The sequence below is a fragment of the Mesorhizobium sp. FG116 genome (assembly GCF_057809835.1).
Genome location: NZ_JBMDKS010000001.1, coordinates 1 through 57323 on the forward strand (window position 1 = coordinate 1; position 57323 = coordinate 57323).

Below are 57323 nucleotides of genomic sequence, written 5' to 3' on the forward strand. Positions count from 1 at the left end.
CCCGTCCTCCCGACCTCTCAGATGAGGTCAGTTCTTTGACAATGGCCAGGGCCGAGAGGCAGTGTGGCGATGAATAGGTGCGCACTTCCCTTCTCCCCTTGTGGGAGAAGGTGTCGAGGCGAAGCCGAGACGGATGAGGGGTGTTCCAGCTAGACAATACCCCTCATCCGCCTTCACTTCGTTCAGGCACCTTCTCCCACAAGGGGAGAAGGGAGGGAGCGCGCAGTCCCCGCCGCCGGCGAATGAGCTTAAAGGCGATGCGGAAGCCCCCGGAAGCGAAAGCGGGCGTGGCAACGAATAGGTGTGTGAGAAAAACCCCCTCACCAGTCGCTGAGCTTGGTCTCTCCGGCCACATATTCCTGGCCTTCGATGTCCTTCACCACGGCCTGGCCGCAGCGCATGATCTTTTCCTTCTTGTCATAGGCATAGGTCGGCGAACCGTAGAGGTGCCAGCCCTTGTTCAGCGCCGCCGTCACCTTGTGGCAGAAAGTGGCGTCGTCGATGGCGGTAAGGAAACGGTAGAGTCTCATGTCTTTTCCCTGATGGAAATGGATAGGGACGTTGCTGCGGCAATCATGCGCCGATGCCGGCGGCTTTCGCCAGCAGTTTTTCGGCCTGCGCCAGATGCAGCCGCTCGATCATCCTGCCGCCCAGCACGACCACGCCCTTGCCGGCGTTTTCAGGCAAGGCGAATGTTTCGGCAATCGCCTTGGCTTCCGCCAGCGCCGCAGCCGAGGGCGAAAAGGCCGCGTTGGCCGCCTCGATCTGCGCCGGATGGATGACCGTCTTGCCGTCAAAGCCCATGGCGGCTGCTTCCGCGCATTCGCGGGCGAAACCGACGGCATCGCTGAAATGGTTGAACACGCCGTCGACGACGTCGATGCCGCCGGCCCGGGCCGCCAGCACGATCTGCATCAGCCAAGGCACCAGATAGCGGCGGTCCGGTGTGGCCTGGATGCCGGTCTCCTTGACCAGATCGTTCGTTCCGGCAACGAAACAACTCAACCGCGAAGCTGGATCGCGGCCAAGCTCGGCGATAGCGCCGATGTTCATCAGCGCCTTCGGCGTTTCGACCATCGCCCACAGCTTGACCTCGTCCGGCGCGAAGGCATCGTCGAGGACATCGCCGGCTTCAAGGACATCGCGGGCTGTATCGACCTTGGGCAGCAGGATGGCGTCCGGTTCGCAGGCGGCAGCGGCGGCAAGGTCGTCGGCTCCCCACTGGCCGTTCAAAGCATTGATGCGCACCACCATTTCGCAGCGCCGCTTCGGTCGGTTGGCCATGATGCCGGCAAGCTTTTCGCGCGCCGCCACCTTCTCCGAAGGAAGCACCGCATCCTCCAGGTCGATGATCACGGCATCGCAGGCGAGCGTTGCAATCTTGGCCAGCGCCTTGTCGTTCGAGGCGGGAACGTAAAGAACGGAACGGCGCGGGCGGATCGGGTTCTGGGGCATCTGGTCTTCTTGCCCGGCAAAGCTGGCCCTTGCAAGAGCTTGCAGCAAAGTGGCGAAAGCTGTTTCATCAGTGGCACAAACGGGTCCAGCGGCATGGCGAACTACGACATCGTGATCATCGGCGGCGCAATCGTCGGTGCCTCGCTGGCCTATTATCTTCGCGACGAGGGTTTTTCAGGCTCCATCGCGCTGGTCGAGCGCGACCCGCAGTTCACCCATTCGGCGACGACGCTTTCAGCGGCGTCCATCCGCCAGCAATTCTCGATCCCGCAAAACATCCGCCTGTCGCAGTTCACGCTAAAGCTGTTCCGGCGACTGAAGGAAGAGTTCGGCCCCGACGCCGAGATCGACTTCCACGAAGGCGGCTATCTCATCCTCGCCAGCGAAACCGGCCTGCCCGTGCTCAAGGCCAATCACGATGCGCAGGTCGCCGAAGGCGCCGACATCGTGCTGGAGGATACAGGCGCTCTGACGCGCCGCTTTTTCTGGTTGTCGGGCGAAGGCATCAGCGGCGGCGCTTATGGCCTGAGCGGCGAAGGCTGGTTCGACGCCCATGCCTATCTGCACCTGTTCCGCAAGGCGCTGCGCAGCAGGAAGGTGGATTTCATCACCGCCTCCGTCACCGCGATTTCCCGGCAAGGCAACCGCGTAACCGGCGTGACGCTCGACAATGGCGAAACGCTCGAGGCAGGCATCGTCGTCAACGCGGCCGGGCCGAACGCCGGCAAGGTCGCGACAATGGCCGCACTTGAATTGCCGGTCGAGCCGCGCAAGCGCAACGTCTTCGTTTTCGAAGCGCGCGACCGTTTCGCCGACATGCCGTTGATTGTCGATCCGAGCGGCATCTGGTGGCGGCCGGAAGGCTCCGTCTACATCACCGGCGGGGCCGAATCGGAAGACGGCGAACAGGCTGCCGATCCGACCGATTTCGAGCCGGAATGGGGTCTGTTCGAAAACGAGATCTGGCCGGTGCTGGCCACCCGCGTCCCGGCCTTCGAGGCGATCAAGATGACGCGCGCCTGGGCCGGTCACTACGACTACAACACGCTCGACCAGAACGCCGTGATCGGTCCGCATCCGGAAGTCGGCAACTTCATTTTCGCCAACGGCTTTTCCGGCCACGGCCTGCAGCAGGCGCCGGCTGTCGGCAAGGCGCTGGCGGAACTGATCGTGCATGGCGGCTATCGCACGGTCGATTGCTCGGCCTTTGCCTATCAGCGGGTCGCGGAAGGCCGGGCGTTCCGGGAGCTCAACGTAATCTAGAGGGCCGGGTAATCCAGAGGGCTGGAAGCACTATCCCGCAGCCGTTTCGATGCGTTCCATATCGTCATCGGAGAGGCCGAAATGATGGCCGATCTCGTGGATGAGAACGTGGTTGACGATATCGCCCAACGCTTCCTCGTTCTCCGCCCAGTAGTCGAGGATGGCGCGCCGGTAGAGCGTAACGCGGTTCGGACCTTCACCGGTCGCCGGGTTCCAGCGTTCGGCGATGCCACGGCCCTCGAACAGGCCAAGCAGGTCGAACGGCGTCTCCAGCGAAAGGTCGTCCATGATCTCGTCGGTCGGGAACTCCGCGATCTGGATGACGATCTCGCCGGTCAGCTTGCGAAATTCCTCGGGCAGGTGCGCATAGGCCTCCAGCGCCAGCAACTCCAGCTCTTCGATGGAAGGCGAAAGTTCGCCATGCCAGTTGCGGGTCTTGTAGATGCGGGCCATTCTGTATCCTTTGCCCGGCGCATATAGGCTTTTGCGCGCCACTCGGCAAACGGCAAGCTCGTCCACGGACGCAGCCCTCTCGCCACAAGAGGAATAAATTCCGCTTCAGCCTGCTTGACTCTTACACCAAGCTCTGGAATCCATAAGAACATAACAGGAACAATTGCTCTGGAAATCGATCGTCATGACGACAGGCGTCATGGCGCGGGAGACCATTTTTTCCCTGCGCCGCCAGATAGCGAGGATTGAAGGAATGCTGCCGGAACGCTTCGACGCTCCGGCCGGCGCGCCTTCTACCGCATCTGGCACCGGCGACCGGATTCTTGTACGGCGCGGTGGCTCGGCGAGAAGCGAAGCCCTGCTGGCCACTGGTGTAGAGAGCCTTGATGACACATTGGGCGGCGGGTTTTTGAAAGCCGCGCTGACCGAAATCCACGGCCCTGAAACACGCGACACCGGCGCCGTATCAGGCTTCGCGATGGCGCTTTTAGGCAGGTTGGGCGATTGCCAACAGGCTGCTGGCCCGGCGATATGGATCGGCACCGCGCAAGCATGGCAGGAGGGCGGCTTTCCCTACTCCAGGGGCTTGCAATGTCTGTTCGGCATGGCTCCGCAAAGCCTCCTCTTTTGCGAGGTGCCCAAGCTAGCCGATGCCCTTTGGGTGGCGGAGGAAGCGGCGCGGCTCACCGCGCTTTCGGCGGTGGTGCTGGAAATCCGCGGCAATCCACAGCGCCTCGACCTCACTGCAAGCCGCAGACTGCACGCCCGGGCGCAGCAAGCCGCAAAGCCGGTTCTCTTGCTGCGCCAGGCAGCATTGGCGGAACCGACGGCCGCGCCCATCCGACTGGTTGTCGAGCCGGCGGCTTCGGCACCGCGCAGCACGCTTGATGGCCCTCTCGACGGATCGATCGGCCTGCCTGCCTTTGCGGTTTCGGTGAGCAAGAGCCGCACGGGCCGTTGGGGAAAATTCATATTGGAGTGGAACTTCGATGAACGCTCATTCAACGAAAGACACGGCAACGAAAGACACGGCGACGAAAACCATGACGCTGTTGGAAGGCGGCATGGTGAAAGGGCAGAGAATCCTGTCCCTGTGGTTTCCCTACCTCGCCGCGGAGCGAATATGGCGACAGCGCCTGGGCCGCATCTGGCGGTCTCGGCCACCGGTCTCGCGCCCGCCGCTGGTGCTCAGCCATCGCCAGCAGAACGCACAACGCATCGCCGCACTCGACGAGCAGGCTGAGGCGCTTGGACTGAAGCGCGGCATGGGGCTGGCCGACGCGCGTGCCATGCATCCGGCGATCGATGTGGTCGAGGCCGATCCTCAAGCCGATCACAGCCTGCTTGAAGGGCTGGCCGACTGGTGCGACCGTTATACGCCGCTGGTGTCGCTGGACGGCGAGGACGGCCTGTTTCTCGACATCACCGGCTGCGCGCATCTGTTCGGCGGCGAGCGTGCGATGCTGGACGATATGTCCGCGCGCTTCTTCCAGCAAGGTTTTGACGTTCGCGCCGGCATCGCCTCGACAGCCGGCACGGCCTGGGCGGCAGCACGCTTTGCAAGCGGACGCATCGTTAGCCCCAGTGACGAGGCGACCTTGCTAGCCCCGTTGCCGTTATCTGCCCTGCGCATCGAGCCTGCAATCCGCACCAGCCTGGAGAGCGTCGGCCTATGGACAGTCGGGGCGGTCATGGGTCTGCAGCGCGCGCCATTGATGCGCCGCTTCGGCTCGAAGCTTCTCCTGCATCTCGACAGGGCGCTGGGACGCCTGGAAGAGCCGGTATCGCCACGAATGCCGGTCCCGGCCCTCTCCGCCGAGCGCCATCTCGCCGAGCCGATCATGCTGGCCGAGGACATAGAACTGTTGGTGAAAGCTCTCGCCGCAACCTTGCAAGCCGATCTGGAGAGGCGAGGCGAAGGTGCGCGTGAGCTCGAGCTTTTGCTGTTCAGGGTGGACGGCGCGGTAACGCGGTTGAGGATGCGCACATCGCAACCGGTTCGGGAACCGCAACTGGTCCACAAGCTGTTCCACGAAAGGCTGATCGCGGTCGGTGACGGCTTTGACGCTGGTTACGGTTTCGACCTTGTGCGACTGTGCGTCCTGACAAGTGCCGCATATGAAACCAGCCAGATCGACCTTGCCGGGGAGATGCCGGACGAGGCTGCGAGCATTGCCCTGTTCACGGACCGGATCAACGCCAGGCTCGGACAAGGCACCATTCTGCAAGCCGCCAACGTGGCGAGCCACAGTCCCGAGCGTGCGGTGGCAATGGTCCCTTTCGAAGCGTCCGGAAAGTCCGCGGCCGGGTTGCGTGGCGGCGCAACGCCCCCCGTTCCTTCGTTGCAGCGTCCCATACGTCTTTTCCGGTCCCCCGAGCCGATTGACGTGCCGGCCACCGAAATGCCGGAAGGTCCACCACGGCAGTTCCGTTGGCGGCGCGCGCTGCACAAGGTCGTTCGCGCCGAAGGGCCGGAACGGATCGCTTCGGAGTGGTGGTTGAAGGAAGCACCGACGCGCGATTACTTCCGCATCGAGGATGTCGACGGCCGCCGCTACTGGCTCTACCGCCAGGGTCTCTACGATGGCATGGAGCCTGCGCCGCGCTGGTTCATGCATGGGATCTTCGCATGAACGCACGCGCCGCCCCTGCCTATGTCGAGTTCGGTGTCCAATCGAACTTCTCATTCCTGCGCGGCGCGTCTCGCCCGGAGGAACTGGTACTGGCGTCCTGCCTTCTCGGCCATGCCGGCATGGGTCTGGCCGACCGCAATACCGTTGCCGGGGTGGTGCGCGCATGGAGCCAGTCAAAGCATATAAAGCTGTCGCCCGACACAGATGAAATCGAATACCCGTATCATCCGGGCTGCAGGCTGGTGTTTGCCGACGGCACTCCCGACATTCTCGCTTATCCGCGGGATCGCAAGGGATGGGGGCACCTGTGCCGCATGCTGACCCAGGCCAATCTGCGCGAGGAAACCGAAAAAGGCGCCACCCTTCTTCGTCTCGACGACCTGCTGGAATGGGGTGAGGACATGTCACTGGCCATCCTGCCGAAACTGGTCGCGCCGACGGACGATCTTGCCTTGCTGCATCAGCTGAAGGCCCGCTTCGGCAAGGCACTTCGGCTGGCCGTCGCACCCGACTATCGAGGAAATGATCGCTTCCGTATCGAGCAGGCGGCCGCCGTCGCCGGGGCTGCCAAACTGCCGTTGATGGCCACGAACGACGTGCTTTACCACGCGCCGGAGCGTCGCCCGCTGCAGGACGTGATCACCGCAATCCGGCTGAACACGCCCGTCGCGGAGGCCGGATTGGCGCTTGAAGCCAATGCCGAGCGCCATCTGAAGCTGCCGGGAGAAATGGCGAGGCTTTTCCGCCGGCACCCGCAGGCGCTGGCCGAAACGCTGCGCTTTGCCGGAGAACTGTCCTTTTCGCTGGCTCAACTTCAATACAATTACCCCGACGAGCCAACGCAATCAGGCCTCGGGCCACAGGAAGAATTGGAGAGACTGGCATGGGAAGGTGCGGCCAGGCGCTTTCCAACGGGAACCGAAGCCGACGTACAAAAACGCATCCGGGAGGAACTGGCCCTCATCAAGCGGCTGAATTACGCGCGCTATTTCCTGACCGTTCACGACATCGTCCAGTTTGCGCGCAGCAAGGACATCCTCTGCCAGGGCCGCGGCTCCGCCGCCAACTCGGTCGTCTGCTACTGCATCGGCATTACAGAGGTGGGGCCAAAAGAAATCAATTCCCTGTTCGAGCGCTTCATTTCCGAGGAAAGAAATGAACCACCGGACATCGACGTCGATTTCGAGCATGAACGGCGTGAAGAAGTCATGCAGTACATCTATTCGAAATACAGCGCCAAGCGCACTGCGCTGGCCGCCGCCGTCGTCAGCTATCGGGGACGCTCGGCGCTTCGCGAAGTGGCCAAGGCGATGGGCCTGTCGGAAGATGTGCGCAGCGCCTTGTCCGGGTCCATCTGGGGCTGGTATTCCGCCACGCTCGGCGAAAGGGAAACCAAGGCGGGCGGCCTTGACCAGGCCGAGCCGTTGACCAGGCATGTCCTCACCCATGCCAACCAGATCATGGGTTTTCCCCGCCATCTGTCCCAGCATGTCGGTGGCTTCGTCATCACCAGAGACCGGCTCGACGAGATCGTGCCCATCGTCAAGACGGCGATGGACGAACGCAAGATGGTTGAATGGGACAAGGATGATCTGGATGCCGTGAAGATCCTGAAAGTGGATGTTCTGGCGCTCGGCATGCTCTCCTGCCTGAAGCGCGCCTTCCAACTCCTGAAACAACACTATGATGCCAGGGACGAAAAGAACGGACGTCCCATTATCGATCTCGATACGATTCCCAAGGAGGATGTCCGGGTCTACGACATGATCTGCCGTGCCGACACGCTTGGCGTGTTCCAGATCGAATCCCGGGCCCAGATGTCGATGCTGCCTCGCCTCAAACCGAGAGAATTCTACGATCTCGTCATCGAGGTCGCCATCGTTCGCCCCGGCCCGATCCAGGGCGACATGGTGCATCCCTATCTGCGGCGGCGCGAAGGGAAGGAGAAAGTCGAGTACCCAAAACCCGAACTCGAACAAATCCTTGGCAAGACAAAAGGTGTGCCGCTTTTCCAGGAGCAGGCGATGCGGCTTGCCGTGGTTGCCGGCGGCTTCAAGCCGGGCGAAGCCGACGAGCTGCGCCGCGCAATGGCGACATTCAAGCGCAATGGTACGATAGATAAATACAGAACCCGGATGATCAGCGGGATGGTGGCGCGCGGCTACGAGCAGGAGTTTGCCGAGCGCTGTTTCAAGCAGATCGAAGGCTTCGGCGATTACGGTTTTCCCGAAAGCCATGCTGCTTCCTTCGCGCTGCTGGTCTATGCCTCCTGCTGGTTCAAGACCTTCTATCCGGATGTGTTCTGCGCCGCGATCCTGAATTCGCAGCCCATGGGTTTCTACCAGCCGGCCCAGCTCGTGCGCGATGCAAGCGACCATGGCGTCGAGATCCGCGAGGTCGATATCAATTTCTCCACCTGGGATTGCCTGCTTGAAAAAGCTTCGTTCGACCCTGGGCGCATTCTCAAGCGCCATGCTGAAATGCGTGGGGCTATTCGCACCTGCCATGCCGTCCGCCTCGGCTTCCGGCAGATCAAAGGCCTTTCGCTGGATCGCATGGAAATCTTTTGCGCGAGGCGTGGCGAAGGGTATCAATCGGTGCGCGATGTCTGGCTGCGTTCAGGCCTTGATGTCGATGAGATCGAGAAGCTGGCCGAGGCGGATGCCTTCCGCTCCATTGGCCTCGACCGCCGGTCGGCACTTTGGGCGGTGCGGGCGTTGGATCGCAAAAGCGCGGCCGAAAAGCTGCCGCTGTTCGATCGGCCGACTGTGAACCTGCCCGACCTGGAGCCCAAGGCGACCTTGCCCGAAATGCCTTTGGGCCAGCATGTCATCCATGACTACCGGTCCCTCGGCCTGTCGTTGAAGGCTCATCCGGTCGCCTTCGTGCGCAAGCAACTGAACGAGGCAGGCGTCACGCCGAACGCTGTCCTGACATCTGTTCCCGATGGCCGGCGCATTTCAGTTGCCGGGCTTGTTTTGGTGCGCCAGAGGCCGGGCAAGGGCAACGCCATTTTCCTGACGCTGGAGGATGAGGACGCCGTCGCCAACGTCATCATCTGGCCACGCATATTCGACCGCTTTCGGCCCGTCATTATGGGCTCGCGCTTCGTGCGAGTCACCGGCAAGCTACAATCGGAATCGAACGTGATCCATATCGTAGCCGACCGGATCGATGACCTCTCGCCTTGGCTGGCGACGCTTTTGGAAGAGAACCGGGCAAGGCCGGTTCCTTCAAGGGCCGGCCTGCCCTGGAAGAAGCGGCAGGATGAGCCGGAGCACAACGGTTCGTCTCACCGGGATCATGAGGCAATGGCCCGCAAGGCGCGAAACGTCATGCCGAAAGGGCGCAACTTCCAATGATGTTCAAGGCTGTTTTTTCTCGATCGAAACCGAACGCGCCTCCGAAGGCAGCATGATCGGAATACCGTCCCTGACCGGATAGGCAAGCTGGGCCAGCCTGGACACAAGTTCGCTGCGCTCCGCATCCCAGCTCAACGGTCCCTTGGTCAGCGGGCAGGCAAGCAGTTCCAGAAGCTTGGGATCGACCTGCGATTTGCGCTCGCTACGTTCCGCCATGCGATCCTCCAGCCTACTGCAAGCTCGATCCGAATTCATCGTTGTCGCGCGCCAGCGCCATCTCGGTGATGGCAATCAGCGTCTCGGCCCGTGTCTTCAGATCCGCAGCCTCAAGCAGTGCCTGTTTTTCGGCAGGCCCGTAGGGCGCCATCATCGACAGCGCATTGACCAAAATCGCGTCGCCGGCGCGGCTGACGCTTTCCCAGTCGGCCTCGAGATCATTGGCCTGGAGATAGGCGCGAAAGGCCTTGAGCAGCGCGGGGCGATCCACCTCGCTTGCCGCCCGGTCCTCGTCGAGGTCGGTGAGGAAGGGCGTGACCCGGCACTGCCGAAACGGCGTCTTCACGGCAAGCTCGTGCACGACCCTGAAGCGGCACACGCCCTGCAGCGCGATCAGATAGCGGCCATCGCCACTTTCGCTGAATGAAGTGAGCCGTCCGAAACATCCGACGCTGCACAGTTCCGGCGTTGCATCGTCGCGAAGCGCGCCGTCAAGGCTGGGTTGGATAAGGCCTATCAGCCGGTCGGAAGCGACGGCATGGTCGATCATCTGCAGATAGCGCGGCTCGAAGATGTTAAGCGGCAGCCTGCCACCCGGCAGCAGCAGCGCACCTTCAAGGGGAAACACGGGAACCGAATGCGGCAAGTCCGCTTCGCTCCGATAACGTGCGTTTCCCACTTGCATGTCGTGTCTCCGCTGCGCGCCACCGCCGACGCCTTGTCAATTGGCGCATATCAAGATGCGTCAAGGCCGGCGCGTCCTTGCGCCACCAGCAAATCACCAGATGAGACGAAAATTCAATCCCGTCTCGATATTGCCCGAACAGAGCCAGCCTTAAGAAAAAAGCACCGACGACAATTTTCGCCGTGCCGACAAGGTCGCCTCATCGGCCATGCCCCAGGCTTCAAAAAACTGCAGCAATTGCGCACGCGCTCCGTCGTCATTCCAGGTTCGGTCGGCCTTGACGATGGCGAGCAGGCTATCGGCCGCCTTGTCGCGTTCACCCTTCGCGTTCTGGATCATGGCGAGGTCGAACCGCGCTTGATGATCCTTCGGATTCTGCTCCAGCTTACGCTCGAGTTCCGCCGGATTGCCGAGATTGGCAGCCTGCGCCGCCAATGCCATTTTTGCCCGCAAGGCGGCAAGTTCGGGGGCGTCGCGCTTGTCTTCCGGAGCACGTTCCAGAACGGCATCTGCGCCCACGGTATCGCCGGCGTCAAAAAGCAGATCGCCCAGCGCGGCAATGGCTTCGACCGTATCGGGCGCCTGCTGGAGCACGGCGTCATAGATGTCGGCTGCGGTTTGCAGGTCGCCCGCACCGCGCGCTTCCGCGGCTGCGGCAAGCGCATCGGCTATCGCTGCCTTGCCGTCGTCTGCCTTGCCGCCGACTTTCTCGATAAAATCCCGGATCTGGCTTTCGGGGATCGCGCCCATGAACCCGTCTACCGGCTGGCCGTCCTTGAAGGCGATGATCGCGGGGATCGACTGGATGCCGAGTTGACCAGCAATGGATGGATGCTCATCAATGTTCATCTTGACGAGCTTGACCTTGCCGCCGGCAGCTTCGACCGCCTTTTCAAGAAGTGGGGTCAGTTGCTTGCAGGGGCCGCACCACGGTGCCCAGAAGTCCACCAGAACAGGCTGCTTGCGCGATTCCTGGATCACGTCGGCGGCAAAGCCCGCCGTGGTCGTATCCTTGACCAACTGCACGGCTCCGGTTGGTTGAACTGCGCCGGGCTCGCCGCCGCCAGTCCCGTATTGAACCGTGGTCGCATATTGGCCTGCGCCACCGAACGGATTGCTGTCGCTCATTTTTTCATCCTGTCGGTCAAACCACGCGGACGGATCGAAGCGCCGGTGGGAAGTTTTTCGGTACCCAATGTGGCGATCAAGCCGAGACTTTCAAGATAACAGGATCGTGCCCGGTTGCCTTGATGAAATTCACCAGATCCTCGGCTGCAATCGATGTTGTCGCTTCATTGGTCAATGGGTGCGCATTGATGACGGCGTTCTTCATCAGGGCCTCGTCCAGCACCACCTTGACCTTGCATTCCACGTCATTGAGAAGTCCGAACACCGTTACGGCGCCCGGAACGACGCCGAGCAGTTCCATCAGCTTCTCAGGCTTGCCGAAGGAAACGCGGCTGGCGGCGCCGATCAGGTGGTGGATCTGCTTGAGGTCGACGTCAGCCTCCTCGCCTACGGTGACGAGAAAAAAGTTATCCTTCTTGTCCTTCAGGAACAGGTTCTTTGTGTGGCCGCCGGCTATCTCGCCGCGCAGCGCCTGCGACTCGGCCACGGTAAAAAGGGCGGGATGGCGCTTGGTGGTGACGGCGACGCCAAGTTGCGCCAGAAAGGCAAGCAGATCGGATTCGGTCTTCGGCATGGCGAGCCTTTCCTGAGAACGCTGAACGCCGTTTACGGCCAAGCCGCACTGCAAGACAAGATGCGATCTGCGCCACTAGGCGGCGGCGGTTGTAAATCCATAGGATGGTTCGAAATTCATCCATTCTGGCTAGAAAGGCGTCGATTTCCCTGTTGCAATCGCCGTGCGCTTCGGCCATATAGGCGCGGCTTGCGGCTCAAGGCCGTGCGAGCGGGTGTAGCTCAGGGGTAGAGCACAACCTTGCCAAGGTTGGGGTCGAGCGTTCGAATCGCTTCACCCGCTCCAATATTTCAAGCATCGAAAAGCCGCGGAACTCCGCGGCTTTTTCGCTTTTCAGGCGGTTAAATCACGGGACTCGGAAGTGGCTCAGAGGGTTCGGGTTACACGCGGGTCACCAATTCGACGGCAATCTGGCTGCGGGCTCACGCCATGCGCGAGACAGGTTGCCTAGAAGTCGTTCAGGTCCGCCTCGGCAATGCCCACCATCTCATCGGTGATTTGCAGGGTTTGAGCCGATTCGCCCGGCCACGTCAGACCCATGCAATCAAAGAACTGTTTTAGCAGCACCCGATCGAAGTGGCCGTTCCACGTCCCCATCATCTCCGCCGCAGCCTGAGGCGTGAAGCCCTTCTTGTAGGGCCTGATCGACGTCAAGGCATCGAAGACATCGCAAATCGCGACAATCCTTGCCGCAGCACTGATTTCACCGTCCTTCAAGCCATCCGGATAACCGGACCCGTCCAGTTTTTCGTGATGGTGAAGGCACATTTTCCCAACAACTTCCGGCAGGCCCTTCGTCCTCGCCAGCATCGCATATCCCTCGCGCGGATGGGTCTGCATGACAATCATCTCGTCAGCCGTAAGCCTGTCGGTCTTGGTCAGGATGTCGGTCGGGATGCGGATTTTTCCAATGTCGTGCAAAAGACCACCGACCGACAATATCCGGACCAGATTGCCGTCGAGCTTCAAATGTCGCGCGAACAGGCCGACAAGGGCACAGACCGCTACTGAATGTTGAAAAGTGATCTCGTCCTTTGTTCTGAGCCTGGTCAGGCTCAGAACGCTTGCCGGGCGTGTGTACATGAGCTGGTCGACGACATCGACAACCGTCTCCACTTGCTGCCGGTCAATGCTCAGTGACGAGGCTGCCTTGGTGAAGATCGAGCGGACCATTCCGGTCGGCTTCGCGAACAAGTCGCCAACGTTGGCGGGCATTGGGGTCACATCGGGTCTTGGTAGTACGGACGTCGAACCGGTCGGTCCTATGCCCTTTGACAGGTCGATGATGAGCGTCGTGACCGAACTTTCGCGAAGCGCCTTCAGCTCAGCCGGGCTGGAAAGCTTGAACTGGGTGGCTGCAAACGGGCTGCGCAGCCATTGCTTGCCGAACCCATGGACAAACATGCCGAGACGGGCCTCATCCTTATCGATCTGAAGAAGCTTCGAATTCGTCATGCACCCCACTACCGCGTCGCCACTTCACGTTACGGCATGTTCGTAAACTTTCCTTGCCCTATCGCGCAGGCAGCAAGATCGTCCCGCAACCATCGACTGTGAATAGATTCCGGCCAGTACTCGCCTTGTAGCCCGCCGATTCCCTCATCTTTGCAAAATTTTTCTCTCCATTTTGTCCACGCCTTCCCGGCCTGCCGCATAATCCTTGCACCGTTCTCACGGGAAGCCTGGCTGCGCACCGGGCGTCAGGCGAGGGCGGCGGCGCCGGATCGGTCGCGCTACGGTAGCGCGGCTGGGAGATGATCCCCCAGGTCCGGGCCTTGATCGGGGCTTTCGGCGAAAAGTGCTGCCCCCGGTAAGGCAAGAACGCCGGCGGACGCAGGACACCGCGCCGTAAAATAAATTCCAAAGGCGCGGTTCCTGCGTCTGCTTCCCGATCCGTTCGCGGCGGGGAGAGACTTCCGCATGCCTGCAACATCCAACCCGAAAGGACCAGACATGACGGAGAGACAAGACACTATCCCGCAGGGCTTCAAGCGGCTTTGCATGTCCGCACTGAGCCTCGCGCTCGAAGCCGACGGCGCACCCCAACGCTGCCCGAGACGGGCCTGCCGCTTTTCGGGCCATTGCCATCTGCCGATGGGCGACGACGGCCCCGGCGCTTGCGGCGGCGGCCCGATCCCCGGCCACGTCGCCGCCGAAGCAGCGCTCATGCTGGCCTTCAGGCTGGAGGAGTGAGGTGCGGAGCGCAGCGCTGCCCGCGAAGGAAATCAGGTGGAGAGTCCTCAGCTTGGCGCAATGCGAAGGCGACCCAGGCGAGCTACGCGCTCAAGCTGCCGCAGGAAAGAAAATCGCCCGGCTGGCGTCGCATTCATACATGGCCGAATACCGGTCCGCCGTTCGGGCGAGTTCGATGACTGACTTCAGGATGAGTTCGACCTTTTCGTCCGGCAAAAGGACACTGAAGTTGAGACGGGTGAATCCGGGCTTCTGGATTTCCCGGCCGGCGAGAATATCCTGCCGCATCCGGTCCGATTCCGCCGCGTCGATCGACAGCAGCCTGTGGACATAGGGACCAGCGCAGGCACAGCCGCCACGCGCCTGGATGCCGAACCGATCGCTGAGCATGCGCGTCACCAGTTGCTGGTGAACATAGCCGCCGTGGCCATCTTTCACCTTGAACGAAAATATCGGCAGCTTCGGCGCACCCGGCAATCCCAGAAGTTCAATCTCGTCGATGCCTTGCCAGGCAGCGGTTGCACGCGCCGCAAGTTCGTCGTTTCGGCGCTGCATTGTTTGCAGCCCGATCGCATCCTTGACCAGGAAGGTAAGTGCGGCCCGGATATCGCCGACCACGTTCGGCGTCCCCGCCTCCTCGCGCGCTTCAAGGCTGTTGCTGTAGTCGTGCGCCGCGGGCGACACGAATTTGACCGTGCCGCCGCCGGGCCAGCTCGGCTTGGTGGTCACCACGGCATCGCGGCGTACGATCAGGATGCCGGAGGCTCCCGGGCCACCGATGAACTTGTGCGGCGAGACCACGATAGCATCGATTTCAGCGCCTTCGGCGGGCGACATCGCGATTGGCAGGTAGGGACCGGCGCCCGCATAGTCCCACACCATCTTTGCGCCGGCAGCTTTTACCTTGCGCGTCACGGTCGCGACGTCGGTGACAATGCCGGTTACGTTGGATGCTGCCGAAAATGCGCACACGACACAGTCGAATTCCGATGCGCCGCGCAGCGCGGCATCCAGTTCGTCAAGATCCGGACCGCCGTGCGCGCCCTCGGCGATCTCCACTATCTCGGCGCCACTTTCGCGCCAGGGCAGGATATTCGAATGATGCTCATAGGGGCCGATGATGACGCGCGCCCGCTTGCCCGTGGCTACCGAGGCGTTGACGCCAAGCAAGGTGACGAGACGGTTCAAACCGGCGGTCGCGCCGGACCCGGTAAAGATCACGGCATGCTCATCGCTTGCCCCGCAACAGTCGCCGATGGCCTTGCGCGCCTCGCGCCGCAGCCTCGTGACCACGCCGCCGCAATAGGAAGCCTCGGTGTGGCTGTTTGCATAAAAGGGCAGAACCTCGCGCAGTATGAACTCTTCGACCTGCATCAAGGCGCGGCCGGAGGCGACATAATCGGCGTAGACGAGAGGCTTGTTTCCGAATGGGCCCTCGATCTCCGCATCGTTGCCGATCAGGCCGGAACGCAGATCATCCAATATGCCTGGAACCGCCAAGCGGGCCCTGAAACTCTGGATCAGGGTGAGCTTGGCTGCATTTTCGGGCACGGCCGCGGGCATGGGAGACCTCCATTGATGATCTCAGAATAGCTCCGACGCCGCATTGAAAATGCACCTAAGATTTGCAATCTTGAGCCAGTTTTCGTTCATTTGATAGGCTTCATGGAAAATATCGACGGAATTGATCTCAAATTACTGACATGCCTGCAAAAAGATGGTGGGCTTTCGCAGCGAGACCTCGCCGAGCGGGTCGGCCTGTCTCAAAACGCCTGTTGGCGAAGGCTACAGAAGCTCATGGGCGAAGGCGTGATCAAAGGCACGCACACTCGCATCGACCTTGCAGCGCTCGGCTTCAAACTCACGGTCTTTGTCATGGTTCGCACGCGCCATCATTCGAAGGAGTGGGCCGACAGCTTTCGCAAGCACGTGGAACATTTGCCCGAAGTCACCGATTTCTACCGGATTGGCGGGGACTGGGACTACCTGATCAAGGTCGTAACCCGCGACATGGGCGGCTATGACGGCTTTTATCAAAAGCTCATCACCAATTTCGATCTTGCGACGGTAACCGGCTTCTTCTCCATGGAGGCGATCATTGAAAACCGCGCCGCCGACCTCAACCGCTTGCGGTGAGTTCCTGCCTGTATCGATCCGGCACATAATGATTAAGAACGCCGGCGGATTCCAGACGAACGAGGCCGGAACGATTGTGGATAGCCAGTGGATAACCTGTTCGAGATACAAGATGTTGTAGTGAACGAAACAAGAAAGTCCGCCCAATATCGATTCGTCGCCGATTCGTTCCGGCTTTGGACCGAGTATTAACGCATAGGGCCTGAATCATTCGATATATGGTTAATTTGCATTAGGAAATATTCAGCTTTTTCATGACCTTGCCGGAACAGTGCATAGTCTTGCCAATCTCTTTCGAACGTCTGTGCACAAAAGTTAACCGGGGCCGCAGCACGCGGATGAAACTACACGAGGAAGATTCAGCATTTGGTGCATACAACTCTCCGGTCCGCCATATCTAGCCGTGAACAAATCATGAATTCTATCGAGTCAGCGATTCGTCGCCGATTCGTTCCAGACTCGTTCCACAAGTTAATCTGCATCATGGAAAACGGCTTGAAGCTGCCGCTTTTGCGCTCGCTGTGGAACATTGCGACTTTCCCAGTCGCGCGGAAATGCCTATGTGTCGGCTGGGTCGAGACGACCCTTGCCCGCCTCCTCCCGAAGGGCGCGGCACGCAGGCCAATGAGACTTTCCGAGCCGATGAATATCCAGCCGAAAAATCATGACCCGCTGATCCTGTCCGGGCGCGACGTGACCGCGGTTCTGGGCCCGACCAATACCGGCAAGACGCATCTCGCCATCGAGCGGATGGTGGCGCATGAGAGCGGCGTCATCGGCCTGCCGCTGCGCCTGCTGGCGCGCGAGGTCTATGGACGTCTGTGCGAGAAGGTCGGCGCCAACAAGGTCGCGCTGGTAACCGGGGAAGAGAAGATCCAGCCCGCCGGCGCGCGCTACGTCGTTTGCACCGTCGAGGCTATGCCGCGCGAAACCGACGCGGCTTTCGTGGCCATCGACGAGGTGCAGCTTGCCGGCGATCTCGAACGCGGCCACATCTTCACCGACCGCATTCTTCACCTGCGTGGGCGACAGGAGACGCTGCTGCTCGGCGCCGCCACCATGCACGGCATCCTGCAGAAGCTGCTCAAGGGCGTTTCTGTGGTGACGCGGCCGCGGCTTTCTCATCTTGCCTATGCGGGATCGAAGAAGCTTACCCGCCTGCCGCGCCGCTCGGCCATCGTCGCCTTCTCTGCCGATGAGGTCTATGCCATCGCCGAACTGATCCGCCGCCAGCAGGGCGGCGCTGCCGTCGTTCTGGGGGCGCTCAGCCCGCGCACCCGCAACGCCCAAGTGGCGCTCTACCAATCCGGCGACGTCGACTACCTCGTCGCCACCGACGCCATCGGCATGGGTCTCAACCTCGACGTCGATCACGTTGCCTTCGCCCAGAACCGAAAGTTCGACGGTTACCAGTTCCGCCAGCTCACCGCTGCTGAACTCGGCCAGATTGCCGGGCGCGCCGGCCGCCACCTGCGCGACGGCACTTTCGGCGTCACAGGTCAGGTCGATCCCTTCGAGGACGATCTGATCCAGAAGATCGAGAGCCATGATTTCGAACCGGTGAAGGTGCTTCAGTGGCGCACCCCGAATTTCGACTATGCGAGCCTTGAGGCGTTGAAGCGCTCGATCGAAACCAACGCGCCGGCGGAGGGACTTACGCGGGCATTGCCGGCGGTCGATGCTCAGGCGCTCGAGCATCTTTCACGCGACGAGGCAATCCGGGCGCTGGCCAGCGGGCGCGAGCGGGTTGCATTGTTGTGGGAAGCCTGTGCCCTGCCGGACTACCGCCGCATCGCGCCGGCCCAGCATGCCGACCTCATTGCCTCGATCTATATGGACCTGGTCAAGCGTGGCCATGTCGATGAAAACTACATGGCCGAACAGGTCCGCCGCGCCGACACCACGGACGGCGACATCGACACGCTATCGCACCGCATCGCTCAGATTCGCACCTGGACGTTTGTCTCCAACCGACCCGGTTGGCTTGCCGATCAGGCACACTGGCAAGAAAAGACACGCGAAATCGAGGACAGATTGTCGGATGCGCTGCATGAGCGGTTGACGAAACGCTTCGTAGACCGCAGGACTTCCGTCCTCATGCGCCGCCTTAGAGAAAACACGATGTCTGAAGCCGAAATAAGCCCCACCGGAACGGTCCTCGTCGAGGGGCACCATGTCGGTGAATTGCAAGGGTTCCGCTTTACCGCCGACCAGAGCGCTGGCGGCGAGGATGCCAAGGCTGTGCGCCAGGCGGCGCAAAAGGCGCTGGCCGCTGAATTCGAGGCGCGCGCCGAGCGCTTTGCCGCGTCTGGCAACAACGACATCGCGCTGGGTTCGGACGGAACGCTGCGCTGGATAGGCGCTCCCGTCGGCACGCTGGTCGCCGGTGAAGACGCGCTCAAGCCACGCGTGGTGCTTCTCGCCGACGAACAACTGACCGGCCCCGCGCGCGACAAGGTCGCGGCGCGCGCCGAACGCTTCGTCAGCTTCCAGGTGGAAAGTCTGTTGAAGCCGCTCATCGACCTGAAGGCTGCCGAGCAGATTTCGGGCATCGCCCGTGGAATCGCGTTCCAGCTTGTCGAGCACTTCGGCATGATCAATCGTCGCGATATTGCCGAGGACATGCGTTCGCTCGACCAGGAAGGCCGCGCTGCGCTGCGCCGGCTGGGCGTTCGCTTTGGTGCCTACCATGTCTTTGTACCGGCTCTCGTCAAACCGGCGCCGGCGGGGTTGGTCACCTTGTTGTGGGCGCTGAAGAATGACGGCAAGGACAAGCCGGGCTTTGGCGACGTGGTCAACGCACTTGCCACTGGCCGCACCTCGGTGGTGGTCGATGCATCCTTCGACAAGACGTTTTACAGGCTCGCCGGCTATCGCAATCTTGGCCGCCGTGCCGTCCGCGTCGATATTCTCGAGCGCCTGGCCGATCTGATCCGCCCAACCACCAACTGGAAACCCGGCCTCGGCCAGCGCCCGGATGGTGCGTATGACGGCAACGCCTTCATGGTGACGCCGCCGATGATGTCGATCCTCGGTGCCACCGCCGAAGACATGGAAGAGATTCTGAAAGGGTTGGGCTATCGGGCCGAGCCCAAGCCCGCCGCTGAGATAAAGGCGAAGCTGGAAGCTGAAGACGAGGCAGCACGGCGCGCTGCTGAGGCCAAAGCCGCGGCGGCCAACGTCGAAGCTGAAGGCGAGGTCGCAACGGCATCTGCTGAAACCAGCGCTACTTCCTCTGAAGTTGCCGAGGATGGGGTTGCTTTGGAGCAGGCAACCGCACCCGAGCCTGACAACGAATCTGAGACTGCCGACGAAACGGCAGTCCATCCTGAGGTCGAGCAGCCTGTCGCTGAAGTCGAGGCGCCGGCCGATGTCGCGATGCCGGTGGCTGAAGCAGCGTCAGCGGGCGAGGCGGCAAACGCTACCGATGCGGAAGAGGCAAAGCCGATCCTGCTATGGCGGCAGGCGCGCTTCGAGAGACATCGCGGTGGGCAGCGGCAGGATCAGCGCCAGCGCGGTGGTCCTCAGGGACGACATCAGAAAGTCGCCGGTGCAGAAGCCGGACCGGAAAATCAAACCGAGGGCAAGGGCGGCGGTGGCGAACGACGCCGCTTTGACCGCGACCGCTTCAAGAACGGCAAGCCTCAAGGGGAAGGCCGACCGGATCACCGGAGCGGCAAACCGCAGGGCCAGCGCCAGGAAAGGCGCGACGGGCAGCCCGATTGGAAAGCGGGCAAGAGCGGCGGCAAACCGCACTTTCAATCCAAGCCGCGCGAGGAGAGGCCGGTTCGCATCGATCCGGATTCGCCCTTTGCCAAGCTTGCCGCGCTGCGGGACCAGTTGAAGAAGTAGCGGGGCCGAATGCGAGATCGTGACGGTTCGAACTGATCGATGGTCGTCGAAGGTCGCCAGCGCATCGACAAATGGCTTTTCTTTGCGCGAGCGGTGAAATCGCGCACGCTGGCGGCGAAGCTGGTGCTTGGCGGGCGCGTCCGCATCAATCGCGACAAAGCGGCGCAGGCCTCCGACACTGTAAGGCCCGGCGATGTGCTGACCTTGACGCTCGACCGCAGAATCCTGGTCTGGAAGGTGCTCGATACCGGTTCGCGGCGCGGTCCGGCGGAGGAAGCGCGCAAACTCTACGAAGACCTGTCGCCGCCGCCTGCGCCATCGGAAGGCGTTCCGGGCGCTCTGCAACCGCTTCGCGAGACCGGCAGCGGTCGACCGACCAAGAAGGAACGTCGCCAAACCGACAGGCTTCATGGCAAGGATTGAATATCCTGCCACCGCCACATCAGCGTTGGTTTCATTTCATTCTGAGCCAAAATCAGCACCGTAGCTGGCCTTGCAAGCAGCCGGCAAAGGCGTTACCTCACCCTCGGAAGATCCGCCTGATCGCAGGCAAACGCGGGCATTCCCGGAGCCGCCGATGACTTATGTCGTGACCGACAACTGCATTAAATGCAAGTACATGGACTGCGTCGAAGTTTGCCCGGTGGACTGCTTCTACGAAGGCGAAAACATGCTCGTCATTCATCCGGACGAGTGTATCGACTGCGGCGTATGCGAACCCGAGTGCCCCGCTGACGCGATCAAGCCCGACACTGAGCCCGGTCTCGACAACTGGCTCCAGCTCAACGCGGAATATGCGGACAAGTGGCCCAACATTTCGGCCAAGAAGGACGCTCCTGCCGACGCCAAGGAGTTTGACGGCGAGACTGGCAAATTCGAGAAGTACTTTTCGTCTGAGCCAGGCGAAGGCAATTAGGCTTTGGACACATTGCCGCGTTTTAAAAAGTTGGTTTGACGCACCTTGTGCAGTTGCGATAGCTGCCTGTTGCCGTTAGCGTGTGCAGCAAATTCTTGATTCTTCCGACTTTTTGTGTTATCTATCCAGCAACATGCCGGTGACACAACGTCGATTGATGGCGCAAACGCCCCAAATCACTGAAAGGTGAATCTAACAATCCGGACCAGAGCAATCTGGACGATAGGGTCGCTTTGGCTTGGTCCAAGAGCCCTTCCCTTTCCGGTAGTTCACCTGTTGCGCGGCTATGCCGGTTCTTCCGGCCAAACATGTTCGGCCGGCTTGTTGCCGGCCACAACAAGGAGTCTAGGGCGTAATGGCAACCAGCATCCCGCAGAAGAAGTCTGCCCCCGCGCGTCACGGTTTCAAGACCGGAGAGTTCATCGTTTATCCTGCGCACGGCGTTGGCCAGATCGTATCGATCGACGAGCAGGAAGTGGCGGGACACAAACTGGAATTGTTCGTAATCGATTTCCAGAAGGACAAGATGCGGCTCAAGGTGCCGGTCGCCAAGGCGACCTCCATTGGCATGCGCAAGCTCTCAGAGACCGATTACGTCGAGCGCGCATTGAAGGTCGTTCAGGGTCGGGCACGCGTCAAGCGCACCATGTGGTCGCGCCGCGCGCAGGAATACGATGCCAAGATCAATTCGGGCGACTTGATTTCGATCTCGGAAGTGGTGCGCGATCTTTACCGCGCCGACAATCAGCCGGAACAGTCCTACTCCGAACGCCAGCTTTATGAAGCAGCGCTCGATCGCATGGCGCGCGAGATTGCTGCGGTCAATCGCATGTCGGAAACCGAAGCGGTTCGCCTCATTGAGGTAAACCTTAACAAGGGTCCGAAGCGCGGCGCCAAGGCCGACAACGAGGAAACCGAGCAGGAAGAAGCTGCCTGATCGAACCGCTCCAACAGTTATAGAAAAACCCGGCCCATGTGGCCGGGTTTTTTGTTTCTGATCGATGAGTGGCTGGCAAAACGGCTCAGCCTGCACATGAGGTGAGGCGGGACAAGAGTGCGCACCGTGTTTGCGTGGCGTTCTGGCAGGCAGGTCGCCAAGCTATTTCCATGCGAAATTCGATCTTTCCGCGACCAAGATGGCCAGCTTCTTCGAGAAAGCTATGCCTTTTCGGAGGGATCGTGCGTTCGATAGATGTTATAAGTGCAGGCGCAGTTGAACGGTTGAATGCAATGGGAGTTCAGGGGTTGGGCACATGAACAAGGTCTCCCTTGAGCATCAGGGAATGGCGCTGGAGCCTTCGGCGGCGGGCGCCGTTCTTACGATCGATCTTGAGGCCGTCCGCGAGAACTATCGCCGCCTGAGGGCAAAAGCCGGTGCGGCGCGCTGTGCCGGCGTGGTCAAGGCTGACGGCTATGGTCTTGGTGCTGTGCCGGTTGCGCTGGCGTTGTTGGCAGAAGGCTGCGACACGTTCTTCGTGGCGCATGTCGGCGAAGGTATTTCATTGCGCGAGGTAATCGGCCCGAAGCCAACAATCTATGTGCTGAACGGCATCCCGCCAGGTGCCGAGCGCGACGCGACCGGGTCAAACCTGCGCGCCGTCATAAACAGTCTCGACCAGCTTTCGGCATGGAGCAAAACTGCACGGGATATAGACCGCAAATTGGCGGCGGCGGTCCAGGTCGATAGCGGCATGTCGCGGCTCGGCATGGCCGCATCCGAGGTCATGGCCGCGACCGCCGATCCGCACGCGTTTGCAAGCATAGAGGTGGCACTGGTCATGAGCCATCTCGCCTGTGCCGACGAGCCCGAGCACCCGGCCAATGAGGCGCAGCGGGCGGAGTTCGACCGCCTGCGCGCCGTGTTGCCGCCTGCACCTGCGTCCTTGGCCAATTCGTCGGGCATTTTCCTCGGCGATGACTTCCACCACCAACTCGCCCGTCCAGGAGCCGCGCTGTACGGCATCAACCCGACGCCCGGACACGACAACCCTATGCTGCCAGTGGTTCGTCTGCAGGCGCAAGTGATACAGACCCGCTCTCTGCCCTCGGGATCGGGTATTGGATACGGGCACACGGTCGTCACGCGCGATACAACGGCCCTGGCAACGATCTCATTGGGCTACGCCGACGGGTGGCGTCGCCGCGCCGCCGCTTCGGCCTATTTTGATGGGGTCCGCCTGCCGTTCATCGGGCGCGTTTCGATGGACTCCATCATCCTTGATATTTCCGATCTTCCCGAAGGACGGCTGCGACCCGGCGATATGGTTGAAATGATCGGGCCATCGCAAACGCTTGACGAGGTGGCGGGGTTTTCGGGCACCATTGCCTACGAAGTTTTGACCAGTCTCGGCCATCGTTTCCATCGTCGCTACATTGGCGGCGCATGAGCGGTTTCGACGCGCTTGACAACCAGCCTCTTTCCGGCAAGGCTTGCAAGATGAGCAATCTTGCCCACATACCGACCTGTTTCAGGGTGTGTCCGATCGCGGGAGCGTAGCCCCGGCCCGGCCGTATTCGGCTGCGCGCAACGGGGCATTTTCAAAAAATTGAGAACCGAAGCGTTTTCGCTCGCTGCGATGCGCTTGTTCAGCACGCAACCGTCGCTTCAAGCTTTTGAAGCAGCGCATGGCATTAGCCGAGACCACATATCCGACAACCATGCGACTGGGCGACCGGCAGTGCGCCCGTAAAACCCGCTCTGCCAATTTCAAAAAAGGTTCAATCACATGCGCGAAGCAACCAGGCATCGTGAGCAACTCGACATCATCGTCAGCGCCGTCGACCATGACCGGCTGAGCAGCCTTGCGCGCTCCGCGCTCGACCGCCTGCCCGACATGGCGGACGAACTGTTGTCGGAAATGGATCGCGCGACCGTCGCCAGCGCCGACGCCATGCCGGCCGGCGTGGTGCGCATGGGCTCCACCGTTACCTTCCGCAATGGCGGCGAGGACACCAGGCGGATCACGCTCGTCTATCCCGGACAGGCCGATATCGCGGAAAACAAGATCTCCATCCTCACCCCGCTCGGTACAGCCTTGATCGGCCTTGCCGCCGGCCAGTCCGTTGTCTGGAAGACGCGCGACGGCAAGGAACGCGTCCTCGACATCGCCGAGGTCGAGCCGCCCTCGCCCGACGCACAGTCGTGACTTCGGGAGAGTGAGATGGCTCATGTAACCTGCCGGCTGACCAGCAAGGACTTCTCCATTCTGGAAGTCATGCTGGAAAGGCGCATAGCATCGGGCGAAGCAATCCTGCCTTTGTTGAAATGCAAGGTGGCCAATGCCAGCGTTGTTCAGGTCGATTTGGTCGAAGCCAACATCGCCACGATCAACAGCCGGGTTATGTTCCGCATCAATGGCGGCAAGGAAGACGTGCGCACGCTGGTGCAGAGCGACGTTCGCGACATGGTTGGGGTCGGGCTCCCGATTACCACCATGCGCGGGCTTGCGTTGCTGGGCCTTGCCGAAGGGCAATCGACGCTGATCGAACGCTCGACCGGCGAAACCGAATTGATCCTGCTCGAAAAGGTGCTCTACCAGCCCGAGGCGGCGCGGCGGCAGTTCGCCCCGAAACGCCACACGGCTACGACGACTGCACCGACCCGCCGTCCGGTGCTGCGGCTGGTCCACAGTGCTCCAGCTAATGTCATACCTCTTGGCGAAAGGACCGAAATCCGGCAGAGAGGGCCATATGATGACGACCCCGGCCCATCCGCGGCCTGACAGGGGACCAAGGAGCATGAAATGAAAGTACTGGTGCTGGGCGGTGGCGTGATTGGCGTCACAACTGCCTATTTTCTGGCCGAAGCCGGTCACGAGGTGACGGTGATCGACCGCCAGCAGGGCCCGGCGCTTGAGACCAGCTTTGCCAATGCGGGCGAAGTTTCGCCCGGCTATTCCTCGCCATGGGCGGGACCTGGCGTTCCGGTCAAGGCGGTCAAATGGCTGCTGATGAAATACGGTCCGCTGGTGGTGCGCCCGGCCCTCGATCCGCATATGTGGTCTTGGCTGATCCGCATGCTGAGGAACTGTACGGAAGCGCGCTATGCCCGTAACAAGGCGCGCATGGTGCCGATTGCCGAGTACAGCCGCGACACGCTGAAGGCGCTGCGTTCCACCACCAATATCGCCTATGACGAGCGCACCAAGGGCACCTTGCAACTGTTCCGCACGCAAAAGCAGCTCGACGGCATCAGCGGCGACGTCGAGATCCTCAAGCAGTACGGCGTGCCGTTCGAAGTTCTCGATCCCGATGGCTGCATTGCCGCCGAACCGGGGCTTGGCGCCGTGCGTGGCAAGTTCGTCGGCGGCCTCAGACTGCCTGGCGACGAAACCGGCGACTGCCAGATGTTCACCACAAGGCTGGCGGAGATCGCCACCGCCGGCGGCGTCAAGTTCGAATTCGGCGTGACGCTCAACGGCATCTCGGTCGAGAATGGCCGCGTCACCGGGATTGCCACCAGCGCCGGCAATCGCACCGCTGACGCCTATGTCATGGCGATGGGCTCCTATTCGCCGATCTGGATGCGCAAGATCGGCCAGTCGATCCCGGTCTATCCGGTCAAGGGCTATTCGATCACCGTACCCATCGTCAAAGCGGACGCGGCACCCATCTCGACCGTCATGGACGAAACCTACAAGGTGGCCATTACCCGGCTTGGCGACCGCATCCGCGTCGGTGGCACAGCTGAAATCTCGGGTTATGACCTGAGGCTGCATGAAGGCCGTCGCAAGACGCTCGAACACTCCGTGTCCGATCTTTTCCCCGGCGCCGGCGACGTCAAGGCGGCGACGTTCTGGACCGGCTTGCGTCCGATGACGCCGGATGGACCGCCGATCATCGGCAAGTCCAAATTCGACAACCTCTTCCTGAACACCGGACACGGAACGCTCGGCTGGACCATGGCCTGCGGTTCGGCCAAGGTGCTTGCCGACATCATGTCCGGTCGTAAGGCGGATATCGACACAAGCGAGCTCGGCCCCAGCCGCTACGCCTGACCTGTTTGAGCATCGGAGCAGCCCGAAGACCGGCATCGACTTTTCGGTCCGATGCTCTCCTCACGCCGGCTGGAAGTTCAGCGCCACGCCATTGATGCAGTAGCGCAATCCCGTCGGCGGCGGGCCGTCCGGGAAGACGTGGCCGAGATGGCTGCCGCAGGTGGCGCAGTGCACCTCGGTGCGGACCATGCCGTAGCTGCGATCGGTCGTGGTCTCGACCGATCCCGGCACCGGGTCGTTGAAGCTCGGCCAGCCGGTCCCGCTCTCGAACTTGAGCGTCGATTCAAACAGCTTGGTATCGCAGCCGGCGCAGGTGAAAGCGCCTGACCGATGCTCGTGCAGCAGCGCGCAGCTGCCGGGCCGCTCGGTGCCATGGTTGCGCATAACCACATATTGTTCGGGGGTGAGGCGGGCGCGCCATTCGGCGTCGGTGCGGGTCACGGGATAGGTGTGGCTTTCCATGTCGGTCTCCTGCCTTCGCGGCTAAAAGTTCCAGCCGTCTCTTCGTGCAAAGATAGGCATTCGTTACGCCGCTGCCCAGCACGTTCAGTGCTTGCGCGACAATTCCCGCGTCGCGGATTCAAGACCTGCAAGCGTGAGCGGAAACATCCGGCTGCCGAAAATGTCGCGCATCAGGCCGATCGAATGCGTATAGGCCCAGTGTTTCTCCGACGTGGGGTTGAGCCAGATCGCATTCGGCCAATGGGCAAGCACCCGGGAGAGCCAGGCGGCACCCGATTCCTCGTTCCAGTGCTCGACCGAACCGCCGGGCTGAACGATCTCATACGGGCTCATAGAGGCGTCGCCGACGAAAACCACCTTGTAGTCGGGACCATATTTGCGGATCAGGTCGAAGGTGGAAATGGTTTCCGCGCGCCGGCGGCGATTGTCCTTCCACACGCCTTCATAGAGGCAATTGTGGAAGTAGAAATATTCGAGCTGGCGAAATTCCGCCCGCGCCGCGGAAAACAGCTCCTCGACGGTCTTGATGTGGTCGTCCATCGAGCCGCCGACATCGAAGAACATCAGGAGCTTGACTGCATTGCGCCGTTCCGGCCGGGTCTTGACGTCGAGATAGCCGTGCTCTGCAGTGGCGTGGATGGTGCCGGAAAGATCGAATTCCTCTTCCGCGCCATCGCGCACCCAGCGGCGCAGCCGCTTCAAAGCCACCTTGATGTTGCGTGTGCCAAGCTCGACGCTGTCGTCGAAATTGCGGAACTCGCGCTTGTCCCACACCTTGACCGCACGACGGTGGCGGCTGCCGTCCTGGCCGATGCGCACGCCCTCCGGATTGTAGCCATAGGCCCCGAAAGGCGAGGTGCCGGCGGTGGCGATCCATTTGGAACCGCCCTGATGGCGCTCCTTCTGTTCCTCAAGCCGCTGCCTTAGCGTTTCCATCAGCTTGTCGAAGCCGCCCATTGCCTCGATCAGCTTCTTCTCATCGTCGGTGAGATGCTTTTCGGCCAGCTTGCGCAGCCATTCTTCCGGAATTTCCGCTACGTCCACCGGCGTTTCGCCGGACAGCGCCTCGATACCCTTGAAGGCATGAGCAAACACCCGATCGAAGCGGTCGATGTGGCGCTCGTCCTTTACCAGCGCCGAGCGGGCGAGATAGTAAAAGCCCTCCACGTCGTAATCGACGAGCCCTGCCTCCAGCCCTTCCAGCAGCGAAAGATATTCCCTCAGCGAAACGGGGACCTTGGCGGCTTTCAACTCGAGGAAGAAGGGAATGAACATTATGGCGTTTTACAGCAGATCGTACTCGATGAAACCCGTCCTTCTTGCCACATGGTCGTAGAGGCGGCGGGCGGTGGCGTTGGTTTCATGCGTCATCCAGTAGACATTGGTGACGCCGGCCTTCGCCGCTTGCTGGCGCACCGCTTCGATGAGCGCCGCACCGACGCCTTTGCCGCGCGCCGTGGAATCGGAGAAAAGGTCCTGCAAATAGCAGTTGTTGACCAGTGACCAGCCGGAGCGATGGTAGAGATAGTGCGTCAAGCCGACGGCCTTGCCATCGAGCAGCGCTATGAAGCCCTTGGGCTCGAACTCGCCCGGCGCGAACAGGCGCTCCCAGGTCTTGGCGTAGACCTCCTCCGGCAGTTTGGTTTCGTAGAAGGTGAGGTAGTCGGTCCATAGCCGACGCCAATCGGCATGATCGGATTGCTCGAGCGGGCGGATGGTGATCTCGGCCATGTCTGTCTGCTCCCTTTTGCAAGCCTTGGAAGTTAGCGAATGGTTGCCTGCATGGCGATGGTGCAGGGGCGTCTTGTGGTTGGGCCGGGGCACTTCTTCCTCGCCACGAGCGCTTTCTTTTCTTCGTCATCCTCGGGCAAACCTGAGCGCAGCGAAAGGCGCGACCCGAGGATCCATGCCGTGAGGATTGAGGATGTGGGGCAGCTCAGAATGGGGAGCCTTCTTTTGCACCTTTTGCGCGCTGCCGTTTGGTCACGGCATGGATCCTAGGGTCTCCGCAACGGCCTTCGGCCTGCTCCGCCCTAGGATGACGAAGAGATGGATATGCTTGTTCATTGCCACGCCCGGCTAAAACCGTCTGGCCATTGTCAAAGAACTGACCTCTGATGAGGTCGGGAGGACGGGCGGCCGTTCGGTCGCTCGTTTAGTAAGTAGTGCGGCCTTGCGGCCGCCCGTCCGGTGGTCTTGCCTCACCGGGGGCAGCACTCACGCCGAAGGCCCCGATCAAGGCCCGGACTTGGGGGCTCATCACCCAGCCGCACACCGTCATGCGACCAATCCGGCACCGACGCCCTTCCCTGATACCCGGTGCGCACCAGGTCTCCCGCAAGGGCGATGGGACTGAGTATGGGGGAGACGGAGAGTGAGTGGATAAGTGGGGCAAATGTTTTTGTGAGAGGCGAGTGGGAACAAGGGGTTGGGCGGAGATTAGCCCGAGTTCGATCCACGTTCAGCGACGTCTGCGCTGCCCCTCACCCTTACCCTCTCCCCGTAAACGGGGAGAGGAAGACGTCAGCGTTTGCGTTCAACCCCATCCGACTTCGCTCCACTCGAAAGATAATTCCGGGATGACGAAACGTAGAGGAAGGCATCGGCCTTGGTGCCATTGCTTACGCCTTCGGTGAGGCGACGGGCAGTGCGCCGGATGAGGCGAGATTGACGTTTCAACCCGCAATGCCTATCTGAGCCCCACAAGGGCGGGAAGCCCCTGCCGTCCGCAGCCTCTCGAGGCCTGGTGAAGCTTCCCTGATCAATTCGTTTCCCTGTCGATGTGACGGCCGAAACGGCAATGCGGACACCCGTTCGAAGACTGCCGTTCACTGATCGCAAGGAGCGAAACCATGACCATTGGTCGAACCACACACGATAATCAAATCAACCACACCATGGATGCCGCGCAGAGCTACAAGGCGGCTGCCAAGCGGTTGCGCGCGGCGCTTGCCGAAGACGGCATCGCTGTCACCCACGCCAAGGCGCTGGAACTGGTGGCGAAGCAGAACGGCGTGCGCGACTGGAACACGCTGGCCGCACAACCCGCCGCCGCCGAACCGAACGGGACGACCCCGTTTGCTGTCGGCGACAAGGTTGCCGGCACCTTCAATGGCCGCGATGCGCGTGGCCGCATCATCGGGCTTGAGGAGACCATCAAGCCGGACTTGTGGCGCGTGACCGTCGCCTTCAACCCGCCGGTCAACGCGGCGACGTCTCAGCTGTTCACCGCTGAAAGGCGGCGCGTGCAGATGGTGGTGGGCGCTGACGGCCGTTCGCGCCGGCTGACCGGCACCGAAACCGGGGTGATGGAACTGAAGCGGGCCTGAGTGCCTGATCCAAAAGTGCCATGCCGGGCTGCAAATGGCTCATTTCTGCGCTTCGGTGCTCATGGACTGAATGTCCACTCCGCTCCGATGCTCGAAATTCGCCACTTTCGCCGCAGCCTGACGCTTTTTGATTCAGACACCAAGGCGGACTGCGCGCTGTTCATGGAGGCGGCCGGCAACGGCCGCCTTTTCTTTGCCGCCGCGTTTGTGTAAAGCGTGGCTCAGCAATTTCCGCAACGAAAACACGGGCACAAGCCATGGACAAGTTCACCAAGCTCACCGGCGTCGCGGCGCCCTTGGCAATCGTCAATGTCGATACCGACATGATCATTCCCAAGGACTATCTGAAGACGATCAAGCGCACCGGGCTTGGCAAGGGCCTGTTCGCCGAAATGCGCTTCAACGAGGACGGTTCGGAAAACCCCGATTTCGTGCTCAACAAGCCGGCCTACCGCAACGCCCAGATCCTCGTTGCCGGCGACAATTTCGGCTGCGGCTCGAGCCGCGAGCATGCGCCGTGGGCGCTGCTCGACTTCGGCATCCGTTGCGTGATCTCGACCTCGTTCGCCGACATTTTTTACAATAACTGCTTCAAGAACGGCATCCTGCCGATCACCGTCAGCGCCGAGGACCTCGACAAGCTGATGGACGACGCTTCGCGCGGCGCCAACGCCACCATCTCGGTCGATCTGGAAGCAAAGGAAATCCGCGGTCCGGACGGCGGCGTGGTCAAGTTCGACCTCGACGACTTCAAGCGCCACTGCCTCTTGAACGGCCTCGACGATATCGGGTTGACCATGGAAAAGGCCGGCTCGATCGCCAGCTTCGAGAAGAAGAACGCTGCATCCCGCCCCTGGGCCTGAGCAATTCCAGGAAAAGTGGAATCCGGTTTTCCGTCCGGAATTGCGCAAAACCAAGAGTTAGTGCGGTTCAGGTACCAATAATCTCGAAGCGGTCGACATCGACCATGCCCTTGTCGGTGATCTTCAGATGCGGGATCACCGGCAGCGCAATGAAGGCGAGTTGCAGGAACGGCTCTTCCAGCGTCGAGCCGAGACCGTAGGCGGCCTGACGCAGCACCCTTAGCTCGTCGCGCACCGTTTCATAGTCGGCAAGGCTCATCAGCCCGGCGATCGGCAAGGCAAGCTCGGCCAGCACCTTGCCGTCGCGTACCACGACGAAGCCGCCTTCGATTTCGCCAAGCCGGTTGGCCGCCGCCGCGATGTCTTCATCCGAGGTGCCGACCACGCAGATGTTGTGGCTGTCATGGCTGACGGTCGAGGCGATTGCGCCATGCTTGAGGCCGAAGCCGTGCACGAAGCCGGTGGCGATGTTGCCGTTCTTGCCGTGGCGCTCGACCACCGCGATCTTGACCACGTCGCGGGCAAGATCGACCTCGACGCCGTGATTGCCGACGGCAAGGTCGAACTCCAGGCTTTCGGTGATGATCTTGCCGGGGATGATGCCGATGGCGCGCGTCTTGCCGCTGTTGGATGAGGCGCGGAAATCGGCGGCGGCGACGCGCCTGGCCTTGACGCTGTGGCGGCCGACCGGCGCGACCGGTTGGCGCTTGGAAAACAGCGCGTCGGAAACAACGCGGCCGCCTGACAGCACCGTCTCGGCGCGGCAGTCCGCCAGCGTGTCGAGGACGACGAGATCGGCCCGCCAGCCCGGCGCGACGAGGCCGCGATCCTTCAGCCCGAAGGCGCGCGCAGCCGAGATCGAGGCGGCGCGGTAGATGGCGAGCGGCTCGACGCCGGCGGCAATCGCGGTGCGGATCATGTGGTCGAGATGGCCGTGGTCGGCGATGTCGAGCGGATTGCGGTCGTCGGTGCAGAGCGCAATGAAGGGCGAGTTGCGCTCGGTGATGATCGGCATCAGCGCGGCAAGGTCCTTCGACACCGAGCCTTCGCGCACGAGGATGTGCATGCCCTTGCGCAGTTTTTCCAGCGCTTCTTCGGCGGTCGTGGTTTCGTGGTCGGTGCGGATTTCGGCGGCGAGATAGCCGTTGAGGTCATAGCCGCGCAAAAGCGGTGCATGGCCGTCGATGTGGCGACCCTGGAAGGCTTCGAGCTTGGCCATGCAGACAGGGTCCTTGGCCAGCACGCCCGGAAAGTTCATGAACTCGGCAAGGCCGATCACCTTGGGGTGCGAGGCGAGCGGGAGAAGGTCATCGACGGTGAGTTCGGCGCCGGAGGTTTCGAGATGCGTCGCCGGCACGCAGCTCGACAGCTGGACGCGGATGTCCATCACCGTTTCGACGACGCTGTCGAGGAAGAAGCGGATGCCCTGGAGGCCCAGCACATTGGCGATTTCGTGCGGATCGCAGATCGCGGTGGTGACGCCGCGCGGCAGCACGCAGCGGTCGAACTCATGCGGCGTGACCAGCGAGGATTCGATGTGGAGATGCGTGTCGATGAAGCCAGGCACGACGATCCGGCCGGAAATGTCGATTTCCTTTGCGCCGCTATAGCTGCCGCAGGTGCCGACGATGCGCTCGCCGCAAATGGCGATGTCGCTTTCGACCAGTTCGCCGGTGACCAGATCGAAGAAACGCCCGTTCTTGAGCACGAGGTCGGCAGGCTCGCGCCCGACGCCCTGGTCGATCATCCGTTCCAGCAAACTGCTCATGCCTGTCCTGCTCCGTCGAAGGCGCGCGCCAGATTGCGCCCTTCCGTCATTGCCGCAATCCATACCAGAACAGGGGCCGTTGCAAGCCACCAGCGGTGACAGATCGATGACTTCGCGGAAGCTTCGTTGCACGGTGGACTTGCGCCGTGGCCTTGCCTAACTTGCCGCGACGCTTGAGACGGAAACGCCGCAACGGGAGAGCTCGCCATGAAATTCTGGAGAACGACGATTGCCGCAACAGCGATTGCGGTGATGGCCTGTGGCAGCGCGCTGGCGCAGGAAGAAAAACCCGCGCCGGTGCCGTTTGCCGGCGGGACGCTGACGATCACCCAGACGGAAGAGTACGGAGAAAAGACGCTGTCCTTCGACGGCAAGGAATTGGCCAAGGCCTACTTTGTTTATTTCAACGGCATCGTGAAGGTCGGCGGCACCGATGTCGCGCTGTTCGACACCGGCGATGGCGGCAATGCCTGCGGCCCGGCCAAGGTTATGGTGTGGAAGCCGGAAGGGCAGGATGTCCAGCGGGCCAGCATCGGCGAGGACGATTGCGGCGCACCGCCTGCCGGCGTCAGCGACGAGGCGATCTATTTCGTGCCGTGGCTGCTGCCGGGCGCTTCGGGCGATTTGAAGAAATGGTCGCCGCAGACCGGCTTCGCGCTGGCTGGAAAGCTGAGCTACACGCCCGATCCGGGCACCGGCTGGGGCGACGTCGATCCGGCCAAGTTCGACAACATCATCGACGCCTTCCACAACGAGGCGGTTTACGGCGAGGCGAAGAAACTGCTCGGCGACGGCCTGACAGAGATGGCGACCAGCCTGCTGGTTGGCGGCGGCACCGAAAAGACGAAATCCGGCATCGCCTACGCGCGCGGCTGCATCCCCCATGCCTGCGGTGGCGGCGACGGCTTCATGGCGATCGATACCAAGGGCAAGAAACTCTATTTTGCCCGCCAGAGCGACAAGGCCCAGCCGGACGCATGGCCGGCGCTGAAGACATGGCCCGGCGAATTGCGCGAAGCGATGAAGACGGCGCTCGCGCCGCCGCAATAGGCCGCGGGCAACCACTGCTTGAAGAGGAACACGTCATGCGCAAACTGATTACCACCGGCTCGCCGTTCGAAAAGACAGCCGGCTATTCGCGCGCCGTGGTGCAGGGCGACTGGTGCTTCGTCTCCGGCACGACCGGCTACGACTACGCCACCATGACGATGCCCGAGACGGTCGAGGAGCAGACGCGCAACTGCCTCGAGACGATCGTCAAGGCGTTGGCGGAGGGCGGCTTCGAACTCGCGGATGTGGTGCGGGCGCATTACTACATCACCGATGCGGCCTATGTGGACCGCGTCTTTCCGATCCTCGGCGCATATTTCGGCGACATAAGGCCGGCTGCAACCATGATCACCTGCGGCCTCAACACGCCGGAAATGAAGATCGAGATCGAGGTAACGGCGCTGAGGCGCACAGCGAGCGGCAAGACCTAAGCAGGGCCTTGAAGGAGGGATCGTGACACATCACGAAATCATGCAGCGCACGATCGATCTCAGCAGGGAAAGAATGCGCCAAGAAAACGCGGCGGCTTTCGCGGCTGTTATCGTCAGGAACGGCGAGATCGTCGGCGAAGGCTGGAACCGGGCGCTTCAGGATTTCGACCCGACCGCCCATGGCGAAGTCATGGCCATTCGCGACGCCTGCCGCAAGCTCGAAAGCCTCGACCTGTCCGATTGCGAACTCTACACCAGCTGCGAACCCTGCCCGTTATGCGTGTCGGCCATGTACTACGCCGGCATCAAGCGCATGTTCTATGCCGCCTCGCTGGAGCAGTCAGCGCAAATCGCGCCCTATCCGGACAGCCGCTTCCTGTGCGAGGAGTTGAACCGGCCGGTTCGCGAGCGCGCAATGCCGGCGACACAATTGATGGCGGAAGAAGCCGTGGCCGTCCTCACCGAATGGCGCGACCGTCCCGAGTTCCTTTTGCACTTTCCGCATCATCAAGACCGGACCGATTGACCCCCCTGGCGGTTCGCCAATCCTCGCGCGTCGCTGAACGGCTTCCCCTTGCGCAAGGCCAGCTTGGCGTTTAGCAAGGCCCCGGTTCAGTGACTTCTGTTCAAGCAACTTTCGGGACGGTTCTCCATGACTTCGAAAAATCTCTTCCTGCTTGCCGGTGACGGCATTGGCCCCGAGGCGATGGCCGAGGTCAAGAAACTGATCGCGGCGATGAACGCCAAGCTGGGCAGCGGCTTTGCCACCGACGAGGGCCTTGTCGGCGGCTCGGCCTATGACGCGCATGGCCAGGCAATCTCCGATGCCGACATGGCCAAGGCGCTGGCAGCCGACGCCGTGTTGTTCGGCGCCGTCGGCGGACCGAAATGGGATGGCGTGCCTTACGAGGTTCGCCCCGAGGCCGGCCTCCTGCGACTTCGCAAGGACCTCGAGCTGTTCGCTAACCTGCGCCCGGCCATCTGCTATCCCGCGCTCGCCGCCTCTTCCTCGCTGAAGCAGGACGTGGTCGAAGGCCTCGATATCCTGATCGTGCGCGAGCTGACCGGCGGCGTCTATTTCGGCGAGCCGAAGCAGATCATCGATCTCGGCAACGGCCAGAAGCGCGCCATCGACACGCAGGTCTACGACACCTTCGAGATCGAGCGCATTTCAGGCGTCGCCTTCGAGCTGGCGCGCACCCGCGCCAACAAGGTCTGCTCGATGGAAAAGAACAACGTCATGAAGTCGGGCGTGCTGTGGAAGGAAGTGGTCGCCCAGACGCACAAGGCGAAATATGCCGACGTCCAGCTCTCGCACATGCTGGCGGATGCCGGCGGCATGCAGCTCGTGCGGTGGCCAAAGCAGTTCGACGTCATCGTCACCGACAACCTGTTCGGCGACATGCTTTCGGACGTGGCGGCGATGCTGACCGGTTCGCTGGGCATGCTGCCTTCCGCTTCGCTGGGCGCCCCTGACGCTAAGACCGGCAAGCGCAAGGCGCTCTACGAACCGGTGCATGGCTCCGCGCCGGACATCGCCGGCAAGGGCATCGCCAACCCGATCGCCATGATCGCGTCTTTTGCCATGTGCCTGCGCTATTCCTTCAATATGGTGGCCGAGGCAGACCGCCTTGAGGCGGCCATCGCAGCCGTGCTCGACGATGGCCTGCGCACCGGCGACATCATGTCCGAAGGCATGACCGAGGTCGGCACGACCGCGATGGGTGACGCCATCATCGCGAAGTTTTTCGCCTAACATCCATCGAGCTGATAGATGCGCAAACGCCGGCTGCCATGGCAGCCGGCGTTGTCGTTTGAGCGGGAAAATTACACCAGGTAGGACTTCAGGATCGACGCGCCGATGGTGTATTTCGGGTCCACCATGTTGCCCAGCCGGGCGCGCCCGACCTGCGTCAACAGCATGTAGGCATCAAGCTCGGTGAACTTGTAGTCGGCGGCCATCCAGCGAACCAGTTCGCGATAGGCGATGCGCGCGGCATCTTCCATCGGCCGGCCGGAACCGATGGTCATGATGACCTTTTCGTTTTCCAGCCGCACCCATTTGAAGTTCCAGTTCTTGATCAGGTCGACCTGAACCGTCGTGACCGTGGGATGCTCGATGGCGACGCCGCAAAGCTCGCCGTCGCCCTGGTTCGCATGGCAGTCGCCAAGGTAGAGCAAGGCGCCCGGCGTATTGACGGGGAGGTAGACCACCGCGCCGGGAGCGACATCGGGCAGGTCCATGTTGCCGCCGTAATAGTCGGGCTGCAGCGCCGAAATGGCCTCGATTTCAGGCGACGTGCCGATGGTGCCGATAAACGGCTCATAGGGAATGGTGATCTTGTCGTTCCAGGTCACGCCCTTGACGGCGTCGATGTGGACCTTCTTGACCCTTTCCGGCAGCGGCGCGTTGAGAATGGCCGTGTCGCCGGTGCCGACGAGGCCGCCGAATTCGGGAATGAGGCAAGTGGTGCCGGAAGGCTGCGGGCCGCGCGGACGGACTTCCTTGATGTAGACGGCGAGGCAATCGCCCTTTTCCGCGCCGTTGACGTAGATCGGGCCGTTCTGCGGGTTCAGGTAGGGGAAGTTGAGGATCTGGCTTGGAATGTCGGATTCGCTCTTGATGGCGCCTTCGAAGGCGTCATGGGTTTCGACCGAAACCTCCGCGCCCGGATCGACCCGAAGCACCGGCTCGACATAGGGCCCGTAGACGTAGTGATACTTGCCTTGATCGGCCTCCGTCATGCTGTGGGTGCTCGTGACCTTTCCCTTGGCCACGGCGCGCTTGGCCATGATCGAATTCTGAAGCCAGGACATCTGGTTCTCTCCTTGTTGGTCTTGGCCGGCTATACGGCCAAGTGCTTCCTGATGGTGTCGCGGTCCTCGAGCTCCTGCGGGGTCACGTGCGCGACGATGCGCCCCTTGTCCATGACGTAGCAGCGCTGGGCGAGCGCCTTGATCATGTCGAGGTTCTGCTCGACGAACATGATCGTCATGCCGCTTTCCCGGTTGAGCTGCTTGATGATGCGGCCGATGTCCTGGACGATGGACGGCTGGATGCCTTCGGACGGTTCGTCGAGCAGCAGGAGCTGCGGCGAGCCGACAAGGACGCGCCCGATGGCGAGCTGCTGTTGCTGGCCGCCGGACATGGTTCCGGCCTGCTGGCCGGCCCTTTCCTTGAGAATCGGGAACAGGCTGTAGATGCGCTCGTAGACATCGGCGGAGATGCGATCGCGCATGGATTCGCCGACCTGCAGGTTTTCCTTCACCGACATGCGCGGAAACACGTCACGCCCTTGCGGGACATAGCCGATGCCGAGCCGCGCGCGGCGAAACGGCGTCAAGCCGGTCAGTTCGGTCGAGCCGAAGCGTATCGTTCCGGCCATGCTCTCGACGAGGCCGATCAGGGTCTTCATCAAGGTCGATTTGCCGACCCCGTTGCGCCCGATGACGGCAACGATCTCGCCCTTCGAGACGCTGAGGTCGATGCCTTGCAGCACCGGCTTGCCGCCATAGCCGGCCCGAAGCCCTTTGATGTCGAGCAAGGTGTCAGTCATGGCTCTGCCCCAGATAGATGGCGGCGACACGCTCGTCGGCAACAATCTCGTCAATGGTGCCTTCGGCGAAGATGCGCCCGAAATGCAGCACGGAGACGCGGTCCGCCACCTGGCGCACGAAGGCCATGTCGTGCTCGACGGCAAGCACCGTCATGCCTTCGGAGTTCAGTTGCTTGACGATCTCGCCGGTCATGAAGGTCTCTTCCGGCGACATGCCGGCGGTTGGTTCATCGAGCAGCAGGAGCTTCGGCTTCAGCGAAATCGCCATGCCGATCTCCAGCCACTGCTTGAGGCCGTGGCTGAGATTGCCGGCCAGCTGGTCGGCGACGTCCTTGAGTTGCAGGAATTCCAGCAGCCTTTCGACTTCGGCATCGAGGTCGAAGGATGCCAGCCGGTGCTGCAGGGCGATCTGCAGGTTCTGCTGGGCGCTGAGCGCCCCGAAGATGCCCGGCACCTGGAACTTGACGCTCATGCCCTGGTTGATGCGCTGGAACGGCTTCAGCCGGGTGATGTCCTTGCCGTCGAAGACGATGGTGCCGCTCGACGGCTGGTGCTCGCCCAGAAGCAGGCGAAAGAAGGTGCTCTTGCCGGCGCCATTGGGGCCGATGAGGCAATGGATCTTGCCCGGCTCGAGCGCGAAGCTGACATCGGCGGTGACGTGCAGGCCGCCGAAGTGCTTGTTGAGGTTATGGGTTTGCAACATCGCCATGATCACTTGCCCCCGTTCTTGCGGCCAAACAGGGAGCTGAGCAGGATGCCGGCATTGGCGATCAGGCCCTTGGGGGCCAGAAGAACGGTGAAGACGAGCAGCAGCCCCATCACCACAAGCGCGTACTGGCTGCCGTAGATGGTGAGCGCCTGGAAGGCCGAGAGCACGACCAGCGTGCCGATCAGCGTGGCGGTGATATCCGACCTGCCGCCGACCGCGACCCAGATGATGGGCAGGGCGGCAGCCGTGATGCCCATCGAGGACGGCGTGATGTACTGGCCCCAGCTTGTGTAGAGCACGCCGCTGAGACCGGCGAGCGCAGCGCCGATGACGAAACCGCCGAGTTGATACTTGCGGATGTCGTAGCCGAGCATTTCGGCGCGCTGCGGGTTCTCGCGCAGCGCCACGAGGATGTTGCCGAACTTGGAATTCACCAGGATGCGCAGGCCGAGATAGACGACGACCAGGAGGCCGAGCACGAGGTAGTAGAGGCCGATGTCGGGGTAGAGAACAATCTCGCCGCCGAACCAAGGCAAGGTCAGCGGCGGCATGCCGCTCATGCCGTTGAAGCCGTTGAGGCGCGCCGCGCCGACCGTCCATTCCGGGCCGGCCGTCTGGGCCATGAAGCGTTCGAGCGCCAGTGTCACCGACAGCGTGACGATGCCGAGGAAGATGCCGCTGATGCGCCCGAAGAACAGGAAGTAGCCGAGCACGGCGGCAAACAGCGCGGCGATGGCGATGGCGGCGAACACCGAGATGACGCCGAAGCCGTAGGCGGTGCCGAAATTGATGGTGAGGATGCCGTAGCTGTAGCCGGCGACGCCGAAGAAGGCCGTCTGGCCGAACGACAGCGAGCCGCCATAGCCCCAGATGAGGCTCAGCCCGAGCGCCATGAAGGTCCAGTTGAGGAAGTAGATGTTGTTCCCGACATCATAGCCGTCGGCAAACAGCGGATAGGCGAGCGCTACCGCCAAGACGACCGCGAAAGCCGACCAGAACACGGGCCCCTTGCCCATGGTCTGCGGCCCTTCCAGCCGCTTGAAGATCCGTGACAATGTCATTGTTGCTTAGGCCCGATCTTTCAGGATGAAGCCCGTAATGCCTTTCGGCAGCAGGCGGATGACGAGGATGACGGCAAGGAGAAGGCCGATCTGGCCGGCCAGTTGCCCCTGCCAGGAGGTGAGCGAAGCCTTGACCACCGCAAGTAAGGCTGCGGCAGGCGCGGTGCCGAGGAACACGTCGGCTCCGCCGACGACCACGGTGACGAAGGCCTCCATGATGAAGGTGGTGCCCATGGTCGGGATCATCGTCATGGTCGGCGCATAGATGCCGCCGGTGAGGCCGGCAAGGGCAGCGCCGATGCCGAAGGTGAAGGCATAGATGCGGTTGGTGTCGACGCCGAGCGCATTCGCCATGTGGGGCGCCTGGATGGTGGCGCGCGCCAGCACGCCGAAGCGCGTCTTGTTGAAGACGAGATAGAGCAGCACCAGCACCGCAAGCGCCGTCGCCATCAGGACGAGGCGATAGTAGGAAAACGACAGCGCGCCGACCATGAAGCTGCCGAGCGGGGTGCCGACGCCGCGCATGGTGGGGCCGAAAAGGATGAGCGTGCCTTGCGAGGCGATGAGGCTGACGCCCCATGTCGCGAGGATGGAATCGAGCGGGCGCGAGTAGAGCCGGCGCACGACGAGGCGCTCGATGATCATGCCGACAAGGCCGGCGAAGAGGCTGCCGCAGATGATGGCCAGCGGCAAGGGCAGACCCCAGTTGACCGCGAACACGGTCATGTAGGCGCCGCACATGATGAACTCGCCATGGGCGAGGTTGATGACGCCCATCATGCCGAAAATGACGGCGAGGCCGCAGGCGGAAAGGACCAGAAACGCGAACGCGTCGCCGAATTGATAGGCCGACGAGACGATTGTTGTCACAAAATCCATAAGGCGCTCCGATCGGGCGAACTGGCAGGCGTGCGGGCGGGCGCGACGGATCGCGCCCGCCCTTTTCGTTGTCGATGGTTACTGCTTAGGCGGAGGGTTGGACGGCGTGTACTGTGCGTCCGGATCGGCCTTGGTCAGGTCGCAGCCTGCATCGCCCAGCCAGTATGGCTTGATGTTGTCCCAGACCTTCGGGAAGTCGATCGAATGGTCCTTGTTGACATGGGCGAGATAGATCGTGTGCGACATGTGCTGGCTCTTCGGATCGAGGCAGACATTGCCGGACGGACCGTCGAAGCAGACATCGCCCTCTGCAATCACCTTGCGCAGGTCGTCGCGCTTGGTGGAGCCGTTAGCGCGCTCGACCATCTGCTTGTAGAGGTTGATGCCGATGTAGGAGTTCGCCGCTTCCTGGTTCACGTAAGGCTCGTTCGGATACTTGGCGTGGAACTTCTCCAGGAACGCCTTGCTGGCAGGCGTGTCGACTTCCTCGATGTAGTTGGTGGTCACGTACATGTCGGCAAGCGACGGCGGGGTGAAGCGCTTGTGCTCGTAGCCCTGGCCGACATTGACCGAGGACGCCATCGGCAGGCCGAGATTGGCCGACGCGGCCTGCTCGTAATAGGAAGCCTGGGCTGCGCCGACGAGAAGCGTGACGACAAATCCCGGCTTGGCGGTCTGGATGTTCTGGATCGTCTGCGAGAACTGCGAGACGCCGAGCGGGATGAACTCCTCGCCCACCATTTCACCGCCGTTTTCCTTGACGATGTTGCGCACCCACTCAGCCGAGATCTGGCCGAAATTGTAGTCGGCGGCGATGGTGTAGACCTTCTTGCCGTATTTCTCCATCATCCACGGGATGAGGGTGGAGAACTGCTGCTCGGGCACCGCGCCGGTGACGATCATGTTGGCGTCGCAGACGCCGCCTTCATACTGGTTGTTGTAGAAGGCGAGGCCGTCGAACTGGTTGACGATCGGGCGATAGGCTTCGCGCGATGCCGACGAGAAGCCGGCGAACACCACGTCGACCTTGTCGCGCTGGAGCACGCGGCGCATGAACTCCTGGTAGCGGTTGTTGTCGGACTGGGTGTCGTAGACGACCAGTTCGATCTGGCGTCCGGCAATGCCGCCGGCCTTGTTGATCTCCTCGGTGGCCAGTTCGATGGCGTGGACCTTGCCGATCGTCGCGGCGGCAAAGTCGCCCGACTGGTCTTCAAGCACGCCGATCTTGATCGGATCGGCCGCAAAGGCCGTGCCAGATAGGGCAAAGGCGCACGCAAGCGTCCCTGCCTGTAACCATCTTACAGTCATTTCGATTCTCCTCCGGTTAGTGTTTTTTGGCGTAGGTCCTGTTTGTCCCGATGGGTGTTTGGGGTTCATCCAATTCGGGACCGTTGGCCTGGATGAACGTTTCGCAGAAATCCTCGAGGCTCTGGCGCGAGCGCATGCTTTCGCGGCGCAACTGGTCGTAGGCGGCGGCGTAGTCTGAGCCGGTGCGCTTCATTACGATCAGGACTGCCTGGACGAGGCTCTTTCGCATCAGCCGCCGGCGCTCGTGCTCGTCGACACGGTCGGCGAGGTAGCGGCGGCGGCGAAATTCGTTGATGCCGACGAAGAGCGCCGAATAGACCGCCGCGCGATGGACCGGTTTGCGCAGCGTGGCGGTGGCTCCAAGCTGCATCAGCGAGCGCAGCCGGCTCGGCGCTTCGACACCGATGATGCCGATGACAGGCAGGCATCGGCTCGGTTCCAGCGCGCCCGTCTCGACCGCGACGTTGAGGTCCGAATCGATGAACAAAACATCTTTCTCGCCCGCATCCATCTGCAGCTTCCCGTCGGTCATCTCGGCCATGCAGAACGAGACGCCGAGCTTGGCCAGCATGTCCTGAAGCTGCTCGACCGCGCCCGGCTGCTCGGTGGCGATGGTGGCGCGGTAGCCGATGAAGTTCTGGATGATGCGCGGTTCGCTCATTTGACCGCCCTCAGCTTCGGCAAGCTGTTGCGGATCGCGTAGCGCGGCGTTGTCTTGACCAGATAGGGATCGGGCTGGACGGGATGGCCCGCCTCCCACAGGATTTCGAACTGGCCGGCCGAATTCGACTTGCCGATGCGCGGCGTCAGGAACGCATGGTTGGTCGGCCCATCGATCTTGACGGTCCCCTGCGGTGCATCGACCGTCAGGCTGGGAAGCGCCTTGCGCACCGCCTCGACATCGTCGGAGCCTGCGGCGGCGATTGCCGCAGCCAGCATCTTGACCGCGACGTAGGAGGCTTCCGCATCCGCCGACGCGGCCGAACTGTCCGGCCACCGTTCGCGATAGGCTGCGGTAAAGCGGCGGTTGGCGGGCGTCTCGATGGAGGAGAAATAGACACTGGAGGAGATGTGGCCGTCCATCGCCTCAGCCCCGATCTCGCCCAGCTCGGGCTCGGAGAGACTGCAGCTCAACACCGGCATTTCCGCCGGCTGGTCGATGCCGCGTTGCCTGCAGGCAGCCCGGAAGCCCTGGAAGAAGCGGTAGGCGCTCGTTCCGATGAGCGTGTTGAAGATGAAATCCGGCTTCGCCTCGAGGATCGCGGCAATGGTCTTCGACAAATCGGTGTCGCCGACGGCGGTGTAGCGCTCGGCCATCACGGTTCCGCCGGCTGCCGACAGCGCTTCGCGCAGGATGCGGTTGTTTTCCCACGCCCAGATGTAGTTGGAGCCGATGCAGTAGGCGCGCTTACCCATGTTGGCGAGCAGGAACTCGATCAGCGGAATGATGTGCTGGTTGGGCGCCGCACCGGTGTAGACGACATTCGAGGAGCTTTCGAAACCCTCATAGTGGGACGGGTACCAAAGCAGCGCGTCATATTTCTCGAAAAGCGGAATGACGTCCTTGCGGCTGGACGAGGTGTAGCAGCCGACGACATGGCGCACGCCGTGTTCGGTGAGAAGGCCAAGGCTGGAATTGGCATATTGCTCGAAGGAGCCGGCCGGATCGGCAACGACGGGTACGATTGCAAACGGATAATCCGAGGATGCCCGGATTTCATCGAATGCGAGCATCGCGCCGTTGTACATGGAGCGCGATACCGCCCCGTAAGGTCCGCTTTGCGAAAACAGCACGCCGATCTTGTATTGCGCTTTTGCCATGACCTCCCTCAAAGCAAAAAGGTGCCCGACAGTTGGCACTGTGGGCACTCTTGCCATCAATATGTCATGCAAATTTTGCGCCGCTCGGGCTCATCTGCCCAGCGCACGACAATAGTTGAATAGAAAGGTGGGGCTTGTCAACCTCGGGTGAAATTTAATTCGAACAACGTCGGGTTCGGCGCGTTCAGCGTCACAATTAGCCGGCTATAAAACAGACTTGGCGCCTGCTCGAGGCAGACGCCAAGGTAAATACCAAAACCGATACCGCGCCTCAAGGAAGCCCGACAAGCAGCGTCATATCGCTGGTTTCGGCACGTGCGCCGGCCTTTGGCACGCCGAGCAGCGAATAACCCTCGACCTCGTAGGAATAGGCGAAGGCCCCTTCTATCGGCTGCACCAGAGTAATTGTCTTCGGCGTGTTGTCGCCTGGACGGAACAGCACCTCGTCCTGGTCGGCCATCTCGCCCTTGCCGCGCACTCTAACCCTGACCGCTGCGAGGCCGGCACCGGCAATGTCGGGATTGGCAAGCTCGACCTTGATGATGCGCGTTTCGCCCACGCCGTCGCTGACAATGATCGTCTTGCCGGGCGAGACCTCTGCCGGCGGCATTTCGAAAACGGTGCCGTCGCTGCGGATCGCACTGACCGAATAGGTCACACCGTTGGGCGCGACGTCGAGCGTGGGAATTGCGATGCTGCGCTTGCGCGACTTGTCGCTTTCTTCCGGACCGTAGACGACGCGCTCGCGCCGTTCATAACCGCGCGCCGGGTCCGAGTAGATGATGTCCACGCTTGCCTCGATGATCTGGGAAGGATCGAGCAACGAGATCACCGGAATGCGCAAGGTGTTCTGGAACGGACCGTGGATGACGAGCGAAGTCGCTTCCGTGGTGATCTCACCCGTTTCGACCCAGTCCGTCTGGTAACGCACATTGTCGGTCAGGAAGTAGGTGACGCGATGCCTGAAGCCGTGCTTCGCCCCTTCCGGGAAGCGCAGCTTCCAGCGTTTCGATGCGTCGCCCGGCTTGAAGTTGAACGACCTCTCGGCCCGCATGCCGACGGCAGGGTCATCATAGAGCAGATCGACCTGAACCTGTTGCACCGGTTCGGCAACATCGCTTGCGACGGTTACTTCGACATCGAGCCTGTCGACGGCATCGAACGGATTGACCTGCGGGGCCTGCCCCGTCTCGACGATCCAGTCCGACGAGAAATGCGGCTCGTTGCCTTCCCATTCGCTGTCGGCGGCGAAGTGGACGTCCATCTTGTAGCGGTAGCGCAGGTCGAGATCGTCGTTGAGGAAGGTCCGGAACGACTTCGGCGTCTTGTCCTGCGGCGTGAACGTGATGCCGCCCACCTGCTCCGGCTGCACGCCGGCGGGGCGGACACCGGGATACTCGATGTTGATGGTGACGAGATCGATCTTGTCGCGATCGAGATCGGCCGCGATCTGGAACTTGGCGTTGATGTGCTTGAAGAAGTCGTCGTCCAGCGAAACGCGCTTGATGGCGCGGGACAGATCGAGACCGTTGACCATCGTCGAGAACAGGCCCTGTGGTGCGGCGGTGCGCGCCACGGCGGCCTGCATCGAATATTCAAAGCTGCGCGTCTTCAGTTCTTCCTGATGGTACATCTTGAGCGAGAAGCCGACCTGCAGGCCGAACTGCGCGCCGTTGCCGGCGGGCTTCGCCGCTCCGTCCGCCTGTGGGGCGGCGGCAGCCGTCGCGGCCTTGTTGCGGTCGGCGGTGGTCTGGGTACCGGAATCGAGCGTCGTCGGCGGTGCCGTCGGCGTCGGTGCAAGCGTGGTCGGTGCGCCCATGGTGGGCTTGGACGGACCCTGCTGGCCTTCCGTCAATGGACCGAGCAGCGACTGCAGCGCGCCGAGAAGATTTGCCGACTGGCCCTGCTTCATGAAGCTCGGTGGTTCGAGCGAAGATTTGAAGAAGTCGCGGATCAGTTCCGTCTTGAACCAGTCGAAGGCGGCGTCCGCCTGCTTGCGGAAGCTCTCGTCGTCGGTGAAGTTGATGACCTCGACCTTGATCGAGCCGTCCTCGCGCAGTTTCTGCCAGGCAAGGCCGATATCAACGGCGGCCGAGATCGGCCCGACGCCGCCCTTGATGCCGAACTGCATCTCGAGATGGTCGTAGATGCGCTTGTAGTCGGCGGTGATCTTGACGTTGAAGGCCGGCCGCATGCCCAGATATTCGAGATCGTAGATCACCCCGATCGGGCTGATGCCGGATTTCAGCGCCGCCTCCATGAGGAGCGCGCCCTCATGGTCCAGCATCACACCGAAGGTGGCACGGTTGTCGCTGAGCAGCGACGGCTTGCTGGTGCCGTACACCTCCTCGAAGAAGCTGACGCCCTTGGGCGCGTCGCTCGTTGCCCCGGGCGCTTCGGCGGTGTCCTTGGTGATCGAGAGCCGAACGGACCCGCTGCGGTACTGGAGCGGCGCGAGGTTGACGGTGCCTTGGGCAAACCGCCCGAGCAGCCGCCGTGCTTCCTTGATCTGGTTGTCGTCCACCGAAAGATCGACGGTGAAGGCAAGGAAGCCCCCGCCCAGTTGCTCCTTGGCGTCCGGCGACAGGTTGGGATTGTCGGTGATGTCGCGCTGGTAGACCAGGAAGACGAATTCCGGCGTGTTGCCGTTCATCGCCAGCCGGGGCCGCTCGCAGGCGTAGTAGAACAGGTTCGGATCGGCATGGTCGCGGAAGATGGTGAGGCCAGCGATCGAGCCGACTGGGGAATCGAGATAAAGCATTGTCGTGCCTCCCTCAGATGATTGCCGTGTCCGGCGTGAAGTACCAGTAGATCCACTTGCGCAGATCCGCGTCGGAGATCGATTCCAGCGTCGACGACACGTTTTCGTAGCGGCGCGGTGGATTGTTGGCGGTGCCGCCGTCCGCGCCCGAGGGCATGGACCCGGCATATTGCGGGTTCTTGAAGAACAGCCGTCCGCCTTCATGGCGCAGGGCCAGCACCGCATGCGCCCCATATTTCGATCCGGGAGGTGGCGGGCCCTGCGGCGGAACACCCCAATAGGTGGCGACCAGCACCTGCTGCTGCTTGGCCGGAATAGCCGCGAACAGGCCGTCGGCAATGCTGTTCTGGATCGATACGGTGGTCGAGGAGTTGGTCGGCGCCACGGCCGAGCCGGTAAAGGTCACCGCGAACAGGGCTTCCAAAAGCCGCTTGGTCTGGTCGGGGAACAGGCCGTTCTCATGGACATATTTGAACATCGCCTTGGCGCTGGCTTCGTTGCCGGTGTCGGCGGGGAAGTTGCCGGCATGGGCGTATTTGATGGCCGATGCCTGGAAGGCGAGTTCGGCATAGTTGCGGGCGTAAAAGCCGGTCGAGGCCGGTGCGTCGGGTTGCGAATAGCGCGCGATCTGCAGCACGCCGCGCGGAAGGGCGACGATGGTGCCGTTGGCAAGCTCGACCTTGCCTTCCGAACTCAGCCAGCCAATCTGCAGGCGGACATATTCGGCCGGATTGACGGTGATCAGCATGGTCTGGATCGAGGTCGGCACGCAGGTGCCGGCAGCGCCCTGGTTGACCCGGCCGTTCGGGTCGAGCACCTCATGCAGAACATCGGCCACCAGTTCGTCGCGGGTCATCACCACGAGGTCTGGGTGGATGTGGACGCTCAGCAGGTCGAGCAAAAGGGTGAGAAGCGTCTTGCCGCCCTTCAGCGCCATCTTCTTCAGGATCGGCGTCAGAACGCCGCTGCCGGTCACCGCCTGCCGCGATAGCAGCACCGGGATGTCCTTGCGGATACGGCTGGACAAAAGCCACAGCCGCAGCACGCCGCCGCGTTCCGGTACCGCAAGGCGCCTGAATTCGGGGTGCGCGAAGACGGTTGCCAGCGACATGCGGTTGGCATCGTTTTCCGGCAACTGGTTCCAGATGGTGGTGAGGATGGTGCCCCACAGATTGGGCAGGAACGGGATGCCGCCCATTGCCTGAACCGCCGCCGTGTCGGGCACGACGCGCGAGGCCGGCGTGGCGGAGATCGCCAATATGCCGATATGCGGGGCCGCCATCGCCGATGCGCGGTCGATGACGCCGCTGTCGTCCGGCGGCGGCAGCGTCACCCTTTGGCCACCCAGGACATGGTCCGGCGGCCATATCTCGGCCTTCGATCCGCCCGGCGGCGTGACGCTGACGCGGTAATAAAGATTGCGCGAAAACGTGCTGGTGGGCGGCGAATTGAGCGTCTTCAGGCTCTCCTCGACATAGGCGGCCCAGAGCGCCTTCGGCATCACCCATGTCGCCCGGTTGGCGTTGAGCGTGATGCGCTCGGCAGGCACATTGACGGTCATCGTGCCGCCGCCGTCCTTGGCCATCGTGCCATTGATGCCGATCGCGCTGCAGTAGTAGCGCAGCAGGTCGGGATAGGTCGATGGATGGAGCAGCGCCTGCGGGTCCCAGGCCAGTTCCACCACGGCCTCGCCGTTCTCGTTGCTGTTGATCTCGAACACCGGCGGATCGCCGCCGCCCGGCCAGTTCGCGATGAAAGGGTGAATTCTTACCCAACCCATGTCAGCCTCCTGTCAGATCCGCCGGAATGCCCCGGCAAGCGGTCGGGCGGCGAAAGGCGCGCGCCCAGATAAGCGATTGCGGCGACGACGCATCCGTCGCGCACGTCGACTTCGACGGCGCGGCCGATGGAGCCGGCGCGCCCGGCCTTGTGGCCGCACAAAAGGTCGTGCAGTGCGCAGGCATAGCCGGCATCGCCGCCATGCCCGGCTATCCAGCGTGCCAGGCGCTGGCGCTTGGCGTGGTCGTCGATCGCCCATGACCAGCGGGTGGAGCCGAGGCGCCAGCCGCGCTCAGGCGCCGCGACATCGACCGACAGGCTCCATGGTCCGGCGGTGCGCGCGAGGTCGAAGCCATGCACCGCGTTCAGCGATTGGGCGGCGGCGTTCCAGTTGTCCTGCCCGATGAGCGGGGCAACCAATGCCCGGACATCGACATGGCGGTCGATCTGCCAGCCGACACGGACGCAGCCCTGGCCTTCCCGGCCGACCGAGTAGATGCGGCCGAACGATCCGAGCGCCCGGTGCCAATGGTCGAAGCAGGCAAGGGCTGCCTCGCCATGCGCGGATGCGACTGCCTTCGCCTGATTAAGCGCAGCATCGCCACGGCCGCGATAAAGCCGGCGCTCGAGCGACAGCGATTGCCCTTGTGGGCCGACGCTGGTTCCAACCCAATGCTGGTGCTCGGCATCGATGCCGCACAGCACATGCGCTTCCCACTGCCGCGCTCCGGGCGCGGCAAGGGCGATCAGCGCGCTGGCGCCGCCGTCGATGCACATGCGCCCCGCACCCGACTGGACAGCGGCCACGCCGAGCTTTTCGCACGCCGCCTCCGCCTCTGCCCCAAGGCCGGCCAGGAGCGCGCTCAGCCACAGCACGTCGACGCGGCTGCCCGATTCCATCTCGCGCGCCATCATGTCGGCGGCACCGTGGAGATGACCGGGAAGCTGGCGCGCGAGCTGATCGGCCCGAGCTTGCGGTCGAAGCCGTTCGCCATCTTGTAGGTCGCTGTATAGACGTAGTCGCGCAACGCCGGATTGCGCAGGCTGAGCTCCAGTCCGCCGGCTTCGCCCGGCTGGGTGAAGACGATCTCCTTCGCCGCCCGATAGTCGTTGACGGCGTCTTCGTAGAGCAGCGCGACGCTGATCCGCTCGACGCCGTTCTGGGCAAGCGAAGGCCCGATCAGCTGCGGGCGGATGTCCCATTTGCGCGCCGTCTTCTCGCCGATCAGCAGCGAGGGCGCTTCCGTTTCCACCCAGTCGGTTTCGAGGACCGTGCCGTCGGTCTTCAACAGGATGAAGTTGTAGCGGTAGCGGGCGCGAGCGCCCGGCGCGCGCCGGAACTGCCATTCATGCGCGTCATTTACGTTCTGGGCCGCAATGACCAGCGTATCGCTTTCAAAGATGTCGTTTGCCGGATCGGAATGTTCGAGGTTGACGATCGCCTGCTGGAAATTCTGCTGGTCGGTGACCATCAGCTTGATGTGGACGAGGTTCTCGCGCGGGTCGTTCAGCATCACCAGCGTGCCGGCGGGACGCTCGGGCTGCGTGATGGTGCCGCCCTCATAGGGGAACTGCGCCTGGTAGACGGCGTCCTTCGGCGCGCCCTTGCGGACGCGGAATTCCGCCGTCCATGACGGATTGGTCGCATCCAGCACCTTGGAGCGGTCATACTGCCAGCCGGTGTCGGGATCGGTGTAGTTCAGGCGCACGACGACCTGCGGGAAGATGTCCGACTTCAAAAGCGAGGAACGCTGGAACTCATAGGACCGCTGCTCGATGAGGTTCGACGGATTGATCGTCACGGTGACGTCGCTGGCGATGGCCTCGATCCACTCGGAGGTCATCAAGACGTCGGAGCCGACCGCAGCCCCCGGCCCGAAGGCGACCGTGTAGCGGTAGTGGAAGCTCGTCCCAAGCGCCGGATCGAACCAGTTTCGCACCGAGCCCTTGCGGTTCTTGTCGTCGAGGACGACGCTGAAGGTGCGGGCATTGGGTGCCGGCCGGCCGTCGACCAGACCGCCATAGACGACATCGACGACGATATGGGCAATCGCATCATCGCCGAACTTGGCGACGGCGATGATGCCGAGTTCGGCGATCTTCCAGATGTCGTCCTTGTCGTCGACGACAGTGATGACCTGGTCCTTGGTCAGGCCAAGGTCTTCCCAGAAAACGCTCAAATGCCCTTGCGGCGCGATCATGCGTTCGACGGCGCGATAAGTGGTGAAGTCGGCCTCGAAGCTGCGCAACTGATCGACGTGCAGTTCGCGCTTGGAACCGCCGAACTGCATCGGCAGGCCGGTGTCGCGCACGCCTGCTATCAGCGAGACGATGGCGCCGGGCGTATCCTTGTCGAGCAAGGCCTTCGGATTGATCTTGGGTTCGAAGAACTTCTCGTAGACGAATTGCGTCAGCTGCTTGCGCACCTCGGCATATTCGCCTTCCATGCCCTCGTCGCCGACGCCCTCGATCGAGCCGGTGATCTTGATCACCTTTTTCTCGACCAGCTTTTCGACGATCTTTTCGACCTCGTCGTTCCAGAACAGGAAGCGGTCCTGCTCGTAGTCGCGGATGTAGTCGTAGACGATCGACCAGTCGGCCTCGACCTTGACGTTGTAGGCGCGCTGCATCGCCACGTAGTTCAGCTCGTAGACGACGCCGGCAGGAATGAAGCCGTCGAACGAGCCGAGGATGAAGCGCGTGCCCTTGGCGGTCAGCTCGACGCTGAAGATAGCCCGGTTCTCGCCATAGAGCGAAGGAACGCCCGACGACTCGATGAAGCTGACCCATTCGCTGACGGGAATGTCTTCTTCCGGCGGCGGCGGGTCACCGGGCAAGGCGCTCTTGCGGTCGAGGAAGCTCAACCTCACCTTGCCCGAGCGGTACTGCAGCGGCGACAGCCGCGGCAGCTCGTCGAGGTCCATGTCCTGCTTGATCTTTGCCGCGACCTTCTTGAGCTTCTCAGGGTCCCAGTCGAGCACCGTGTCGAAGATCAGGAAGCCGGCTGCGACCTCATCATCGGTCGCGGCAAGATTCTGCAGCACCTCCTTGTAGATGAGCAGGCGCACCGCAGGCCGCCCCTGCTCGTCCACCGCGATGCGCGGCCGGTTGGGGTAGTACCAATACTGGCGCGGATCGCTGTAGTCGCGCCCGACGACAACGCCCTCGATTTCGAAGAATGGCGGAGCAAGGTACAGCATGGCCGTTCCTCACGCTGCCTGGACGTATTTCGGAAGGGTGAGCTGCGTCTTGCTCAGCGTCACCGGCGGCCGCGTCACCACTTGCCCATCGGCAAGGTAGTAGACGATCTCCACCGAATAGGCCTTGGGTGCTGCCGCATCGACCTGATGGCGGAACTCCTGCGGCGTTGCGTCGGTGAAGCTGAACGTCTCCTGGACATCGACGCCGCGCGCCGGATCGGCATAGGCGACATTGGCCTCGACCACGGGCGTCTGCACGAAGTCGATCATGCGCGGCAGGATCGACGCCACCACCTCGGGAACGAGCAGTTTCTGCACCGTGACCTTGGTGTCGGGCGAAGTTTCCTCGGCGCGCTCGACCACCTTGCCGTCGGCGCAATTGTAGGTGACCTTGACCTTGAAGTCCTTCTTCGCCGGGTTCTTCAGCGGCACCGCCCAGCTCTGCTTCTCGTTTGACGTCAGCGCGAAGGTTTCGCTCTCATGGATGTTGTTGGCGTCGTCGTCGTAGCGCAGGCCGACCTCGACCACCGGCGTGACCGCGAAATCGAGCATCATCGGCAAGACGTCGACCACCAGTTCCGGCGGTTCGGTCGCGGTGACCTGGACCGTGCTGTCGCCGTCGCCGGTCAGCCAGCCGCTCTGCTCGCTCGAACCGTCCTTGAACGTCGTCACCACCTGGTATTCGAACTTGCGTGAAGCGCCGCTCGCCAGATAGACGGCAAACTGCTTGAACTCCTCCAGCGACTTGAGCTGGTAGAAGGCTTCCGCCGCGACGCCGTTGCGCTGGTCGGCATAGCGCACGGTGACCACCGACTGCACGACCTGGGCCCAGCTCCTGCCGCTTGGAACCAAAAGCACGTCGAGCCGGTTTTCGGAACGCGGCTCGTTGACGAGCACGGCATCGCCGGTCGTCTCCAGCCAGTCGCCGACGATGGTCTGGCCGTTCTTCAGGAAGAATGTCGGCCGATAGCGGACAGGCTTGGAACGCGGCTTGAAGATCCAGTGCGTGAAGCGCTGTTCGGCAGCCGACGCATCGAGCTTCGTCATGGTGCCGATCTTGGCGACGCCGCGCGAGGTGTCTTCGTACTCCACTTCAACCTGCACGCTCTTGGTGACGGTATCGAAGCTGATGTCGCCGACCCGGAAGGCCACATCGATCTTGCCGGGAGGGGTCACGCTGAGGCTAAGCCGATTGCTGGTCTTGGTTTCCCAGGCGCTCCATTCGCTCGGCTCATGGCCGCGATAGCCGACGCGCCAGCGGCAGCGGTATTCACGCTTTGCCCCGATCAGGCTGGGATCCCAGGCAAACTCCTTCTTGTCCTTGGTGAATATGGCCGACGTCGCCTTGGTGACCGGCTGGCCATTCTCGTCGGTGCCGCGATAGTCGATCTCGGCCTCGACGAAATCGATCGGGTCCTTTTCCCAGTCGATGCCGAAGACCCAGGCCTTGAGGTCGAGCGTCTGGAAGAACGGATCGTCGAGGTCGATCTTGCGCACATACTGGCGCACCTCGTCGGCCGACAGGCCGTGCAGGAACGCCTGCAGCGTTCCTTGCGGGTTGATGTCCTGCTTGCGCGTGCTGGCCAGCGTCTCCTTGTGGGTGAAGGTGGTGAAGTCCACGCTCATCTCGGACTTCAGATAGTAGATGTCGCTGTCGCGGTTGACGAACTCGCGCGTCGGATCGTCGGCGGCGGGAACGGGCGGCGCCTTCTTGTCGGCGAGCCGTTCGGTCAGCGCCTGCTGCACGCTCTTCATCGCGTCCGAGCGCATCTGGTTGACGAGATCGTCGGGAACATCCGGCCAGCCGACGTCGATCTTCATTTCGACAAGGCCGGACGAGATCGCCATCTCCATGTTCTGCTCAGAATGCGAAACCGTGTCCTCGTCGCAGCCACCGCCCTCATAGTCATGGAAGATGCCTCTGACGGCAGCGTAGAGGCTGCGCGTGTTGGCGCTGGCAACGACGCTGACCGGCGGGACACGCGCCACGAACTTCAGATTGTAGGTGACCTGGATCGGCGTGAGGTTGGTCGCGCCCGTTCCCTGCGGATCGACCAGCGTCTGCACCATGAAGGCAGCACCCGCCGTCGTAAGGTCGAGATTGGCGGAAGCGACATTGGTGCCCACCAGCGAGACCTTGCCTTCCGCCAGCCGGTTGGAGACGAGATGTTCGCTCTGCGGCGCCGAGACCTTGAAGGTGCCTTCAACCCATGTCGGGCTGGCGAGGATGACCTTAGGCGGCTGGTCGCCGGGAGGGGCTTCGGGACCTTCCGGTCCAAGCCCGAGCAGCACATCGTTGACACCCAGCGAAACCGTGGAGCTCAGGCGCGGCAGGTTGTGGTTGCTGGTGATGCGGTAGCCCTGCACGCTCTTGCCGGCCTGGTCGGCCAGCCGCTTCAGCTCATGCCAGAGCTGGTCGACGTCCTTCTGCAGCTGTTCCTTGATGGCCTTCTCGTGGTCCGGCTCGACCCGCATCTCGACATCGAGGACCATGTAGCCGCCGCCGCGCGGCAGGTCGGGATTCTCCTCCCGGTCCTGGTCGCCGAAGGCATAGGAGACGAGCAGGAACACCGGCTTGCCGGTGTCGTCCTTGCGGATCGTCACATAGTTCGGGACCAGATAGAATTTCCAGAAGATCGTGTCGTCCTGATAGACGGTGACGCGCTGTTCCTGGAAAGTGCGCCATTCGGGAAGTTTCAGCATAATGCGTTCTCCTGGACAGGTTTGAATGAAATCTCACGCAGACGGTCGGAAGGCGGGCACGACCACCCTTGGCGTCGTGCTGGGAACCCACTCGCCCGCCTTTTGCGTTCCATCGGCAAGGAAGTAGCTGGTGCGGCTGCGAAAGCCGGTGACGCGGGCATCCCGCGTCGCGACGACCCAGTTCGCCATCGGCTGGTCCACCGTCATGGTGATGGAGTGGTTGAGATCGACGCCGTTCGCCGGGTCCTGGTAGTTGAGGTCCACCGCCACGATCGGCGTGGTGGCAAAGTCCACCAGCTGCGCGATGACCTGGACCCTGAGCTCGCCGGCGCTGACGGCACGGTAGGCTGGAAGCACGATGACAGGGTCGGTTTCCTTGCGCTCCGGCAGCTCGACCGGATCGCGGCCGGTGGGGAAATGCGTGACGCGATAGCGGAACGCGACGGCAGCGCCGTCGGCTGCCTCGACATGCCAGGTCTGCGGCTTGGTATCGCGGAACACCAGCGTCTCGCTGGCGCCGCCCGGCACATCGTGGACCATGGTGACCTCGCTCAGCGGGCAGTCCGTGAAGTCCAGCGCATCGGCGACAACGGTGACCGTGATGCCGGACCGCTGGATGCGGATGGGCAGGACGGGATCGCCTTGATTGTCCTGCCAGTCCTGCTTGACTAGGTCGCCATTGTTAAACGAGGCGGTCCAGCGGTAGCGATAGTTGCGCCGCGCCCTGTTGCGCAGGTAGACGCTCCAGGTGGCGAACGCATCCAGCGTCTTCAGTGTGAAGGTGTCGTGGATGGAGACGGCGTTCGACGGGTCCTCATAGGCAAGGTCGACCATGACCGCGACGAGATCCGGCCAGCCATTGCCGGAGGGCAGCAGGCTGACGTCGAGGACCGCCTCGCTCGGCTGGTTGACGACGAGCTGCCGCCCCTGGATCGGCATCCAGTCGCCGCCTTCGATGACGTCGCCGGACTGGAGGTCGAAGCGCACCTTGGCCATCACCGGACGGGTCTGTGCAGCATCGATGTGCCGGCTATAATTTGCCGCCTGCTTGGCATCGGAGAGGATGACGACGGCCTCCTCGCGGGGAACGCCGGCAGCGGCATCCTCATAGGCAAGGCTGACCTGAACGCTGCGCACCAGCTTCTCGTAGTCGATGGAGCCGGACACGACGTCGATCTCGATCAGGCCGGGCGATTCGATGGAGATGGGCACGCGCGGCGCATGCGTCGTCGCCCATTCGCTGAACGGGCCGACGCGCCCGCCCGGCAGCACGATGCGCTGGCGCCAGCGATAGTCGCGCATGCCGCCGACCACGGCGGTCTTCCATGTCTGCGGGGACGCATCGGCGAAGCTGAGCACCGTACCGGCTGCGTGCGGCCGGCCGTTCTCGTCGGTCGATTCGTAGGCGAGTTCGACCTCGACATGGTCGAGCCGCGAGAAATCCGCGAACACCTGGATGGCGGTTTCGATTGTCGCGAAGAACGGATCGTTGAGGCGCAGCTTGCGCACATGCCGCTGGCGCGCGGCGAGATTGCCCGGCAAAAGCGTCTGCATGGTGCCGCGCGGATGGATGGTCCACGGCACGACGCTGCTCTGCTCGAGGTCGAGCCTGATCGACATGGTCTGCTGGTTGATGTCCTTGCGCACCAGCTTGCGCCGCCCGAGTATCCGGTACTTGAGCGGCGGCATGACCAGCCGTCCGTCACTGGACCGGCGCGGGGCGGGCGCGGGCTGGGACGCACCTTCGCCTTCCGCATTGAAGAAGCTGTGCTGGACGAGCTGCTTGGTGAGGTCGAAAGCGTAGGCGCGCAGTTCGGAGATGACCTCGTCGGGGAGCGACCCCGAGCCAGTGTCGATCTGCACCGTGACCGCACCGGAGAGCGTCAGCGATTCGGTATCGATGTCCGCATTGGAATAGTCATGGCCGGTACAGGCATCGACGTTGCGGCCACGGAACTGCTCCTCGATGTATTTGTGCATCCGCTCGGCATTCACTTCGAGGTGGATGCGGGCCGGCGGCAGGCGCGCCCAGAAGCGCAGATCGTAGGCGATCTGGATCGGCGTCTCGTCGGCGGCGTCACCGTCGGCGAGCAGCGTCTGCTCCATGAAGCTCGCGCCGGCCGGCGAAAGGTCCATTGAAAAACTGGCGATGTTTCCCGCCAGGAGCGACGGCTCGGATTCGGCGACGCGCGCTTGGATCAGCTGCGCGCTTTGCGGCGCGTCCATCGTCACCATGCCCTCGGTCCAGGTCGGCGTGACAAGCTGGATGGCGGGCGGCGCTGTCGTGCCGGCAACACCTGTCCGCGCCTGCTCCTGCGCTGTGCCTGCCTTGAGCCGGTTCCATTCGGCCGCAACGCGAGGGGAGAGCGCTGCCTGCACGGCGGCAAGTTCTTGCTGGGTCGGCTCGAAGGTGGTGTCGAACGACAGGTAGCCGCCGCCGGAAGGCAGGTCGGGATGCGCGGCGCGCTCCTCGTCGGACAGCGCGTAGGACAACAAAAGGAAGATGGGGTCGCCGGTCTCGTCCAGCCTGAGGCGCGGAGCGTCGGCGACGGGGTAGAAGCGATAGAATTCCGTGTCGTCGGCAAAGACCGTGACATTGCCGATACGCTCGATGGCCGGGATCATCAGCATGGCGTCATTCCTTCAGTGATGGTTGCGGTCATGCTCATGCGTCCACTCCCACCGGTTGCAGGATCACGCGCAGTTCCGGTGCCTCGCCGCGCAGCCATTCGCCGCTGACCAGAGGCAGCGTGGTGCCGTCGGGCAGGCGTGGAATGTGTTGCACCCGGTACTGGTAGGAGAGCGGGTCGAAGCGCGAGCTTCGCCAGCACGGCCAGTCGAACACCTCGCCGGCGTCGAGCGAAAACGAGCGCTTGCGCCCGGTCGGGTCGGCAAGGGTGATGGCCGCATAGGCGGCGTTGCCGATGCTGCCGGGATCGAGCGAAACCTTTATGGTGTCGGGGTCGAGAACCTCGATCATCTCGGGCCGGATGAGCAGCGAGCCCTGCACGGTGCCTTCATGGATCGTCACGCTCGGGCCGCCGACTTCATCCTTGTAGGCAACGACGCCGACAGCCGACGGCTCGGCCTGGATCGGCCATGCCAGCGTGGCGTTGGGCGCATCCCGGGTCAGGTTGGCGAGGCAAAGCAGCGTGTCGCCGACGGCGGCTTTCACCTCGATGCGCGCGGCGCGGTCGAACAGGCCGGGCATCGCCGAGATGGCAAGCGTGTCGAAGCCGGCATCCGCTGCCGTCCAGGCAATCGCGGTGCCCGGCTTAAGCGGACGCCGGCCAAGCGGCCTTGGCAGAGCGGGGACCGCGCCCGCAAGCGGCGACAGCGTGGCAGAGACATTTGCCAACAAATGAAACGTCTCGGTCAGTGCCGGATAGGAGACGTTGAAGCGCTGGAAAGCAGGCGTCGGCGGATAGACGAAACTGCGCTGTTGCGGCACGCCGCCCGGTCCGCTGGCGAGTACATCGACCTGCACGCGCCGCACGAAACGCGGATCGAGCCCGACCGGACCGATCACCGCAACAGGCACCGTCGCAAACGGGGCAATCGCTGAAAAGGCGGGGAAGAATGCCGAGCGGTCTTCCGGCGAAAGGTCGCGGACGAGGCTTCGTAGCGACCAGCGGCCCTGCCAGATACGCGACGTGCGGCGAGGAATGGACAGATCCCAACTGCGCCGGCCCTCCGCTGCGATCTCGTCGCGCCACCGGTAACGCGTCGCGGCCCAAGCATCGTCGGCGGGCACGGCGGCAAACAGGTCGTCGCGCATG

Annotated in this window: 49 protein-coding genes and 1 tRNA gene (1 of these 50 running past the window's edge); 22 read left to right on the forward strand and 28 right to left on the reverse strand. The window is 62.4% G+C overall.

Going from position 1 to position 57323, the window contains the following annotated elements; translation table 11 throughout:
• Positions 1-320 precede the first annotated feature (320 nt).
• Both ACODTY_RS00005 and ACODTY_RS00010 read right to left on the reverse strand, forming a co-directional pair.
• Complete coding sequence (locus tag ACODTY_RS00005; protein WP_488992246.1) at positions 321-530, reverse strand: DUF1737 domain-containing protein; 210 nt, start codon at positions 528-530, stop codon at positions 321-323.
• 43 nt (positions 531-573) lie between these two features.
• Entirely contained in the window at positions 574-1455 is an 882-nt protein-coding gene (locus ACODTY_RS00010; protein WP_488992247.1) for an HpcH/HpaI aldolase/citrate lyase family protein, read from the reverse strand.
• A gap of 93 nt (positions 1456-1548) precedes the next feature.
• On the opposite strand from ACODTY_RS00010, the gene ACODTY_RS00015 reads away from it, so the two are divergent.
• Positions 1549-2718 carry an NAD(P)/FAD-dependent oxidoreductase gene (locus ACODTY_RS00015; protein ID WP_488992248.1) on the forward strand — a complete coding sequence of 390 codons (1170 nt, stop codon included), beginning with the start codon at positions 1549-1551 and terminating at the stop codon, positions 2716-2718.
• Between the two features lie 30 nt (positions 2719-2748).
• Here ACODTY_RS00015 and ACODTY_RS00020 read toward each other — a convergent pair whose 3' ends face one another.
• A complete protein-coding gene (locus ACODTY_RS00020; protein WP_488992249.1) occupies positions 2749-3171 on the reverse strand; it encodes a metallopeptidase family protein in 423 nt (140 codons plus the stop codon).
• Between the two features lie 184 nt (positions 3172-3355).
• On the opposite strand from ACODTY_RS00020, the gene ACODTY_RS00025 reads away from it, so the two are divergent.
• Genes ACODTY_RS00025 through ACODTY_RS00035 form a run of 3 tightly spaced genes read left to right on the forward strand, consistent with a single transcriptional unit; the run spans position 3356 to position 9166 of the window.
• Positions 3356-4414, forward strand: a complete 1059-nt coding sequence (locus ACODTY_RS00025) for an ImuA family protein (protein ID WP_488992250.1) — start codon at positions 3356-3358, stop codon at positions 4412-4414.
• A complete protein-coding gene (locus ACODTY_RS00030) occupies positions 4356-5804 on the forward strand; it encodes a Y-family DNA polymerase (protein WP_488992251.1) in 1449 nt (482 codons plus the stop codon). Before ACODTY_RS00025 ends, ACODTY_RS00030 begins: the two co-directional genes overlap by 59 nt.
• Positions 5801-9166 (forward strand): error-prone DNA polymerase, encoded by a 3366-nt coding sequence (locus tag ACODTY_RS00035; protein WP_488992252.1) that lies wholly within the window; start codon positions 5801-5803, stop codon positions 9164-9166. Before ACODTY_RS00030 ends, ACODTY_RS00035 begins: the two co-directional genes overlap by 4 nt.
• A gap of 3 nt (positions 9167-9169) precedes the next feature.
• Here ACODTY_RS00035 and ACODTY_RS00040 read toward each other — a convergent pair whose 3' ends face one another.
• The 4 genes from ACODTY_RS00040 to ACODTY_RS00055 form a co-directional block, all read right to left on the reverse strand.
• The gene (locus ACODTY_RS00040) at positions 9170-9382 is read right to left on the reverse strand and encodes a Trm112 family protein (RefSeq protein ID WP_488992253.1); all 213 of its coding nucleotides are present in this window, start codon (positions 9380-9382) and stop codon (positions 9170-9172) included.
• A gap of 13 nt (positions 9383-9395) precedes the next feature.
• Entirely contained in the window at positions 9396-10067 is a 672-nt protein-coding gene (locus ACODTY_RS00045) for an LON peptidase substrate-binding domain-containing protein (protein WP_488992254.1), read from the reverse strand.
• 150 nt (positions 10068-10217) lie between these two features.
• On the reverse strand, positions 10218-11195 hold the full coding sequence (gene trxA, locus ACODTY_RS00050; RefSeq protein WP_488992255.1) for a thioredoxin: 978 nt from the start codon (positions 11193-11195) through the stop codon (positions 10218-10220).
• Between the two features lie 76 nt (positions 11196-11271).
• Complete coding sequence (locus ACODTY_RS00055; RefSeq protein WP_488992256.1) at positions 11272-11769, reverse strand: prolyl-tRNA synthetase associated domain-containing protein; 498 nt, start codon at positions 11767-11769, stop codon at positions 11272-11274.
• Positions 11770-11979: 210 nt separating this feature from the next.
• Here ACODTY_RS00055 and ACODTY_RS00060 point away from each other — a divergent pair.
• Positions 11980-12054 (forward strand) — tRNA-Gly (locus tag ACODTY_RS00060).
• A gap of 162 nt (positions 12055-12216) precedes the next feature.
• Here ACODTY_RS00060 and ACODTY_RS00065 read toward each other — a convergent pair.
• A complete protein-coding gene (locus tag ACODTY_RS00065; protein ID WP_488992257.1) occupies positions 12217-13224 on the reverse strand; it encodes a cyclic di-GMP phosphodiesterase in 1008 nt (335 codons plus the stop codon).
• Between the two features lie 498 nt (positions 13225-13722).
• On the opposite strand from ACODTY_RS00065, the gene ACODTY_RS00070 reads away from it, so the two are divergent.
• Positions 13723-13962 (forward strand): hypothetical protein, encoded by a 240-nt coding sequence (locus ACODTY_RS00070; RefSeq protein WP_488992258.1) that lies wholly within the window; start codon positions 13723-13725, stop codon positions 13960-13962.
• Between the two features lie 90 nt (positions 13963-14052).
• Here the strand turns inward: ACODTY_RS00070 and ACODTY_RS00075 are convergent, their stop codons facing one another.
• Complete coding sequence (locus ACODTY_RS00075; protein WP_488992259.1) at positions 14053-15525, reverse strand: aminotransferase class V-fold PLP-dependent enzyme; 1473 nt, start codon at positions 15523-15525, stop codon at positions 14053-14055.
• Between the two features lie 102 nt (positions 15526-15627).
• Here ACODTY_RS00075 and ACODTY_RS00080 point away from each other — a divergent pair, with 102 nt between their 5' ends.
• The 9 genes from ACODTY_RS00080 to ACODTY_RS00120 all read left to right on the forward strand — a co-directional run bounded on the left by ACODTY_RS00080 (position 15628) and on the right by ACODTY_RS00120 (position 25863).
• Positions 15628-16098 carry an Lrp/AsnC family transcriptional regulator gene (locus ACODTY_RS00080; RefSeq protein ID WP_488992260.1) on the forward strand — a complete coding sequence of 157 codons (471 nt, stop codon included), beginning with the start codon at positions 15628-15630 and terminating at the stop codon, positions 16096-16098.
• 642 nt (positions 16099-16740) lie between these two features.
• Positions 16741-19950 (forward strand): helicase-related protein, encoded by a 3210-nt coding sequence (locus tag ACODTY_RS00085; protein ID WP_488992624.1) that lies wholly within the window; start codon positions 16741-16743, stop codon positions 19948-19950.
• Between the two features lie 39 nt (positions 19951-19989).
• Positions 19990-20373, forward strand: a complete 384-nt coding sequence (locus ACODTY_RS00090; RefSeq protein WP_488992261.1) for an RNA-binding S4 domain-containing protein — start codon at positions 19990-19992, stop codon at positions 20371-20373.
• Positions 20374-20527: 154 nt separating this feature from the next.
• Positions 20528-20866 carry a ferredoxin FdxA gene (gene fdxA / locus ACODTY_RS00095; RefSeq protein WP_488992262.1) on the forward strand — a complete coding sequence of 113 codons (339 nt, stop codon included), beginning with the start codon at positions 20528-20530 and terminating at the stop codon, positions 20864-20866.
• A gap of 355 nt (positions 20867-21221) precedes the next feature.
• Entirely contained in the window at positions 21222-21803 is a 582-nt protein-coding gene (locus ACODTY_RS00100; RefSeq protein WP_488992263.1) for a CarD family transcriptional regulator, read from the forward strand.
• A 316-nt stretch (positions 21804-22119) separates the two neighbouring features.
• Complete coding sequence (gene alr, locus ACODTY_RS00105; protein ID WP_488992264.1) at positions 22120-23253, forward strand: alanine racemase; 1134 nt, start codon at positions 22120-22122, stop codon at positions 23251-23253.
• 339 nt (positions 23254-23592) lie between these two features.
• Entirely contained in the window at positions 23593-24012 is a 420-nt protein-coding gene (rnk, locus tag ACODTY_RS00110; protein ID WP_488992265.1) for a nucleoside diphosphate kinase regulator, read from the forward strand.
• Positions 24013-24027: 15 nt separating this feature from the next.
• Positions 24028-24588, forward strand: coding sequence for a GreA/GreB family elongation factor (locus ACODTY_RS00115; protein WP_488992266.1), 561 nt, complete (start codon positions 24028-24030; stop codon positions 24586-24588).
• A 21-nt stretch (positions 24589-24609) separates the two neighbouring features.
• Complete coding sequence (locus ACODTY_RS00120) at positions 24610-25863, forward strand: D-amino acid dehydrogenase (RefSeq protein ID WP_488992267.1); 1254 nt, start codon at positions 24610-24612, stop codon at positions 25861-25863.
• 60 nt (positions 25864-25923) lie between these two features.
• Here the strand turns inward: ACODTY_RS00120 and msrB are convergent, their stop codons facing one another.
• From msrB to ACODTY_RS00135, 3 genes are all read right to left on the reverse strand, one after another.
• Positions 25924-26325, reverse strand: coding sequence for a peptide-methionine (R)-S-oxide reductase MsrB (gene msrB, locus ACODTY_RS00125; protein WP_488992268.1), 402 nt, complete (start codon positions 26323-26325; stop codon positions 25924-25926).
• 84 nt (positions 26326-26409) lie between these two features.
• Positions 26410-27600: a vWA domain-containing protein gene (locus tag ACODTY_RS00130; RefSeq protein ID WP_488992269.1), complete on the reverse strand. Its 1191-nt coding sequence runs from the start codon at positions 27598-27600 to the stop codon at positions 26410-26412.
• 9 nt (positions 27601-27609) lie between these two features.
• Positions 27610-28056 carry a GNAT family N-acetyltransferase gene (locus ACODTY_RS00135; protein ID WP_488992270.1) on the reverse strand — a complete coding sequence of 149 codons (447 nt, stop codon included), beginning with the start codon at positions 28054-28056 and terminating at the stop codon, positions 27610-27612.
• A gap of 1121 nt (positions 28057-29177) precedes the next feature.
• On the opposite strand from ACODTY_RS00135, the gene ACODTY_RS00140 reads away from it, so the two are divergent.
• The 3 genes from ACODTY_RS00140 (at position 29178) to leuD (ending at position 30517) form a co-directional block, all read left to right on the forward strand.
• Positions 29178-29654 carry a glyoxalase superfamily protein gene (locus tag ACODTY_RS00140; protein ID WP_488992271.1) on the forward strand — a complete coding sequence of 159 codons (477 nt, stop codon included), beginning with the start codon at positions 29178-29180 and terminating at the stop codon, positions 29652-29654.
• 87 nt (positions 29655-29741) lie between these two features.
• Entirely contained in the window at positions 29742-29867 is a 126-nt protein-coding gene (locus ACODTY_RS00145) for a hypothetical protein (protein ID WP_488992272.1), read from the forward strand.
• A gap of 44 nt (positions 29868-29911) precedes the next feature.
• On the forward strand, positions 29912-30517 hold the full coding sequence (leuD, locus tag ACODTY_RS00150) for a 3-isopropylmalate dehydratase small subunit (protein ID WP_488992273.1): 606 nt from the start codon (positions 29912-29914) through the stop codon (positions 30515-30517).
• Positions 30518-30584: 67 nt separating this feature from the next.
• On the opposite strand, the gene ade is transcribed toward leuD, so the two are convergent.
• On the reverse strand, positions 30585-32285 hold the full coding sequence (ade, locus tag ACODTY_RS00155) for an adenine deaminase (protein ID WP_488992274.1): 1701 nt from the start codon (positions 32283-32285) through the stop codon (positions 30585-30587).
• A 207-nt stretch (positions 32286-32492) separates the two neighbouring features.
• Between ade and ACODTY_RS00160 the strand changes: the two genes are divergently transcribed.
• From ACODTY_RS00160 to leuB, 4 genes are all read left to right on the forward strand, one after another.
• On the forward strand, positions 32493-33335 hold the full coding sequence (locus ACODTY_RS00160; protein WP_488992275.1) for an Ivy family c-type lysozyme inhibitor: 843 nt from the start codon (positions 32493-32495) through the stop codon (positions 33333-33335).
• A 35-nt stretch (positions 33336-33370) separates the two neighbouring features.
• Positions 33371-33766 carry a RidA family protein gene (locus ACODTY_RS00165; protein ID WP_488992276.1) on the forward strand — a complete coding sequence of 132 codons (396 nt, stop codon included), beginning with the start codon at positions 33371-33373 and terminating at the stop codon, positions 33764-33766.
• A gap of 22 nt (positions 33767-33788) precedes the next feature.
• Positions 33789-34292 carry a nucleoside deaminase gene (locus ACODTY_RS00170; RefSeq protein ID WP_488992277.1) on the forward strand — a complete coding sequence of 168 codons (504 nt, stop codon included), beginning with the start codon at positions 33789-33791 and terminating at the stop codon, positions 34290-34292.
• 126 nt (positions 34293-34418) lie between these two features.
• Positions 34419-35522 carry a 3-isopropylmalate dehydrogenase gene (leuB, locus tag ACODTY_RS00175; RefSeq protein WP_488992278.1) on the forward strand — a complete coding sequence of 368 codons (1104 nt, stop codon included), beginning with the start codon at positions 34419-34421 and terminating at the stop codon, positions 35520-35522.
• Positions 35523-35593: 71 nt separating this feature from the next.
• Here leuB and ACODTY_RS00180 read toward each other — a convergent pair whose 3' ends face one another.
• From ACODTY_RS00180 to ACODTY_RS00250, 15 genes are all read right to left on the reverse strand, one after another.
• A complete protein-coding gene (locus ACODTY_RS00180) occupies positions 35594-36583 on the reverse strand; it encodes an acetamidase/formamidase family protein (protein WP_488992279.1) in 990 nt (329 codons plus the stop codon).
• A gap of 29 nt (positions 36584-36612) precedes the next feature.
• Positions 36613-37323, reverse strand: coding sequence for an urea ABC transporter ATP-binding subunit UrtE (gene urtE, locus ACODTY_RS00185; protein ID WP_488992280.1), 711 nt, complete (start codon positions 37321-37323; stop codon positions 36613-36615).
• Positions 37316-38032: an ABC transporter ATP-binding protein gene (locus tag ACODTY_RS00190; protein ID WP_488992281.1), complete on the reverse strand. Its 717-nt coding sequence runs from the start codon at positions 38030-38032 to the stop codon at positions 37316-37318. The genes urtE and ACODTY_RS00190 overlap by 8 nt, the downstream gene beginning before the upstream one ends.
• Before the next feature lie 2 nt (positions 38033-38034).
• A complete protein-coding gene (locus ACODTY_RS00195) occupies positions 38035-39093 on the reverse strand; it encodes a branched-chain amino acid ABC transporter permease (protein WP_488992282.1) in 1059 nt (352 codons plus the stop codon).
• Between the two features lie 6 nt (positions 39094-39099).
• Positions 39100-39972 carry an ABC transporter permease subunit gene (locus ACODTY_RS00200; protein WP_488992283.1) on the reverse strand — a complete coding sequence of 291 codons (873 nt, stop codon included), beginning with the start codon at positions 39970-39972 and terminating at the stop codon, positions 39100-39102.
• 78 nt (positions 39973-40050) lie between these two features.
• Positions 40051-41280 (reverse strand): urea ABC transporter substrate-binding protein, encoded by a 1230-nt coding sequence (locus ACODTY_RS00205; protein ID WP_488992284.1) that lies wholly within the window; start codon positions 41278-41280, stop codon positions 40051-40053.
• A 16-nt stretch (positions 41281-41296) separates the two neighbouring features.
• Complete coding sequence (locus ACODTY_RS00210) at positions 41297-41941, reverse strand: ANTAR domain-containing response regulator (protein ID WP_488992285.1); 645 nt, start codon at positions 41939-41941, stop codon at positions 41297-41299.
• Complete coding sequence (locus tag ACODTY_RS00215) at positions 41938-43101, reverse strand: transporter substrate-binding domain-containing protein (protein WP_488992286.1); 1164 nt, start codon at positions 43099-43101, stop codon at positions 41938-41940. Before ACODTY_RS00215 ends, ACODTY_RS00210 begins: the two co-directional genes overlap by 4 nt.
• A gap of 271 nt (positions 43102-43372) precedes the next feature.
• On the reverse strand, positions 43373-45862 hold the full coding sequence (locus tag ACODTY_RS00220) for a hypothetical protein (RefSeq protein ID WP_488992287.1): 2490 nt from the start codon (positions 45860-45862) through the stop codon (positions 43373-43375).
• A 13-nt stretch (positions 45863-45875) separates the two neighbouring features.
• Positions 45876-47642 (reverse strand): hypothetical protein, encoded by a 1767-nt coding sequence (locus tag ACODTY_RS00225; protein ID WP_488992288.1) that lies wholly within the window; start codon positions 47640-47642, stop codon positions 45876-45878.
• Positions 47630-48556: a hypothetical protein gene (locus tag ACODTY_RS00230; protein ID WP_488992289.1), complete on the reverse strand. Its 927-nt coding sequence runs from the start codon at positions 48554-48556 to the stop codon at positions 47630-47632. Before ACODTY_RS00230 ends, ACODTY_RS00225 begins: the two co-directional genes overlap by 13 nt.
• Positions 48553-50841: a hypothetical protein gene (locus ACODTY_RS00235; RefSeq protein ID WP_488992290.1), complete on the reverse strand. Its 2289-nt coding sequence runs from the start codon at positions 50839-50841 to the stop codon at positions 48553-48555. Before ACODTY_RS00235 ends, ACODTY_RS00230 begins: the two co-directional genes overlap by 4 nt.
• 9 nt (positions 50842-50850) lie before the next feature.
• Positions 50851-53544 (reverse strand): hypothetical protein, encoded by a 2694-nt coding sequence (locus ACODTY_RS00240; RefSeq protein WP_488992291.1) that lies wholly within the window; start codon positions 53542-53544, stop codon positions 50851-50853.
• Between the two features lie 33 nt (positions 53545-53577).
• Positions 53578-56175, reverse strand: coding sequence for a hypothetical protein (locus tag ACODTY_RS00245; protein WP_488992292.1), 2598 nt, complete (start codon positions 56173-56175; stop codon positions 53578-53580).
• A 34-nt stretch (positions 56176-56209) separates the two neighbouring features.
• Positions 56210-57323 carry the 3' portion of a hypothetical protein gene (locus ACODTY_RS00250; RefSeq protein WP_488992293.1) on the reverse strand. It continues 713 nt past the right edge of the window, so the window shows 1114 of its 1827 coding nt (coding positions 714-1827); its start codon lies off the right edge, out of view; its stop codon occupies positions 56210-56212.

Excerpts from the sequence above, each read along its gene's own strand:
- ACODTY_RS00005 (WP_488992246.1), bottom strand. The coding sequence starts at position 530 with ATGAGACTCTACCGTTTCCTTACCGCCATCGACGACGCCACTTTCTGC.
- ACODTY_RS00010 (WP_488992247.1), bottom strand. The coding sequence starts at position 1,455 with ATGCCCCAGAACCCGATCCGCCCGCGCCGTTCCGTTCTTTACGTTCCC.
- ACODTY_RS00015 (WP_488992248.1), top strand. The coding sequence starts at position 1,549 with ATGGCGAACTACGACATCGTGATCATCGGCGGCGCAATCGTCGGTGCC.
- ACODTY_RS00020 (WP_488992249.1), bottom strand. The coding sequence starts at position 3,171 with ATGGCCCGCATCTACAAGACCCGCAACTGGCATGGCGAACTTTCGCCT.
- ACODTY_RS00025 (WP_488992250.1), top strand. The coding sequence starts at position 3,356 with ATGACGACAGGCGTCATGGCGCGGGAGACCATTTTTTCCCTGCGCCGC.
- ACODTY_RS00035 (WP_488992252.1), top strand. The coding sequence starts at position 5,801 with ATGAACGCACGCGCCGCCCCTGCCTATGTCGAGTTCGGTGTCCAATCG.
- ACODTY_RS00040 (WP_488992253.1), bottom strand. The coding sequence starts at position 9,382 with ATGGCGGAACGTAGCGAGCGCAAATCGCAGGTCGATCCCAAGCTTCTG.
- ACODTY_RS00045 (WP_488992254.1), bottom strand. The coding sequence starts at position 10,067 with ATGCAAGTGGGAAACGCACGTTATCGGAGCGAAGCGGACTTGCCGCAT.
- trxA (WP_488992255.1), bottom strand. The coding sequence starts at position 11,195 with ATGAGCGACAGCAATCCGTTCGGTGGCGCAGGCCAATATGCGACCACG.
- ACODTY_RS00055 (WP_488992256.1), bottom strand. The coding sequence starts at position 11,769 with ATGCCGAAGACCGAATCCGATCTGCTTGCCTTTCTGGCGCAACTTGGC.
- ACODTY_RS00065 (WP_488992257.1), bottom strand. The coding sequence starts at position 13,224 with ATGACGAATTCGAAGCTTCTTCAGATCGATAAGGATGAGGCCCGTCTC.
- ACODTY_RS00070 (WP_488992258.1), top strand. The coding sequence starts at position 13,723 with ATGACGGAGAGACAAGACACTATCCCGCAGGGCTTCAAGCGGCTTTGC.
- ACODTY_RS00075 (WP_488992259.1), bottom strand. The coding sequence starts at position 15,525 with ATGCCCGCGGCCGTGCCCGAAAATGCAGCCAAGCTCACCCTGATCCAG.
- ACODTY_RS00080 (WP_488992260.1), top strand. The coding sequence starts at position 15,628 with ATGGAAAATATCGACGGAATTGATCTCAAATTACTGACATGCCTGCAA.
- ACODTY_RS00085 (WP_488992624.1), top strand. The coding sequence starts at position 16,741 with ATGAATATCCAGCCGAAAAATCATGACCCGCTGATCCTGTCCGGGCGC.
- ACODTY_RS00090 (WP_488992261.1), top strand. The coding sequence starts at position 19,990 with ATGGTCGTCGAAGGTCGCCAGCGCATCGACAAATGGCTTTTCTTTGCG.
- fdxA (WP_488992262.1), top strand. The coding sequence starts at position 20,528 with ATGACTTATGTCGTGACCGACAACTGCATTAAATGCAAGTACATGGAC.
- ACODTY_RS00100 (WP_488992263.1), top strand. The coding sequence starts at position 21,222 with ATGGCAACCAGCATCCCGCAGAAGAAGTCTGCCCCCGCGCGTCACGGT.
- alr (WP_488992264.1), top strand. The coding sequence starts at position 22,120 with ATGAACAAGGTCTCCCTTGAGCATCAGGGAATGGCGCTGGAGCCTTCG.
- rnk (WP_488992265.1), top strand. The coding sequence starts at position 23,593 with ATGCGCGAAGCAACCAGGCATCGTGAGCAACTCGACATCATCGTCAGC.
- ACODTY_RS00115 (WP_488992266.1), top strand. The coding sequence starts at position 24,028 with ATGGCTCATGTAACCTGCCGGCTGACCAGCAAGGACTTCTCCATTCTG.
- ACODTY_RS00120 (WP_488992267.1), top strand. The coding sequence starts at position 24,610 with ATGAAAGTACTGGTGCTGGGCGGTGGCGTGATTGGCGTCACAACTGCC.
- msrB (WP_488992268.1), bottom strand. The coding sequence starts at position 26,325 with ATGGAAAGCCACACCTATCCCGTGACCCGCACCGACGCCGAATGGCGC.
- ACODTY_RS00130 (WP_488992269.1), bottom strand. The coding sequence starts at position 27,600 with ATGTTCATTCCCTTCTTCCTCGAGTTGAAAGCCGCCAAGGTCCCCGTT.
- ACODTY_RS00135 (WP_488992270.1), bottom strand. The coding sequence starts at position 28,056 with ATGGCCGAGATCACCATCCGCCCGCTCGAGCAATCCGATCATGCCGAT.
- ACODTY_RS00140 (WP_488992271.1), top strand. The coding sequence starts at position 29,178 with ATGACCATTGGTCGAACCACACACGATAATCAAATCAACCACACCATG.
- ACODTY_RS00145 (WP_488992272.1), top strand. The coding sequence starts at position 29,742 with ATGCTCGAAATTCGCCACTTTCGCCGCAGCCTGACGCTTTTTGATTCA.
- leuD (WP_488992273.1), top strand. The coding sequence starts at position 29,912 with ATGGACAAGTTCACCAAGCTCACCGGCGTCGCGGCGCCCTTGGCAATC.
- ade (WP_488992274.1), bottom strand. The coding sequence starts at position 32,285 with ATGAGCAGTTTGCTGGAACGGATGATCGACCAGGGCGTCGGGCGCGAG.
- ACODTY_RS00160 (WP_488992275.1), top strand. The coding sequence starts at position 32,493 with ATGAAATTCTGGAGAACGACGATTGCCGCAACAGCGATTGCGGTGATG.
- ACODTY_RS00165 (WP_488992276.1), top strand. The coding sequence starts at position 33,371 with ATGCGCAAACTGATTACCACCGGCTCGCCGTTCGAAAAGACAGCCGGC.
- leuB (WP_488992278.1), top strand. The coding sequence starts at position 34,419 with ATGACTTCGAAAAATCTCTTCCTGCTTGCCGGTGACGGCATTGGCCCC.
- ACODTY_RS00180 (WP_488992279.1), bottom strand. The coding sequence starts at position 36,583 with ATGTCCTGGCTTCAGAATTCGATCATGGCCAAGCGCGCCGTGGCCAAG.
- urtE (WP_488992280.1), bottom strand. The coding sequence starts at position 37,323 with ATGACTGACACCTTGCTCGACATCAAAGGGCTTCGGGCCGGCTATGGC.
- ACODTY_RS00190 (WP_488992281.1), bottom strand. The coding sequence starts at position 38,032 with ATGGCGATGTTGCAAACCCATAACCTCAACAAGCACTTCGGCGGCCTG.
- ACODTY_RS00195 (WP_488992282.1), bottom strand. The coding sequence starts at position 39,093 with ATGACATTGTCACGGATCTTCAAGCGGCTGGAAGGGCCGCAGACCATG.
- ACODTY_RS00200 (WP_488992283.1), bottom strand. The coding sequence starts at position 39,972 with ATGGATTTTGTGACAACAATCGTCTCGTCGGCCTATCAATTCGGCGAC.
- ACODTY_RS00205 (WP_488992284.1), bottom strand. The coding sequence starts at position 41,280 with ATGACTGTAAGATGGTTACAGGCAGGGACGCTTGCGTGCGCCTTTGCC.
- ACODTY_RS00210 (WP_488992285.1), bottom strand. The coding sequence starts at position 41,941 with ATGAGCGAACCGCGCATCATCCAGAACTTCATCGGCTACCGCGCCACC.
- ACODTY_RS00215 (WP_488992286.1), bottom strand. The coding sequence starts at position 43,101 with ATGGCAAAAGCGCAATACAAGATCGGCGTGCTGTTTTCGCAAAGCGGA.
- ACODTY_RS00220 (WP_488992287.1), bottom strand. The coding sequence starts at position 45,862 with ATGCTTTATCTCGATTCCCCAGTCGGCTCGATCGCTGGCCTCACCATC.
- ACODTY_RS00225 (WP_488992288.1), bottom strand. The coding sequence starts at position 47,642 with ATGGGTTGGGTAAGAATTCACCCTTTCATCGCGAACTGGCCGGGCGGC.
- ACODTY_RS00230 (WP_488992289.1), bottom strand. The coding sequence starts at position 48,556 with ATGATGGCGCGCGAGATGGAATCGGGCAGCCGCGTCGACGTGCTGTGG.
- ACODTY_RS00235 (WP_488992290.1), bottom strand. The coding sequence starts at position 50,841 with ATGCTGTACCTTGCTCCGCCATTCTTCGAAATCGAGGGCGTTGTCGTC.
- ACODTY_RS00240 (WP_488992291.1), bottom strand. The coding sequence starts at position 53,544 with ATGCTGAAACTTCCCGAATGGCGCACTTTCCAGGAACAGCGCGTCACC.
- ACODTY_RS00245 (WP_488992292.1), bottom strand. The coding sequence starts at position 56,175 with ATGCTGATGATCCCGGCCATCGAGCGTATCGGCAATGTCACGGTCTTT.